This is a genomic window from Nocardia sp. CY15, from assembly GCF_009829295.1.
GTDB lineage: Bacteria > Actinomycetota > Actinomycetes > Mycobacteriales > Mycobacteriaceae > Nocardia > Nocardia sputi.
Map to the genome: position 1 here is coordinate 1 of NZ_VUOT01000033.1, position 57,671 is coordinate 57,671.

The following is a 57,671-nucleotide window of genomic DNA, read 5'->3' on the forward strand; positions in this document are numbered from 1 at the left end:
GATTCGACCGAGCGAACTTACGCATCCGATAGGACTTACGCGTCCCGTCATCAGCCATCACCGTGACGTAGTCGGCGGAAACCTCCTCCACCACACCGGCCTTCTCGTTCACCACGACATCACCGGCATCGATCGCGGCACGCAACTCCATACCGGTGCCCACCAGCGGGGCTTCGGTGCGGATCAGCGGCACGGCCTGCTTTTGCATGTTCGCGCCCATCAGGGCGCGGTTGGCGTCGTCGTGCTCGAGGAACGGGATCATCGCCGTCGCGACCGACACCATCTGACGCGGCGACACGTCCATGTAGTCGACCTCGGCGCGATCGACGAGCTCCACCTCCGAATTCCTGCGGCGCACCGGAATGCGGGCGGCGACGAGACGTCCCTCGGCGTCGAGCGGCTCGTTCGCCTGCGCCACGACATGCAGATCTTCTTGGTCGGCGGACAGGTAGTCGACCTCGTCGGTCACCCGGCCGTCGATCACTCTTCGGTGCGGCGTCTCGATGAAGCCGAACGGATTGACCCGCGCGTACACCGACAGATAACCGATCAGCCCGATATTCGGGCCTTCGGGCGTCTCGATCGGGCACATCCGGCCGTAATGGCTGTAGTGCACATCGCGGACTTCCAGACCTGCGCGTTCGCGAGTCAGACCCCCCGGCCCGAGCGCGGACAGGCGACGCTTCTGCGTCAGACTGGCGAGCGGGTTCCGCTGATCCAAGAACTGCGACATCTGCGAGGTTCCGAAGAACTCCTTGATCGCGGCGACGACCGGGCGGATATTCATCAGCGTCTGCGGCGTGATCGCCTCGATATCCTGAGTCGTCATCCGCTCGCGGACCACGCGCTCCATCCGGGACAGCCCCAGCCGGAACTGGTTCTGGATCAGCTCGCCGACCGTGCGCAGGCGACGGTTGCCGAAATGGTCGATGTCGTCGACCTCGACCGGTACCTCGATGCCACCGGGTGCGGTCATCACGCGATCACCTGCGTGCAGCCGCAACAGGTATTCGATGACCGTGACGATGTCTTCCTCGGTGAGCACCCGGGAGCCGATGACTTCGCCGGTGTGGATGCCGAGTTTCTTGTTCATCCGGTAGCGACCCACGCGCGCCAGGTCGTAACGCTTCTCCTTGAAGAACAGGTTCTCCAGCAGCGCCTGCGCGGACTCCTTGGTCGGCGGCTCACCCGGACGCAGCTTGCGATGAATGTCGAGCAGTGCCTCGTCGGTGCCCGCCGTGTTGTCCTTCTCCAGGGACGTCGTCATGATTTCGGAGAAACCGAACCGTTCGGTGATCTGCGCGCTGGTCCAGCCGAGTGCTTTGAGCAGGACCGTCACCGGTTGACGCCGTTTGCGGTCGATGCGAACGCCGACGGTGTCGCGCTTGTCGATGTCGAATTCCAGCCACGCGCCGCGCGACGGTATGACGCGCACACCGTGCAGGTCCTTCTCCGTGGCCTTGTCGACGGAGTGGTCGAAGTAGACCCCCGGCGAGCGCACCAGCTGCGAGACGATGACACGCTCCGTGCCGTTGATCACGAATGTACCTTTGTCGGTCATCATCGGGAAGTCGCCCATGAAGACCGTCTGGCTCTTGATCTCACCAGTGTTGTTGTTGATGAACTCCGCCGTGACGAACAGCGGAGCCGCGTAGGTCATGTCCTTGTCTTTGCATTCCTCGACCGAGGCTTTGACTTCCTCGAAACGCGGTTCGGAAAGCGTCAGCGACATCGTGGCGGCGAAGTCCTCGATCGGGCTGATCTCCTCGAGCACCTCCTCCAACCCGCCCGCGGGTGAATCGCCGCGCGCCGCTGCCCGTTCGCGCCAGGCGGGCGCACCGATCAACCATTCGAACGATTCGGTCTGCACGTCCAGCAACGGTGGAACATCCAGCGGCTCATGGAGTTTGGCGAACGATACCCGCTTCGGAGCCCCCTGGATCGCGGTGTCTTCGGGTATTCCTGCATCGATTTCTGTCTGACTCGAGACTGCCAAGACGCGTCCTTCCAGCACCTCGCGCCGCCCACGCGTTCACGCGGTCGTCACGGTATCTGCTTGTCCTGTGGGCTGTATTTCACCTTGCGCACCGTGCCGGAGGTGGCCCCAACATGCCTCGACAACAACGGGCAGAAAGCGGCACGCGTCCGTGCCACTTTCTGCAGTCATTCCGTATTTCGAGAGTCGGACAGCACGCACCCCGGCGCGAAGTCTCAAATTACACCCAAACTCGACCGTTGTCGAGGACACGAACAAATAGGCACTCGATTAGCGGTGCCTTCCCGAATTAATAGTGACATCTCCGGATGCCATTCGTCAAGTCCATCGGCGGTAATCTGCCAACCCTTTCACACCGGCGGAATATCCCGGTCGTGACGTGAACCCCCGCCCCGGCCTCGACGGCCATCGCGTCACGGTCGGCAGTCAGACGGTGCGACGGGAGCGGGTCCGCGCCAGCCAACCGAGGACCGTGGCGACCACCCCGATCATCAGGGCCGCGAAGCCACCGACTATCCCGTTGCCGGTGCCGGGCCCGCCGTCGGCGGCGGCCACCACCAGCCCACCGAGGAGCACACCGGTCAGCCCCGCCACCAGGGCCGCGGCTGCCCACCCTCCTCGATTGCCGATGCGGATTCGACCGGACGGGCGGGCCAGCGCCACCACTCCGGTGACCACTCCGGCGAGTGCCACCAGTGCGGCCACCGCGCCTACGAATCGCCCGCTGGTCACGACGTAGGAATCGACAGCGGCCGCACCGGCCGAGACGGTCGCGGCCGCCGGTGTGGCCAGCGAGAGACTTCCGAGCGAGGCGAGCGCGGCGGCGAACAGAGAGCGGACGAACATGGGGTGCTCCTTCATCGTAGGATCGGACGCGCTCGATCATGTCCGCTCAACCCACCGGCGATCATCCTGCCCGCGAAGACAATTCGTGCTGCCACCGATGCCGTAGCCCGCTGCCGCGGAATACCGCGACGGTGGTGCGGATACCGCCGGCGCGGTAGGCGATCGATACTTCATGCGCGGGAGTCGCCCGCGCGCAGATCCGGCTAGGGTGCTCGCATGCGCACGCGACGGATCGGGGACTGGGCGATCGCCGTCGGCGTGGCGGCGACGTTGCTGGTCGCCGGACTGTCCGGGCAACACTCCCCCACGAACCTCGACCTGTTGGGCTACGTGTTGTTGACGACCGGCGGTCTCGCGTTGGCCGCGCGCCGCCGGGCTCCGGTCACCGTGCTGGCCGTGACCGGGTCGTGCGCGCTCGGTTATCAAGCGGCCGGATTCGACGTGCCCGCGGTCGCGTTCCTGTTCGCGGTGTACGCCGCCGTACGGGCGGGGCACCGCACGGTGACGGTGGCGGCGTCGGTGGTCCTGCTGGCCGCCCTCCCGCTCGCGGCCCTGGTCTCCCTGCGCGACATGAGCGAGGCGTTTACGCAGGCGCGAGGCGCTCTCGAGCTGGCCTGGCTGATCGCGGCCGGTGCGGCAGGAGAGGCGCTGCGGCAGGCCGAGCGACGGGCGGACGAGGCCGAGCGCACCAGGGAGGAGGCCGCTCGGCGCCGCGCCGACGAGGAGCGGCTGCACATCGCGCGGGAGCTGCACGACTCGCTCACCCACCACATCTCGGTCATCAAGGTGCAGTCCGAGGCTGCCGTCCATGTCGCCCGCAAGCGAGGTGACGAGGTGCCGGAGGCTTTGCTGGCGATCCGGGAGGCCGGTCGCGAGGCTGCCAGGGAACTGCGAGCGACCCTGGAGGCGCTGCGCGACGATGTCAAGAACCCGCCGCAGGGGCTCGACCACGTCCCGGAACTGGTGGAACGGGCGCGCACCACCGGTCTGGACGCCACTCTGACGATCGAAGGGCATCCCCGCGACCTGCCCGCGGCGGTGGACCGGACCGTCTACCGGATAGTCCAGGAGTCGCTGACCAACATCGCCCGCCATGCCGCCGCCACCGTGACGTCGATCCGGATCGACTACCGCCCCGACACCTTGGTCATACGAATCGATGACGACGGCAAGGCCACGCCCGGCACCGCACCGGCTCCCGGCGTCGGGCTGCTCGGGATGCGCGAACGCGTCACCGCCCTCGGTGGTCGCCTGCGCGCGGAACCACGCAGCGAGGGCGGCTTCCGCGTACAGGCCGAACTACCCGTGGATCGAACGTCGTGATCCGCGTCCTGCTGGTAGACGACCAGCCACTCATTCGCAGTGGATTCCGCGCGCTGCTCGACCTGGAGGACGACATCGAGGTGGTGGCCGAGGCCGCAGACGGAAGCGAGGGCCTGGCTTTGGCCAGGCAACACCTGCCCGACATCGCACTCGTCGACATCCAGATGCCGGTCGTCGACGGCATCGAAGCGACCCGGCGCATCGCCGCGGACCCCGCCCTGTCCGCGGTGCACGTCGTCATCCTGACCAACTACGGCATGGACGAATACGTCTTCAACGCGCTGCGCGCCGGCGCGGCCGGCTTCCTGGTCAAGGACATCGAGCCGGAGGACTTCCTCCACTGTGTCCGCGTCGCCGCGCGGGGCGACGCGTTGCTTGCGCCCTCGATCACGCGCCGACTGATCAACCGGTACGTCACCCAGCCGCTGGTCACCGAAGTCGGTAGCGGGGTGAAGGAACTGACCAACCGCGAACGTGAGGCCGTCACGCTGGTGGCGCGGGGACTGTCCAACGACGAGATCGCCGACCGGATGGTGATCAGCCCGCTGACCGCGAAAACCCACATCAACCGAGCCATGACCAAGCTCCACGCCCGCGACCGCGCGCAACTCGTGGTCTTCGCCTACGAATCCGGCCTGGTCACCCCGCGCGACTCCTGATCAGCACCGTTCAAGTGGCCGGCCGGAACCGCCACCGGCGGCGGACCGGCCGCTACCGCGCGAGAAAATGCCAGCCGAGCCATGCCCACAGCACTACAGCGGCAATCCTCGCTGCCCGAGCGCGGAGGAGGTAGGCGACTGTTTCGCCCAGGGGCGCGATCAGGTCGCGGCGCACGTGCGTGACGACGACGGCGCCGAGCGTGGCACCCAGCAGCAGCGCGAAGCCGACGACGACGATCTCCCGATCGTTCATCTCGACACCAGCCACCAACCGGCACCCAGCCAGACCAGCCATCCCACGACGCGCAGCGGCCAGTGTTCGAGCGCCGGATCCAGCAGCGTCGACAATGTCGGGTGGTCGTCGCTGGCCCGGCTCCAATCCGGTTGCCGCACGAACGCGTACACCTCCCACGCCGATCCCGCGATCAGCAGCGCCGACCAGACGACCACGCCGCGCCGCAGCCGCTCGGTACGGGGAACCGGGGCGGGCGCCGCGCGCCGAGCCAGCACCGAGATCACGGCCGCCGACACCAGTACCAGTGCGGTAGCCGACCCACTGAACGGCCGGGTGGCGGCCCCGCTCACCGCGAGCACGGCACCGATCGCGAGCAGCGCGGCACGCCGACCGAATGGCCGTTGTGGACGCGCCGGTTGCGTTGTCACGTTGGCAGAGTAATGCCCTCAGCGGCTGGATCCGGGCAGGTGAGGCCGGTGGTTTCCCCACCGGTTCTTCCACGCGCGGCGAGCATGGGTGGGTGGCCTCGGTGCCATCGCGGTCCACGGCCAGGTCATCAGAGCCCACACGGCGAGGAGCAGGGCGGCCACGGTTACCAGGTACCAAGGCCAGGGGCCGAGCACGTCCAGCAGCGATGCGGTGGCGGGTTTGCCGTTGACGAATCCGTAATTCGTGCCCGCTATCGAGTTGAAGACAAAGGTCACCGCCACCCACACGACGGTGACGGTCACCGCCAGCCAGTAGCTTCGCCAGTCCGGGTGCATGCCGATGCCCCAGGTCAGGTAGATGGCCGCCCAGACCACCACCAGGTGGATCGCCCAGAAGGCGAGGAATTCCGGATGCGGGAAGTCCGGGCTGTTCAGCGCGGGTGACACGAGTGCCTGCGTGCTCAGGGTCAGACACCAGTAATAGGTCAAGGCGTACGCCCAGGGCCGGTGCGACCACAGGGCGTACGCGGCGACCATGCTCGCGAGATCGGTCAATCGCAGCGGTACCGAGCGCCCGATAGTCGGTGGGATCATCGCGACGAGGTAGATCACCAGGTACAACGCCAACGTGGTGGCACCCGCGACGCGGCCGAATCTACGCGCGCTCTCAGGGCTGCGGTGCCTGCGTCCGACGCGGACGACCAGCGCCGCCCCGACCGCGAAGATGGCCAGCACCACCCAGTGCGATGGCCCGTATGCGAAGAACTCCCGCTGCGCCGATGGCGGGTTCACCCAACCGATCTTATAAGGGCGGGCACGCCCCGCTGAGATATTCGTACAGTCCCGAATTGCCTACCGCCGAGAGCAGCAGGTTCGGGGTTCGAGTCCCTGATGGCGCACAATCATCCCAGGTCACGCGGGGCCATCCGGCCTGACCTGATCTCATCTCGGAACGTGACAAAAGTACACCGATGTCTCCGGGCCCAACTTGCGGTCAGGCGGTCCAGCCCAGCCCCTTCTCCACAACAGCCGTGGAGTCCGGTGCCAGCTCCGCCGACGCTCTGCGCCCTCTCTCGGGAGTGCCCTGACCGCTACGCCACAGTCTTCGCATCCGACCCTCAGCGATCAGCGTGGCGACCGTCTTCCGGAATGTGTATTGCGTTACATCCTTGTCGAGCGTGCCGTGCGCGCCGCGCCAGGTGCGGTTGAAGTTGTGGGGACCACGCAGCACTCCACCGCGTCCAGGAAACACAAGAGTGGTCTTGCCGTCCACCTGCACCACGTCGCCGCCCACCTCGCGCAGCGCCTTCGAGCCGCCCGATCAGCTCAGGGTCACCCCCTCACCGGACCCCCGCCCTGAGGGACACGTGCGGGAGAAGGTCAGAACACGACTTCGCAATACGGTCGATGTAAAGGGGGGTTGCCCTTTCGCGATTTTTCGGTGACGGATCTTGTTCGGCTTCCACGACCGTCGCCATACCAGCAAACTCCATGATGTTGCCAACGATGTCAACTCGACGCAGTGCCGATCTTGTCGACCGGGATCCAGCGCTCGGGTGCAGTTCGTCGCGAAGACGCTGTTCGTCGGCCCCCTCCGATGCTGGTTCGCAATAAAACATGCTGCGCAACCGTTTTCGCTACTCTTTACGGTGAGCAGCCGAGACGATCCACAGGAGAACTTGGGATGTTGCAGACCAACGATCGGACGGTTTTCCTTTTCCCTGGCCTAGGGGCATATTCTCCCGCGGCACTACGTTCAGCCGCCCTCGACCACCCGTGGGTGGCCGATGAGCTGGACAAAATCGACTACGCCGCAGCGGATTACGGTATCCCGGCGGTGCGGCCCGTCCTCCTCGGAGAGCAGGAGCTGTCGATCGAGGACATGCTGACTCGGCCTGCCGCACACCTGCAGTTGGCGATCTTCGCGACTTCCATTGCCACACATAAGATTCTGATGGATTCTGGTGCACGGCCGCGCGCGCTGGTCGGACACAGTTTCGGCGAGATCGCGGCGCTGGTGTCATCGGGCGCGTTCACCCTCGCGGACGGGGTTTATCTGGTGTGGGCCCGCGCACGCGCGCTCGAGCCCTGGGAGGGGCGCGGCGCGATGGCCGCGATCAGCGTGGACGTGGAAACCGCCGCGCACATCATAGGTGCGCTGGAGGCACCGGAGCTGGTGGTCGCCTGCGTCAACGCACCGCGGCAAACGGTGCTCAGCGGCCCAGTCGAAGCGATCGACGCGGCCGAGCCCGTCGTTCAGGCACTCGGGGCCTTCTTCACCAAGCTCTATCTTCCCTACGCATCGCACCACCCGTCGATGCACCCGGCCGCCACCGCCTTTGTGCAGCTGACCAGCGGAATCGCCCAGCATCATCTGGAAATTCCGGTCATCTCGCCGATCCATGGACGCCGCTATACCGATGACGATGATCTCACGACGCTGCTCGGACAGTGCCTCGTGCTGCCGGTGCGGTTCACCGACACCATTCGAAACCTGCATGAGCACGGGGTATCTCGCTATGTCGAGGTGGGTGCGCTGCGGGCATTGACCCGGTGTGCCGAATTGACCGTGCCCGACATTCAAACCTACGCCCCGTTGTCGGACCCCGGGCAGGCGGTCGCCGAGCTCGCCGCCGCCGCACGCGGCAACGGCGCGGTCACCCCGCAACATCGCCCGGCGATGTCTGCGGTACTGGCCACCGAGGCGGCGCCCGTCCCCGAACCCGTGGCACCACCGCCCACATCCGCGGCAACACTTCCGCACGAGCCAGCGCCCCAGCGCGCGGCCCGGGACGACGTTACTCGACGGCTGCGAGCCCTGTATGCCGACCTGCTCGAATACCCGCCGGATGTACTGACCGAGGACGCGATGCTGGAGGCGGATCTCGGTGTGGACTCACTCAAGCAGACCGCCTTACTGACCAAGGTCATCGAAATGTTCGAACTCACCCGCCCCCCAAACGGCGTCACGGTGCTGGATTACCCCTCACTCGGACATATCGCCGAATGGGTGCTGCAACAACGACAGGCAGGCCGATGACCCGGCTCGGTGGCCTTGTCGTCCTGGTCACCGGTGGGGCGCGCGGCGTCGGCGGCGCCATCAGCCGGGCTTTCGCAGCGCAAGGCGCGCATGTCATCGTGAACTATTTCCACGCCCGCCAGGAGGCTCCGGCACTCGTCGATGAAATTCGCGCCAACGGCGGTTCGGCCGAGCTCCTGCGGGCGTCGGTGCTCGAGCAAGATCAGGTCGAGGCGATGTTCGCCACTGTCGAGCGACGGCACGACGGGTTGGATGTGCTGGTCAACAATGCCGGCGGTGGCGCGCTCGGCCGCATCGACGAGATCGCGGACCACTACTGGGATCGGGCCTGGAATACCGGTCTGCGGGGCAGTCTACGCTGTGCCCGTGCAGCTGCTCCGCTGATCCAGCGGCGCGGCGGGGGCGCAATCGTCAACCTGTCCTCACTCGGCGGCGGGCAACTGGTGATGCGCGGATTCAGTGCGTGCGGCACCACCAAAGCCGCCGTGGAAGCGCTCACCCGCTACCTGGCTGTCGAATACGCACACCTGGGAATCCGGGTCAACACAGCGGCTTTGGGCGTGTTGGATAGTCCTGCGGTCGAGCTGTTCCCGGATGCGGAACCGTTCATGGCGCGGGTGCGCGAGGCCACTCCGCTCGGGCATCGGCTGGGCAGCATGGCGGAAGCAGCCGAGCTGGTGGTATTTCTGGCCTCACCCGCCGCCTCGTGGATCACCGGGCAATGCGTGCTGGCCGACGGTGGGCTGTCACTCGGTTCGATGTCGCTGTCACCACCCGAACCCGTACCGCCACCCGAACCTGTGCCACCGGTCCAGAAGTCGATCCGGATCAGCGATCCGCAACCGCCGCGGCCCGAACCGGACAGTGCGGCGGTGATCGCGATCGTCGGCATGGGCGCGGTGGCACCCGGCGCCGCCGATCCGGAGGAACTGTGGAGGGTGCTGTGCGGCCCGGAGAATGTGTTCACCGACCCAGTGCGATTCGACCCCGATGCCTTCTACTCCGCCGACCCGTCGGCGCCCGATCGCAGCTACACCAAGAAATCGGGGTTCATCACGAACTTCGTTCCCGGCCCTCAATTGCGCGCAGAACTCGAACAGGGCATCGTGCCCAGCCGTGAGGCGACCACGCTGTGGCTGCGTCAAGCTGTACAGCAAGCATTGAGCACTGTCACGCGCGGGCGGCACGATCGGTTTTTCGTCGCACTGGGTTTTACCGCCGACGGCAGCCAGGATCTCGAACAGCGCCTGGTGCTCTCCGGCTACCTGCGGCGCATCGGGGATCGATTGCCACCGCAGGCGTACGAGCGCCTGCGCGCTCACTACACCGGCGCACCCCACCCCGGCCTCGCACAGTCACCCTATGAATTCCTGCCGCACCGTATCGGCCGCAACGCTATTGCCGGTCTGGTGCCGGAGAGGACCGAACTGGTGATGGTGGACACGGCGTGCTCCTCGTCGTTGTACAGCCTCGACCTCGCTGTCAAAGCCTTGCGAGAGGGCAGCGCCGACGTGGCATTGTGCGGAGGGGCCTTCGGCTACTCCGCACGCAATATGGTGCTGTTCTCCAAGCTCACCGGGCTCTCGAAGTCCGGCGAGGTGCGGTGCTTCGACCGGGACGCGAGCGGAGTGCTGTTCTCCGACGGAGCGGGCGTCGTGACCCTCAAGCGTCTGAGCCGGGCACGCAGCGACGGTGATCGGATACTCGGCGTGCTCGAGGGCGTCGGGTTGGCCTGCGACGGCCGCGGCAAGGCCATCTACGCGCCCAATCGGGTCGGGCAGGGGTTCGCCGTGCGGCGCGCGTACGCCGACGGCGTCGTCGACCCGGCTGACCTCTCCTGGATCATCGCGCACGCCACCGGCACCCAAGCGGGGGACAGTACGGAACTCGGTGTGTTGAACGAAGTCGTCGGCGACGGCCCGCCCGCGGCGCTGTCGTCGAACAAAGCGATTCTCGGGCACACTGGTTGGGCCGCCGGAGCGATATCCCTGGTACAGGCGTTGTCCGGGCTGTCGTGTGATCAAGTTCCAGCACAGCGCTACCTGGCCGACCCGATACCCCAGCTCGAAGGCAGCCGCTTCCGTCCGTCCGCCGAACCGGCGGCCCTGCCGGGCCCGCGTCCGCGCCGGGTCGGCATCAACGCTTTCGGTTTCGGCGGCACCGACGCCCATATCGTCGTCGGTGAGCACACCGACGACACGCCCCTGCGGCGTCCACGACCGAGAATCGATACCGAGGATATCGTCGTAATCGGCTGGGCTACCAATCTTCCCGGTGATCCCGATCATGAAACGGTCACGGCCTGGCTGCGCGAGGGACGGCAGCCGCCGGATCTCGGTTTCGGCGCGGACTATCCACTGCCCGACTTCGCTCGGGTGCCATTGCCACCCGCCACGCTTCGTAACCTGGACCGCAGCCAAATCATGGTGCTCAATGCCGCATCCCGTTTGCCGCAGGACATTCGGGCCGCGTGCAGCCGACTGCACGACACAGCGGGTGTCGTGGCCGCGCATGTCGGGCCGACGCGCCGAGGTGTCCATTACGCGTTGCGCTGCTATCTGGGCGATCTCGAGCGTTGTCTGGCAACGGATTCCCAGTCTCCGGCCGCACGCGTGCTCGGCGAGCTCGGCGAACAGGTCCGCGCGCTGGTGCCGACAAGCACCGAGGACTCCTACCCCGGCCTGATGCCGAACATCATCGCCGCCCGCCTGGCATCGCTGTGGGATCTGCACGGCCTGAACATGACCATCGACACCGGCTTCGATGCGGCGCTGGATGCCGTGCGTACCGCGGAACGTCATCTGCGCCACCGCACTCTGGACCTGGCACTGGTCGCCGCCGTCAATGGCAACAGCTGCCCGGAGCTGGCCGAGGTGCTGGCCGACGGCGGCGAGCACCGCCCACTCGCCGAGGGCGCGTTCCTGATCGCCCTCGGTCGCGAATCGACAGCTCGTGCTGAGGGGCTTCCGGTACTGGCGAGACTACGTACCGAATTCGGGCCCAGAGATCCGGCTACCCACCCGGACACCGCCGCACCACTGCGCACTGGGGACCGCACCTATGTCGCAGGCGACGCGATGCTCGCCCTGCTCACGCGGATCGTCGCGGCACCGGGGACGGCTCGTATCGGCAGCCGCGCCGACTGGGGCGTGCAACTCACCGTCGCCACCGAAACGAGCAGTGCGCCCTCCGTACCGGCTGCCGTCGAGTCACCTGTGCAACCTGTACGGTGGGAACTGGCCGACTCGCCCGCCCGGCGCGTTCAGGCCACGCTACCTGCGGTGCCACCGGGATCCCTGCTGCTGGTCGAGGATCCGGCGTCGGCGCCCGTAGGCGTCGACGCTCGCATAGTCGTCGTGCCCACGGTCGCCGGTTCGCTCCCCTCCGCCACCGCACTCGCGGCACTGCTGCCGGACAGCGACATCGCACACATTCGCATCATCACCTCCCTGGGCGCCTCGAGTACGAGCACGACCGATCTCAGTGCGCTGTCGCGTATCCGAGTACTGCACGACTTGGCGCATCTCGCCGCCGCACGGTGGCGAGCCGGGCCGGGGGACAGTTTCGCTGTGCTGCTGGTGGACTCAGTGCGTGAAGAATTGGTGCACCCGGCGGCCGGCCCATTCACCGGGCTGGTCAAGAGCCTGGCTCGGGAAGCACCGGCGACAACCTGTTTCGCCGTCCTCACCGAGTCCGGTGATCTTGCTGCCGGGCTCGAGTTGCTGGCGGCCGAATCAGGCCGGCTCCAGGACTTCGCCGTAAGTGTCCATTCGGGCCGCCGACGGCTCGCCTATCGATTGAGCGACCATCCGCCGTCGGGCGCACCCGCTGAAGCGCTCGGGCCCGCCGATGTGGTGGTCGCCACCGGTGCCCGCGGCATCATCGCGGAAATCTTGGCCACCCTCGTAGAAAACGCTTCTCCGACCGTCTATTTGCTCAGCACAACCGCACCCGCGCCGACCGCGCAGGTGCCATCCCGGGCCGATTTCATCGCGTCCCGCCGGGCTGCCGCGGCCGAGCTGGAGTTGGCCGAGCTGACCAGGGAATACGCCCGGCTTCGGGCCGCCGCGCAGACCCGTTCCACCCTGCAGCGGCTCGCAGACCGCTGCGGCGCGACCAAAGTTCATCACCTGACCTGCGATGTCACCGACGCGGCGGCGGTCGGCGCCGCGATCGATCGGGTGCATGCCGTGCACGGTCGGGTGGATTTGCTGATCAATGCGGCAGGCGTGCACCACGGTGGGACCGTGCGATCCACGACACTGGACCATGCTCGGCGCGTCCGCGATACCAAACTGCTGGGCTATCTGGCCCTCCGCCAGGCATTCGCAGGAAGGCCACCTCGACGTTGGCGCAATATCGGCTCCCTGCTCGCAGTCCTGGGCTGGCCCGGCGAAGCGGATTACTGCGCGGGCAATGACCTACTCGATCACACTGCACCATGGGCTGGCCGTTTCGGGCCCTGCCCCGAAGGTACCCTCGCGATGCCACTGTGGGACGAAAGCGGGTTCGCGGCCGAACCCATGACCCGCGAAGTGCTACGCCGCCAAGCTGCATTGACACCGGTGTCGAACCGCCAGGGCTGCCAGCTGTTCGTCGCCGCGCTCGATACCGGATCCGACGCCGCGACGATCACCTATCTCGGTCCGGCCGAACGCAACCTGATCGCTGGCGATGCCGTTCGACCACCACAAGTACCACCGCGGCCCGCTCCCCCGCCGCGGCTGCTCGAGCCCGAGGGCCACCGGTCATCGCTCTTCCGGCCCGAGCTGGCGGGCCGAGACCACCATCTCGTCCACCATCTGCTCGCGGGGCGGCCGGTGGTACCTGCGGCCATGATCGCGATGCTCGCCGCAGAGGCGGCGGCCGGCTCCAGCGGCCGAATCCCGACCGCGATAGCGAATCTAGCGATTCACCGGCCGCTCCACGGCGGGCACCACGGCTACCGGCTCACCGTCGAGGGCGAGACCGGCGGCAGCACGGCGCTCGTGCGGATACACAGCGAGCTACCGGTGCGACTTCCCGGTACACATCGGCATCTCCTGCACGCAGAGGCGACGATACTATTCGAGCCCACCCGGCCGTCCGCGTCGAATATAGCCGTGCCCGTCGGTGATCCGGAATTGGTTCGCCCGCCTTGGTACGAGCCCGGCGGGTTGCTGACGCTCAGCGGGCCATACCTGTCGCTGAGCGAGGTCGCGCTGTGTGGCCGGGTCGCCACCGCGACGTTCGCTCACTCCGGACACGGTTACCGCGCGGCGGAGGGTCCCCCCTGGCCCATCTTGCTGCTCGACAGCCTGATTCAGCTGAGCGTCATCGCACTGCACGGAGCGAATCGGGTCGGTTCGGTGCCGATCGGCATCGGCCGCCTGCGACCACTCCCGTTGGCAGGTCCACCGGCCGGCTCCTCGATCATGCTGCGGGCTGACTCTCGTGGGGCAACGGCCTACGGAACCGGCGACGTCCCACTGCTGGAGCTGACCGGGCTGGTGACACACCCGCTGTCTGGTCACATCCCGGACCGGCCCGCGCCATCGGCGTCCGAGAGCCACTCTCCCTCAGCGCAGCGGCGGTGACACCATGGACCTCATAGACTTCGTGCGAGGCGGTCTCGACAACTCCCGACATGAGCAAGTGTGCCGCGCTATCCCCGCCGAGTTCTTCGAATACCCCGATGACCTGGCGCCGTCCGCACGGCATGAACTCACCTATCGGCGACTGCGGCGCGCTGGGCTCACTGCGCCGGCGGCCGGTGAACTGCTGGCGGATCCGCCGCTGCTGTGTGCACTGCTGGAACGTGCCGCGGTGGCAGACCCGGCGTTGTTTCACCTCATGCTGCTGCATTACACCCTCGTGCTGGCACCGATCGTACATTTCGGGGATACGAACACCGCACCGATCCAACGCGAGTTGACGGCGATGCAGTCGTTCGGGGTGGTGGCGATGACCGAGGCCGGCCGCAGCAACAGCCATCTTGCACCCGCGACCATCGCCCGGTTCGAACCGCAGAGCAGGAACTTCGTGCTGAGTACCCCTACGCCCGCGGCAAAGAAATTCCCCACGACAGCGGGGCATCCGGGCACCCCCAAGACAGCGGTCGTGTATGCGCAGCTGGTCGTCGGTGACCAACCCTGTGGCGTATTCATTTTCGTCGTCCCTCTCCGCGATGAATACGGAGCGACCACAGAGGGTGCACGTATCGTGCCCGCGCCGAATGGGCATGCGCTTCCGATCGACTGCGCCGCGATCGAGTTCAACGAGATGCGGATTCCCTATTCGGCCTGGCTGGCCGCCGGTGCCCGAATCACGCCCGACGGCACCTTCCACGATCCGAATCCCCAAGCGCGGCTGTCGTTGTCGATGTACGCCGCGCCGACGGTCTGGCGAGCCGTGATTTCCGCGAGCGCCGCGATCAGCCGAGCGGCCGGTGTCGTACTGCTACGGCACTCGGTCAACCGCGTCACCATGGGCAAACTGGCGCCCGGCTACCCCTTGCTGGGGATGCGCAATCAACAGGATGCGGTGCTCACCGCCTTGTCCCGCGCTTATGCGCTGACTGCGATGGCAAACCACGTCAAACACCGTTCCACCGTGGATAACGCGCCGGCCCCGAACTCGGCCTGGACACCATGGGCGGCGGTGGATGTGACACTGCCACTACTCAAATCCGCCGCGACCACCACGGCCGAGGAGACGGTGGCGCTGTGCCGATTACACTGCGGCGCAGCCGGATTCACCGCCACCGATCAGCTCAACGGCTATCGCGGCCTGCTCCACGGCTACCGCACCGCCGCAGGTGACAACCAACTCATCAACTACGACACCGCGCGCGCGATGGTCGAAGAGACCGGATATCAGCCGCCAGCCGAAGACGACGGTCCCTTCGAACTGTCCTTCGACGGATGTCTGCGTGCCGCCAGGGATTTGGAACGTCGCCTGCTGCGCCAGCTGACCGCACGCATCGACGCGCACGATCCGTTCACGGCATGGAACGCGAACTTCCGGCTGGCCGAACACACGGCAACGGCTTTCGCCGACCGCGCCATGCTCGAGATCCTCGGGCGAGAGCAGCCATCGCTGCACCCGTTATGGCATTGGCTGGGCCTGGATTGGGCCGAACGACGGGCCGCTCTCCTGCTCGACCAGGCGACCACCTCCGGTCCACTGCTCGACCAGATCGAGAAAATGCGCACCGACCTGCGAGAGCAACTCATACCTCGCGCGGCCGAATTGGCCGCCGCATGCGAACTCCCAGAACTCGAACGCCCCCCGTTCTGGGACATCTGACCCCAGCGCGGAGGTGGCTGTCTACGGCGTGGCTCGAGTGTGCGATGGACCCGACCGGGAAGGGGTGAACACAGGAAGAACCCGAACCCGCGAACGCAGTTCGTGGTTCGAATCAGCCGGCACCGGCGTGTCCGGTCCCTCTACCGCCGGGTGACCGAAGGGACCGGCCCGGAACCAGGTCGGCCCCCTCGGTGATCACGCCCGCCCCGGCTCGCGCCGGGAACGGTCGTGCTCTCAGACGTAGATATAAGTAACCGCGTTGCTGGTACCGCCTGCGGCGGTGACGGTTACCGGGACGATCCCCAACCCTGCGGGAGCGACCGCGGTGATCTGCGTATCCGACACGACCGTGAACGAAGCCGCCGGGACGAAACCGAAGGACACCGCTGTAGCACCGGTGAACCCGCTACCGGTCAACGTGACCGTCGTTCCGCCGGTCACCGGCCCCGAATTCGGAGCGATCGCAGCCAGCGCGGGGACCGACACATACGTGAACGGCAGCCCGGCGCTCGTACCCGCGGCGGTGGTCACGGTGACTGGCACCGTACCCGTCCCCGGAGGAGCGATCGCGACGATCAGCGAGTCCGACAACACGAAGTAGAACGTCGCAGGAGTAGCTCCGAACTTCACCGAACTGGCGCCGGTGAACCCGGTGCCGGTCAACGTGACCACGGTTCCCCCGGTCGCCGGGCCGGAACTCGGACTGATCGAAACCAGCGTGGGCACCGACAGATACGTGAACGGCAGCCCGTTACTCGTACCCGCGGGAGTGGTCACGGTGACCTGCACCGTGCCCGTCCCCGGGGGCGCGACGGCCACGATCTGCGTATTCGACACCACGGTGAACGAAGTCGCCGGTGTAGCGCCGAAATTCACCGCCGTCGCACCCGACAGTCCCACCCCGAAGATGATGACCGTGGTTCCCCCGGCGGGTGATCCCGTGCCCGGAGTCAGCGCGAACAGGATCGGCGGCAGCACGTAGGTGTAGGGAACCCCGTTGCTTATGCCGCTCGGCGCGATGACGATGACCGGGACCGTACCGATCCCCACCGGAGCGACCGCGGTGATCTGCGTATCCGATAGAACCGTGAACGATGGCGCGGGAAGAAAACCGAAGAACACCGCGGTGGTGCCGGTGAACCCGCTGCCGGTGATGCTCACGCTGTTGCCGCCGGTGACCGGTCCCGTGGTCGGCGATATCGAAGTGATAGTAGGCATGATCCTGCCTCCTCGTCGATGTGGTGAAGAGGGGGTCGCGGTATGTGCGGATTTCTCCGCACCGGGGTGCCGACTCCTGCCGTGGCACGGCTCTATCCAGTAACACCCCGGCACCCCCACGGAGGCAATGCATTCGGGGATCCGTTTTCGTCCGTTTTCGGATTCAGCGCCGTACGTCGCTATCCCGGACGTTCGGAATTCGTGTCCATGCCGCACAGTGCGGGATGCCGCTGGCCAGGCCGGTGACGGAGTCGATGTCTCGATATTCGCGCGCACCTTCGGGCGAATCGTACGGCACGTGTGATGTTCTCGGTGGCAGGGAATTCGAGTCGAAGATTCGAAATCAAAGGCCAGACGTGACCGGCTTACCAGAAGATCTGCTCGCGACGACCATCGAGGCCGAGCGCGCGATCCAGCGCACGTGCTACCGCTTCTTCCGAATCGCCGACACACAGGAATGCGAACGGTTCAACGAGCATTTCACACCGGACGTTGGGCACCGGTGGCGTCGTCCGGCGAGACACGCCCCGGTGTCGATTCTCGCCGCTGCGCTCTGCTGCCCGATCTACGGAATCCGGCTGCCGGTGCGGCGGAGTCGGTTTGCGCGGTGAGCCGTGCGGTGCGTGGCATAGCGTGATGGGGCCGGGGTGGGCGAAGCAGGAGCGCGGTGAGGGCGCTGACAACGGTCGAATGGATCGGCAGCCGGGCCATGACCGGGTCGGCGGCGGCGATCCTGGCGATCGCAGGGCTCGGGCTCACCAAACTCACCGAGGTCCCGCCGCTTCGACAGCGGTCGGCTTCCCGCGCGAGCGTCTTTACCGCACGGCAGGAGAGAAATTCGAGCTTGGTCGTGTCCACAACCAAGCCACAGGACGAAGCCTCCGCACACTCGACGGCCCGGCTTATGTCCTGCTGCCACACATTCAGGGTGAATGCGTCGGCGATGCCCCGAGTCGACATCACCACCGCTGGGCCCTGCCGTCGCAGACTGCTGGACAACCGGGTCCGTGGATCGGCGACCAGGCCTGCCGCAGGTGGCCGCTCGGAGTTGGACGGGCAGGGGTCGGATGGAGAATCCATGACGCTCCCGATTCGATTCGAGCGCCCCGCGGAGCACTCCTGAGCCAGACCGCCCTGCTCTTGTGAAGACGCACCTGGACAACCGTCCTATCACGCCGCGCCAGGTCCGGAGGGCAAAGCGCTCGAGTTCACCAGCCCGAGACGAAAACGAGATCCATTTGCTCCGCGATCGCCTCATCACGCGTTCGCGAGGACGAATCCGCGGGCACCGGCGAACCCGCTGCAGCCGTCAGCGGCAGCAGTTCGGATCGAGCACCACGCACAACGCGGCCAGCGCGTCGCGGCGGGGGCGATGGAGAGTGTTCATGCCACGGCGTTCGGACTCGACCAGCCCGGCCTTGCGCAGCTGCCCGAGATGATGACTGACCGTCGACTCGCTCAAACCGACCGCCGCGGCGAGATCGCCGCCGTTCTCCGCGCCGGACGAGCTGGTCAACAGCAGCGACAACAGGCGCACGCGCACCGGATCGGCGATCGCCTTCAATCGCAGCGCCACCTCCAGCGCGGCGTTCTCGTCCACCGGCCCCGCCGCGACCGGGGGGCAGCAGACCGGGGCGGACATGTCGATCACCGGCAGCGTCTTGGGCATGCGACCCAGACTACCGAAAGCATTGACATATGTCGAAAAGGTGGCAGACTCGGCACCGAACCGGTTCTTCGATATATGTCACAAAAGTGGAGGTAGCCATGTCCCGCATCCAGCTCGCCCTCAATGTCGACGACCTCGAACAGGCCGTCACGTTCTACTCGACGCTGTTCGGCGCCGAACCGGCCAAGCGCAAGCCCGGCTACGCGAATTTCGCGATCACCGAGCCGCCCTTGAAGCTGGTCCTGCTCGAGAACCCAGGCCACGGCGGCAGTGTCAACCATCTCGGCGTGGAGGTCGAGACCTCCGATCAAGTGCACGCCGAGATCGCCCGCCTGTCGGAAGCAGGCTTGTTCACCGAGGAGCAGATCGCCACCACGTGTTGCTTCGCGACCCAGGACAAGGTGTGGATCACCGCGCCGGACAAGGAGCGCTGGGAGGTCTACACCGTGCTGGCCGACAGCGACACCTTCGGCGCCGCACCCGAACTCGGCGACGCGGAGGCGGTGCAGGCCTGTTGCGGCACCGCCGAAGACGCCGCCGCCGAGGGCGCGTGCTGTAGTTCGACCGCGAAGAAGGAAGCGGTCGCGTCCGGCGCCACCTGCTGCGACTGATTCCGCCGCGGTAGGCCCGGCCGCACGGTCGCGTGAGGACAAATCCTTCGCGCAGCACCTGCGCGTGCTGCGCGAAGGGGTTGCCCGACAGTCTCGGATGTCAAGAGACACCGCGGTATCCACCGAGAAGACGGGCGAAATCGACCACGCCGCGACGCTGTTCGGTCGCACGAAGTTGACCACAGCGACGACGAAACCGAGTTCCCGTGTGCGGGAAGTAGATTCGCGCCCGACGCCTGATCGGGTACTGTCCTACCGCCCGTGCACTCGACGGGCCTGCTGCTCAGAACATCTTCGGCACACTCGGGAATCGAGGCAACGCGTGAATCACAAGCTCTGGCTGCTCGGGAGGCTCGTCACAGTCGGTGGTCACATGCTAGGTGAGAAGCTCGCCCGGCCGAAAGCACGCCGCATCGAGGACGTCCCGGTCTCCGGTGACGCGATCACCGCCGAGTGGCTGACGGCCGTACTGTGCCGCGACGTCCCCGCGGCCGAAGTGGTCTCGTTCGAGACTTCCAACGGCAGCAGCGGCACATCCACCCGGGTGGCGCTGAGCGTCCAGTACAACGAGCCGGGCGAGCAAGCCGGATTGCCGACCCGGTTGTTCGCCAAGACCACCACGTCGCTCAGCCAGCGCATCCTGCTCGGCGGAGCGAAGATGATCGACGGCGAAACCCGCTTCTTCAGGGACTTCCGCCCCGCCGTCGACATGGAGGCGCCGTTGGGTTACTGGGGCGCCGTCGATCCGGCGTCGTGGCGGTCGATCGCGCTCATGGAGGACATCGCCGCGACCCGTGGCGCGGTGTTCATCGAACCGAACGCGCCGATCGCCCGCCACCAGATGGAGGATTTGGTACGCAATCTCGCTCGGCTGCACGGGACCTTCTGGAAGCATCCAGCGCTCGCGGAGCTCGGTACGCCGAACGACATGCTCGACGCCGTACTCGCCGCGATCGACATGAAGAAGCGATGCGAGGTCGGGTTGAAGCGGGCCGAATCGGTCATCCCCGAGTCCCTGCACGGGCAGAGCGAGCGGTTGTGGGCCGGAGTCGAGAAGGCCCTCGACATCGCGACCGGGAACATGCCGCCGACCTTGCTGCACGGCGATCCGCACATCGGGCAGACCTACGTGACCGGTGACGGACGGATGGGATTGGTCGACTGGCAGGTCGTGATGCAGGGCGGCTGGGCGCACGATTTCGCGTATACCGTGAATTCCGGCTGCGAACCGGAAGACCGGCGCGCTTGGGACCGCGCACTACTGGAGCTGTATCTGGATGAACTCGGGCGGGCCGGCGGCGAAGTGCCGTCGTTCGACGACGCCTGGCTGGCCTACCGGCAACAGTCCATGTTCGCCTACGCGGCATGGGCGTTCACCATCGGTCGCGCCGTCTACCAACCCAAGATGCAGACCGAACAGACCTGCCTGACGCTGTTGAAGCGCATCACCACCGCTCTGGACGACCACGATTCGCTAGGCGCCCTCGGCGTTTGAGAGAACCGGCACAGACACCGATATAGTCGGCGGCATTGCCGAGCACCGACGGAGCTGCTTCGACCGACTCCATGCCGAATCGTCTCGCCACCCAGGTGGCGGGGCGAGCACGGCATCGAATCCACCAGCGGCGCCGGAACCGATTGTCGCCAGCAGCGGGGACTCGATGTCACAACCGGCGCTATATCATCGCCCGGTTCCGGCAGACACAGCTAACGCTCTCTCCGGAGCCACGACTCGGCACGCCGGTCCGCTCTAGCACGCCCGCACCGCACACGATTGTCTGGAGTTCCATACTTGAGTACGCCGCCGTCCGGTAGCAGCGCCGGATCCTGCCCGATCGTCCACGGCTCGCCGATCGACTCCGACGGACCACGCGTACCACTGCACACGCCGGAATTCGCCGCCGATCCGCACCGTGCCTACCGTGAGATGCGCGGGCGGTACGGCTCTTTGGCTCCGGTGACGCTCGCACCGGGCGTGCCCGCCACGCTGGTGATCGGCTACGCCACCGCGGTGCGGATCCTCAACGATCCCGACCACTTCCCCGCCGATCCACGCACTTGGCAGAAGAGCGTCCCGTCCGACTGCCCCATCCTGCCGCTGTTGGAGTGGCGGCCCACCGCTAGCAGGAGCGCCGGAACCGACTTCGCGCGCTACCGGCAGGCCATCACCACCAGCCTGGGCGCGGTCGATCTGTACGCGCTGCAAGGCGCCGTCGAAGACATCGCCGCCCCACTGGTCAACACCTTCTGCCAGGACGGCAATGCCGAATTGATCAGCCAGTACGTGTTCCCGCTGGTCTTCGCGGCGGTCAATTCCCTGCTCGGCTGCCCGCCGGAGATCGGCCAGCGACTCGCCGCCGCCACGGCCGCGATCGTCGAAGGCGTCGACGCCGACCACGGCAACAAGATCCTGTACGAGGCGCTGCTGGAGTTGGTGGCGCTCAAGCGGGCCGCGCCGCGCGGCGACGTCACCACGAGACTGCTCCAGCATCCGGCGGGCCTGGATGAGATGGAGTTGGTCAACCATGTCGCGCAGGTCTACGGCTCGGGTATCGAATTCCTGCTGAACCTGATCGTCAACACCCTGCTGCTGATCCTCACCGACGATCGGTTCGGTGACAGCGTGATGGGCGGGAATCTGTCCTCCCGCGAGGCGCTGGACGAGGTGCTGTTCAACGACCCGCCCCTGGCGAACCTGCTGATCACCTACCCGCGACATCCGATTCTCGTGGACGGCGTCTGGCTGCCCGCGCATCAACCGGTCGTCATCAGCATGGCGGCTTGCAACAACGACCCCGCCATCCGCTCCGAGAACCAGACGGGCAACCGCTCGCACCTGGCGTGGGGCCTCGGCCCCCATGCCTGCCCGGCACAATCCATGGCCTACCTGATCGCCCAGGAGGCGATCGACCAGCTGCTCGACGCACTGCCCGAGATGCGGCTGGATCTTCCCGGCGGAGCGCCGAGCTGGAGACCAGGTCCCTTTCACCGAGCCCTGACCGCTCTACCGGTCACCTTCCCGCCCTCCTCTCCCTTGCACGTATACAGCGAACCGGCTGTCGGGAGCGCCACACGTTAGGGAGCCACGGTCCAATTTCACCTCCGCCGGCGGCCGGAGCTCGCGCAGACCGAATTTGGCGCACGTCTCGACGTATCGAAAACCACCCGGTGCTGCGAAATGCGACGAGAACTGACGATAAGTTCGACATAGGCTTTTGCTCTGATCAATCGCGCCTCCCGGAAGGTTACGGGCAGCGCACGATCCGCGACGTCACCCTTGCCCGGATACGGGCTACCGTGCGTGGCGATGCACAGGACGGGGAGGGTTCGCGAACCTGGTGTGGCCGGATGGTCGTGAACAGCGCGGATTGCCGAGCCACGGGCCGGCTGCCGCCCGGCTTCACATGCCCATGGCGTGCTCGCCGCCGGGCCGGTCGGGCTGGTACGAGCGACCGCGCAACAAGCCCTCAATTCAGGAATAATCGCGGTCCACTTGTCGGGTATCACGAATACGTGTGATTTGCGATGTTATCGCCACACTTTCGTTATTCTTCGGACGGGTACAGGTGAGGTGCCGCCCGGCTCGGGCGGGGCCGTGTCAGAGGTGGGCATTTCCAGCCGTGAGCAAGTGGTCTGAGCTAGGTGAATCCGCTGTGAAAGCGGTTCGGTCGAGCCGGCGTGATGTCCGTGGGCGAGTAAGTGTCCGGGTTCGGCTGTTGGCGATCGTGCTGATCTCGAGCGTCACGCTGCTCACGATCGGTGTGGGAGCGGCGGGTTACCTGGTGAGATCCGCTCGGGCGGCGCAGGAATGGGCGGAGCTGGCCAGTAGCACGACAGGACCGGCCATCCTCATGGTCGAGGCGTTCCAGGAAGAGCGCCGCTTGTCGCTGTTGTATCTGGCCGGTGATGCCGGCGTCGTACCGGCACTCGCCTCGGCGCGACAACGCTCGGACGCGGCGCTGGCGGCGGTGATCGCCAAAGGCGACGCCGCCCGCAAACTCAACCCCGCCGGCTCCGCCTCCGACATCGAAGGCTACAACAAGGCGTTCTCCATGGTGCCGACGCTGCGCGGCGGGGTCGACGCACGGCAAGCCCCGCCGAACGAGGTATTCGGAGCCTTCAGCCAGGTCATCGGCACGATCATCGCCGCGTCGATGCTGGCCGCCCGGGTGGCTCCGGAAGCCGACATCGCCATGGAACTGGGCTATGGTGTCGAACCCCTGCGCGCGGCCGAAGCGTTGTCGATGGCGGACACTCTGGGTGCGGTGGCACTGACCGTCGGCCAGCACACTCCCGCGCAGTTGATCGAATTCAACCGGTTGGTCGGCGAATTCCGCAGTGAAGTCGCCTACTCGAGCCGCGTGCTGCGGGGCACTCGGCTCGCCCAACTCGAGGAGATCACCGGTGCGGCGGTCTACCAGCAGGTGATCGCCATGCAGGATGCGGTGTCGATGCGGGGCCCGGTGGAGGCGGGCACGGACGTCGACGAGTCCCCTCGGTCCACGGACGGCACCGGCCGAACCCGAGGCTCCACCTCCGAGACCGTGCCGCTGCCCATGGACCTCGCGGCCTGGCAGGACGCTTCCGGAAAGGTCGTGGCGGCCCTGCTGAAGCTCTGGGAGTACCAGAGCCGTGACGCCCACGACATCGCGCGCGAGCGGGGCGACCGGACCGCGCAGCAGTCCCTGCTGGGTGGCGCGGCGGTGTTGCTCATCGCGACCCTCGCCTTCCTCGCGGCACTGGTCCTGGCCAATCGCTTCATCGCACGGATGCGCCGATTGCGGCGCGACACCCTGGAATTGGCGGATCAGCAACTGCCCGAGGTCATGGGCAGACTCGGTCGAGGTGAGAATCTCGACTCCGAGACGGCGCTGACGCGCCTGGATTACGGCACCGACGAATTGGGCCAGGTGGCCGACGCCTTCAACCGCGCCCACGTCGCGGCCGTGTCGGCGGCCGTCGCGGAGGCGAAGACACGAGCGGGCGTCAACGCGGTATTCCTCAACATCGCCCACCGCAGCCAAGTCGTCGTGCACCGCCAGCTCGCGCTGCTCGACCAGGCCGAGCGCAAGGAGGAGAACCCCGACCAGCTCGAGTTGCTGTTCCAGCTCGACCACCTGGCGACGCGGGCGCGGCGCAACGCCGAGAATCTCATCATCCTCGGTGGCGAGAAACCGGGCAGGCGCTGGCGCAAGCCGGTGCCGCTGCTGGACCTGGTCCGCGCCGCGGTCGCGGAAAGTCTGGATTACGCCCGGATTCAGACCGGCCGCCTGCCGGAGGTCCAGGTGTCGAGCAACGCCGTAGCCGACCTGATCCATTTGATGGCCGAGCTGATGGACAACGCGACAGCCTTCTCGCCCCCGCAGGCACGGGTCGAGGTATCCGGCGTCGTGGTCGGGCGCGGGGTGGCGGTCGAGATCATCGATCAGGGTCTCGGTATGCCGGACGCCGACTTCGTCACGCGTAACGGATTGCTCTCCAACCCGCCGGATTTCAGTGTGGTGACCTTGTCCGGCGAAACCCGCCTCGGGTTGTTCGTGGTCGCGAAACTGGCTCACCGCCACAGTGTTTCGGTGCGCCTGGGTGAATCCGTCTACGGGGGCGTGCGGGCGGTGGTGCTGATTCCGAGCGCACTGCTGCAGTCCGAGACCCGACCCGGTGAACACGAAGACGGCGACGAGGTCCAGCCCGCGCAGATATCGGTGCCGGACAACGCGGCGCCTCGGCCGTCGCCGGTGGAGAAGCGATCGGCATGGTTCACGTCGTCCTCCGAACAGCCCCTGACCTCGGGCGCGCCGAGCGAACACCGCGGATGGGACTCGAACGCCACACCGCCTGCCGAGCCCGCACCGGATACCCGGCCGCCGTTGCCGCGCCGCCGTCGCCAGTCCCCCGAGGAGCAGACGGCGCCGCCCCCCGCCGCCCCGGCACGGCAGCGTACCGCCGAGGAAGCACGCAATCTGATGAGTGCCATCGAGAGCGGAACCCGCCAGGGACGCCGGAGCCGTCCCGACTCCGACTAGTCCGCAATCGAACTCACCGTAGAAGGCGACGATGACTACTTCTCAGGGAACCGGCCTCGGCTGGCTGCTCGACGAGCTGGTCAGCGGACTGGCCGGAGCCCAGTCCGCGGTCCTGCTGTCCTCGGACGGGCTGCTGCTGGGCCACTCGCGTCAGCTGGACAAGGCCGACGCCGAGCGGTTCTGCGCGATGGCATCGGCACTGCACAGTCTGTCCCGGAGTGTCGGCCACCACTTCGACGCCGGTGGCGTCTGCCAGACGGTGGTCGAACTCGACCGCGCGGTGCTGTTCGTCACCGCGGCCGGGGCCAACGCGTGCTTGGCGTTGCTGGCCTCCGAGACCGCCGATATGGGTATGGTGGCCTACGAAATGAACCAGACGGTGCAGCGAGTCGGAACGCATCTTTCGGTCGACACGCGCCCGCATCCCCCTGCTCAGACGCGACCATGAGTTATCCGCACGATCCCTGGTACGAGGAAGACGCCGGACCGCTGGTCCGGCTGTTCGCCATCACCCGCGGCCGGGGGCGTACCGCGCGACCGGAACTCAACGTGGCCACCCTGGTGGTCGACGCCGCGCCCGGTACCGCGCTGCGGCGCGCAGATCCGGAATACGCCGCGATCGTGCAGTTGTGCCACAGCCCGCAGTCGGTGGCCGAGGTGTCCGCGCGACTGAGCCTGCCCCTGACGATGACGAAGGTCCTCATCGGAGACCTGCTCGACGACGGCCGGTTGATCTGCCGGTCGACTCAGCCCACGATGGGGGCGGAGCCGGATCTCGGCCTCCTGCGCGCGGTGCTCGAGGGCATCCGAGCGATTTGACCGCTTCGCTCCGACACGGAGTCAGATCAGCTGCGCCGCAAGGCGCTTGGCGTTCATGTAGGCGATCGCCTCGATCGACACCATCGGATTGACGCCCGAGGCGGTGGGGAAGCACGACGCGTCGGCGACGACGACGTTCGTCACTTCCCAGGTGGCGCCGTCCGGGTTGGTGGCCGAGGTCTTCGGCGAGCCACCCATTCGGGCCGAACCCATGATGTGCAGCGCGCCGAGGGAACATTGCCCCGGGCCGTACCCGGCGGCCCGGCACGCGGCGGCGAATTCGTCGTGCGAACCGTGCCTGCCCGGCTCATAGGAGATGCCGGCTTGGTGCCCGGAGAAGATGCGGCGCGCACCCGCTGCTTCCAGAATGCTCGCCGCCCCCTCGAACCCGGTGTGCAGATGAGCGGCGTCATAGTCCGACAGCCGGTAATGGACGATCGGCTCACCACTGCGGTCGAGGGACACGGTGCCCGAATCCCGGTCCCGGGTAATGATCCCGATCGCGTTGGAATGCGCGAAGTCGAGCATGGTGGCTCGATGGTTCGCGGCGCCGCGCCAGCTCATGAATCCGGTGGCGAGGCCCGGATGTACCGGACCGGTTTCGTAGATCACGCCGTAGCCGTTGCCGTCCAGGTCGCTGTGTTCGCGGCAGATCCTCGTCTGCAGACCGCCTTCCCACGGCCGGATCTCTTCGGCGAACACGCCGAACACCGCGGCCGCCGGGTGCAAGCGCAAGTGGCGGCCGATATTGGCGTTGCGCAACCCGGAGCGCCGCAGCAACGCCGGAGTCTGGATCGCTCCGGCCGACACCACCACCGCGCGGGCGTGCACCTGGATCTCCACGCCGTCGGAGGTGACGGCCGAAACTCCCTGGGCGCGTCCGCCTCGCACGGTGATGCGCCGCACGTCGGCGTCCACGACGAGGCGGGCGCCCCGATCGGCCGCATCCGCGAGCCAGGTCTTGGTCGCCGACTGTTTGGCGCCCAGCCTGCAGCCGTATCCGCATCGACCGCACTCGACACCGGCGTCGCAGGCGTCGGTGACGTTGCGCGGCAACGTATCCACTTCCCAGCCCAGCGCGCGGGCGCCGCGCTCGAGCACACCGTCGCGCGCCGACAGAACCGACCGCTGATCGGTGACACCGAGCCGCCGTTGCACGACCTCGAGCGCTTCGCCGAATTCGGTCTCGGCGAACTGGGCGGCGCCCAGCGCGGCCCACTCCGCCCGGACGTCGTCCGGCGTCGGCAAGGACGTGCTCCAGTTCACGACCGTTCCGCCACCCAGGCACGAGCCCGCGACGAGGGTGATCTGGCCCTCGGTCGAGCCGGGCGGCCCCGGCGCGTACAGGTGCTGCAGCCCGCCGAGCTCGCCGGTGCCGAAATCGCGGTCGTCGTAGTAGTTCCCGCGTTCCAGCACCACGACATCGAGTCCCGCTTCGGCCAGTACCGCGGCCGCGACCCCGCCTCCGGCCCCGGACCCGACCACCACGACGTCACAGCGCAGTTCGGTGGTCTCGCCGCATCGCAGCGGAGCCAGCGCGGGCGCGGGCGCGGTTTGCAGCGGCCCGGCCGGGGCCGGATATCCGATCTCCTTCCACAGCGGGTTGGCGCCCGCGGGACCGGGAGTGATGTTGTAGGACAGCAGCGATGCTTGTTTGAGCGCCTGGAAGATCACTCGCACCGACTCGAAACGAGAGTCGGCGAGCCGCAGCAACGCCCGTTCGCGTTGCTCCTGCGACAGGCTGGTGAAGCGTCGCGGACCGCTGCCGGTGAGCAAGCCGGCCAGCCGTGAATCCCACAGGTTCAGCAGCGTGGCCAATTGCTTCTTCTCGGCCTCGCGGGGATTGCGCCCCAGCAGTTGGAAGACGGTCTCGACGGCTCCGATCGCGCTGGCCGACGGCAGCGTCAGCCCGTCGCCCGGGTTGAAGGTGTCGCAGATGACGTTCATCGCCGCGCGTTGCTTGGCCGTTGGCTGCATGTCGAACAGTCCCCTTCGTGTCGCAGGTGAGTTCTATCACACGACGTGAACAACTGTTAACCAAACTGGTGTTTATCCAGGTTGTACTTGAATTTCTGGAGAGAATTCATGGACACATAGCCGCCCTTCGGACCCGCGGCGCCGACGCTGCCCACAGCGCCACCCGGAGTCGGGCAGGCGATCCTTGCGGACGTTCATGCCGCGATGACGATGTCCGCCGCGTATCCGACCATCAGGAACGCGTGGACGACGTCGATGAGCGCTCCGGCGAGTTCGACCGTCCGATCCGTGCCGGTCGTCGGCCGCGACAGCGACCACCGGGTGAAGGTGCGCTCGGCATGTACCGCCAGCCGTAACAATTGGGTGCGATAGGACCCGAGCAGCGGCTGGTCGGACGCACCGAGTGCGGCGGAGGTGAGATGCGCGCAGCGACCTATCGTCACCACGACCTCGAGCACCTCGTCCGGTACCGCCGTGATGACGTGGGCGTCCGCGAGCGCGGCCGCGGCGCGCGTCCGCTCCACGACGCGGCCGAGCGCCGCCCCGAGTTCGGACGATCTCGCGGCCTCGGCGGCTCCGGGCCCGGACTCCAGAGTGGTGGTCAAGTTGCCGATCACCACGCTCAGCGCGTGCTCGACTCGGCGTAACCGAGTGAGGATGCCGGAGGCATCGACCGGGGAGCACCCGAAGTCCGCCAGGATCGTCGCAGCCTCCACCAACGTCGCGGCCGCCGCACGGAAGTAGATTTCCGTCGCCGCACCGGCCGGTAGCGTGCCCATGCCCACTCCTCGGGAAGATCTTTCGATCAGTTGCCATGGCGTTTCGGCGCTGACCGGACATCATTGACCGGATGGCGCCGACGACCCCGCCCAGCTCCGATAGCAATCAGGTCGAAGCTACCACACGTGTTGATAATTGCTAATAACATATCCCACCTATGCCCAGGTAGATTCCCCCGTCATGTTCGTGAACGCTCAGTTACTTATCGGCGGCGGTTATGGCGGCTGAGCAGCCCAGTTACCAGACCGTGCGACCCGACGCGCGCGGGCGATCGAAGTGAGTTCGACCGGCGGCGGTTCCCTCCCGTCCGCTTGGACCCGGGCGATCGCCGAGCCCGGCAACGAGCAGATCGCACGGCGCCACCGATCTCTCCCAGGACAGCTCCCGCGAGAGCAATGATGGAGCTGAGCCGATGACCATCGAGAGGATCGACCGATGTACCGTTCGAGGCGCTGCCTGGTCGTGGTGGTCGTCCTGCTGGGCGCCGCCGTCGGGTGCGGGGACACCGAACACGAGCGGCAGCCCGCCCGGGGCGAGATCGTGTCGACCACGCCCGTACTGAGTCTGCCGCCGGACCAGACCGCGGCACTGTTGGCCGACGGCGGAATCCGGACTCCCGTCCGAAACGGCGTCGACGCCTTCCGCGTCGACTACCGCACGATCACTCCGCAGGGCGAGCCGACCACCGCCAGTGGACTGGTGGTGCTGCCTCGAACCGAGGCCCGGCGATTGCGTGCGGTCAGCTACGCGCACGGGACCATGACGCTGAAGAGTGACGCGCCGTCGGTCGACACGCGCAACCTCCCAGATCGGCTGCGTACGGTGGCGTTCGCCGCCGCGGGCTATGCCGCGATGGCGCCGGACTACTTGGGCCTCGGGAACGGCGCGGGGCCCCATCCCTACACCCATGCGCCGTCGGAGGTCAGCGCTTCGGGTGATCTGTTGCGGGCGGCCGATACCCTGGTCACACAACAGCGCCGTGAGCTGGACCGGAACGTCCTGGTGACCGGCTTCTCCCAGGGGGGTCACGCCGCGATGGCGCTGGGCAAGGCACTGCACGCCCGTGCGATCCCCGGCTTCGGGGTCGCCGCGCTGGCCCCGGTCAGCGGGCCCTACGACCTCCAGCACGTCCAAGCGCCCGCCGCATTCGAAGGGCAGGTCGTACCGGGCGCGGCGGTCCTGTTCCTCTCCTACTGGATCACCTCGATGAACCGGATCCACCACCTCTACGACGATCCGATGGAAGCCTTCCAAGCACCGTATGCCGACAAAGTCGAAGAACTCTTCGACGGCTTCCACAGCGAGATCACCATCGTGACGTCGCTGGCGGCCACCCCGAAGCAACTGCTGACCCCACGCTTCCTGGAGTTGGCCGCCGAGCCGACCGGCGCCGCAGCGAGGGCGATCGCCGACAGCGACGGCACCTGCGACTGGACTCCTCCCGTGCCCGTCCACCTCTACGCCTCCCGCGGCGACCGCGCCGTCCCCTACGCCAATGCCGAGCACTGCCTGAGAGCCCTCGACAGCGGCAACGCCACGCTGCGCGATCTGGGCGACCTCGACCATGCCGCGACCGCCCGGATCGCCTTCCCCGAGATCCTCGACCGGTTCGAGCAACTGTTTCCGCCGAACTGACCGGCGCCGCCGAGGAGGGTCGCGGCGTCGGCGTCGCGACGCGACGGTCAGTGGGACTCGGCCGACTGTCTCCTCAGCGCGAAGGGCGCCTCGATCCGATCCATCACGATGCGGATATCGAGGTTCGAGACCTCGCCGGAAGCGTCGAACTCGACGTCGCCCGCGACACCGTGGCCGCTGAACTCCAGCCATCGGTAGTCGTCAAGGAACTCCGTGACCAAGCCGCGCCGGGTCAGGTAGCTGTGCACGGCACGCCGGTGATCCGTCAGCGGCAGCGCACCGAAACCGTAGGCCAGCACGCGAGCGAGGCCGGAAGCCGTCGGGGCGGGCAGCTCGAACGCCGGATGGTCGACGAGGAACGCGACGCAGGCGCCGTCGATGACGCCGCAGTAGGAACTCCAGCGCCCGCAGACGATCTTCGCGGCGTCCGCCATCAGGGCGGCCACCTGAGCGGGCTCCGGCGCCGCACCACCGAGGACGACGGGCAGTTCCGCCGAACACAATTCGGCGACTCCGTACCGGAAGCCGAACTCACGCACCGTCTCCGCGGCACGCAGCAGCGACCGCGGGTAGCCCCAGGGATTCACCCAGCCCCACAGCCACCAATCGGCGTCGGCCGTACCGAGCAGATGGACGTCGGTGCACACGAAGGAGCGCTCCTCGCCGCGGAATTCCAGCCGCCTTCCCTCCAGGTCGGCCTCCAACACGTGTACGCCCAGCAGTTCTTCGAGGTGGAGCCGGTGTTCGAGGGACAGCAAGCCCGCGTCATCGAGAAGTCTCGTCAGTGGCACGGAGTGGGACACCGCGTCAGCGTAGTCAACGGGGCTGCGCCACTTCGAGACCGACTCCTCCCACCTATCCGAAAGAACTCACGTTGTTCACTTGGTTCGAGGTGGTGTAGCCACTGACGTGATAGGTGATGGTGAAGGAACCGTCCGAACTCGTCCAAGTGACCGGCGACCACTCACCGGCCTCGGAGAACAGTATGTAGATCTCGTGACCGGCCTCGTACTCCGCGCTGGTGGCGCCGGGAGCCAACACGAAAAGCTCCTTGGGATTGTTCCATTCTTGTCGATAGACCGAAATGTGGCCGCCGGAATCGTTGTGCAGCTTGTACCATCCGGGCGAACTCCGCTCCGCGGGCTCCGGGGACGGCGACGGCGAGGCGACGGTCTTCCGCTTGGTCACCATTCTGGCGGTCTCGGTCATTCGACGCTCCTTCGGTCCGCGGTGGGCATGCCAGGAATCGACAACGCGAACCCGGCCGGACGACGCCGACGCCCGCCGCGTTTCCACACGGGAACGGCTGACCGAGTCGCGGAGAATAGTGACCAGAAGTGAATCGACGAGGCTTGTCTATTCTCACCGCACAGTCTGCCAATACCCGGTCGGGACGTGATTCACCCCTTTCGGGTGAAAACCGCGCAGCGGCGACTATCGGGAATCTCGATCAGCGAGGATTGCGGCCGGGCAACGGGTGAGGCAGGAAACCGTCGGCGAAGAACATCATGGAGCCGCACCGATCACACCGGTAGGCATGCTGCTGGACGACCTGCTGCCCCAACTCGCTCGGGTGGTCGGTCATGAAGCCGGGATGTCCGGTGACGAAGCCGAGTATTCCGATGTAAGCGCGTTGCCGTTCACACCACGGACACCGCAGGTCCACGGCCTCCTGCCGGCGGCGAATCTCGTCTTCGGCCAGCTGGATTCGGCGATGCGCCTGATCGATGTAGTGCCGAGCTTCCGACACCGACAGTCGCCGCGGTTCGCTCCAGGGGCCTTCGTATACATTGTCGACGGCGGTCCGCAGGTGCGCGAACTCCGCTCCGGAACAGCGCACCACACGCGTCCCTCGCAGGCCGCCCTCGACGCGATAGGTGATTTCCGCGCGCGAAACACCTTTCGGCAACCCTTTGTTCAATTTCACCCGTTTCGGGTCATCCGCATCCGGCTTGAATTCGATCCCCCGGTCCGCCACACCACCACGATACCGCCCGATCCGGCATTTCCGGTCACAGGCGTCCGCGCGGATTCAGGACAAGCCCAGATCTCGTGCCACGATCATTTTCATGACCTCGCTGGTGCCCGCGTAGATGCGCGCTACTCGCGCATCGGTGTACAACCGGGCGATCGGGTACTCCATCATGTAACCGTACCCGCCGAACAGTTGCAGGCAACGGTCCACGACGCGGGCTTGGACCTCGGTGCAGAAGAGTTCGACGCGGGCGGCGTCCGCGCCGGACAGCGCGCCATCGACGAGGTCGAGCACCGCCCGGTCGACCATGGTCTGCGCCGCTTCGACTTCCGCGGACATCGCGGCCAGTTCGAACTTGGTGTTCTGGAACGACACGACCGGCATGCCGAAGTCCTTGCGCTGCTTGGTGTGTTCGACCGTCGCGGCGCTCGCGCCCGCGCCTGGGCGACCGAGCCGACCGCAACGGTCAGCCGCTCCTGGGGCAGGTTGTGGCCCAGGTAGCCGAAGGCCGCAGGCACCTGGCTGGTGCCGACCACCCGGCTGGCCGACGCCATGGACGTCTCGAAAGCCGATCCAGCGTTGCAGGCCAAGGCGGCCGAGATGTTCCCGAAGGCCCGCACCTCGGTGCTGGCCGCATACAAGGCGGGCGTGAAGATCGCGGTCGGCACCGACGCACCCGCGATTCCACACGGCCGCAATGCCGACGAGCTGGTGGCGCTGGTCGAACGCGGGTTGCCGCCGCTCGAGGTGCTGCGGGCCGCGACGCTCGCCGCGGCCGAGCTGGTCGGCGTGGCCGACCGCGGCCGTTTGGCCGAAGGGCTGCTGGCGGATGTGATCGGCGTGCCCGGTGTCGCCACGTTCCGGTCGAACCTGCGCGCCTGGCTGGAACGCAACGACCTCACCCCCGGCCCGGATCACTCGCTCGACGGACAGGTCGAACAGCTGCTGCGCGTGCGCCGCGCCTTGTACGACGCGGGCTGGATGCGCTACGGCTGGCCCGTCGCCGTGCCGGGTCTCGGTGGGCCCGCCGCGCTGCGTGCGGTGCTCGGTGAGGAGCCCGCCACCCGCGACCTGGCCGAACCCGGCATCTATTCGATGATCGAAGTGCTCGCGCCGACGATGATCTCCTACGCGCGAGCGGAATTGGCGGCCGTGATGGTGCCGCTGCTGCTGTCCGGCCGCGAGCAGTGGTGTCAAGGGTTCTCCGAGCCCGGATCGGGCAGCGACCTGGCCTCGCTGAGCACCAAGGCGACACCGCGCGGTCAGGAGTGGGTGGTCAGCGGTCAGAAAGTGTGGACCAGCCTGGCCCAGTACGCGGCTCGATGCGTGCTGCTCACGCGCACCGGGCCCGGCCACGACGGCATCACCGCCTTCTTCGTGGATATGGACTCCCCCGGGATCACCGTCCGTCCGTTGCGCACCATGCACGGCGTGGACGAGTTCGCCGAAGTCTTCTTCGACGAGGTGGTGGTGCCCGCCGATCGCATGCTGGGCAAGCCCGGCGACGGGTGGCGGGTGGCGATGGATCTGCTGCCCTACGAGCGCTCCACCTGCTTCTGGCACCGGATCGCCTACCTGTTCACCCGGCTGGACCAAGTGCTGGAGCAGACCGCGATCGCCGACGACGCCGAACTCGGCGCCGCGTACCTGGCGCTGCACACGGTGCGGTGCCGCTCGCACGCGACCCAGCGGCGCCTGGCCGACGGCGCCCGACTCGGGCCGGAGACCTCGGTCGACAAGGTGCTGCTCGCCGCCGCCGAGCAGCAACTGTTCGACACCGCGCGCGATCTGTTGCCCGGCGCGGTGGAACTGGCCGACTCGCCGTGGCGCACCGAGTTCCTCTACTCCCGTGCGGCCACGATCTACGGCGGAACCGCGGAGATCCAGCGCAATATCATCGCCCGCCGCCTGCTGGACCTGGGTAAGGAGTCACCGTGACCGAATCCCTTCCGGACCGGGCGGAACTGGACCTGCTCACCGAGACGCTGCGCAAGACCATGGTGGCGGCCACGGGGCGGGATCTCGACGCTGCTCTGGCCGGACTCGGCTGGCCGGACCTGCTCGCGGAGTGGCCCGATATCGCTGTGCCGCTGCGGCCACGATGAGGTCGCACGGCCAGCACAGCAGCAGGCCGCCCGCGATGCACCGGCCCTGCACCGCCGCGATGGACGGTTTCGGCACATTGTGCCAGCGCAGTGAGTACTCCAGGTACCGGCGCGACTCCAGTCCGTAGATGCGGTCGAGGGTGATCTTGCTCGGGTCCGGCCACGACTTGTCCTTCAGATCGTGTCCGGAGGAGAAGTGTTTGCCCTCCGCGCGCAGCACGATGACCGCGACATCCTCGTCCTGGGCGGCGCGAACCCACGCGGCGTCGAGTTGGTCGAGCAACTCGCCGTTCTGCGCGTTGGCCGCTTCGGGCCGGTCGAGGGTGATGGTGGCGATCCGGTCTGCGACCTGATAGCGAATGTACAAATCGAGCTCCTCGAGTCCGAGAGAAGCCAGGCGCGGGCCCGGCGACGATGACGCGCCGAGGTGCAAGCAGGGCGACGGGAGCGGCGTCAGTTCCATCGCGGCGCACCTCCTTCCCGCGTCGATGCGTGAATGACTGTGAGAATACCATTCTCGACACTGGAAATGATGGTCTCAACAGAAGGTCGGACACGGTGACCCAAGAACCCGATGACACACCGTTCTCCGATACAGTGCATTCATGTTCTCTTCATATGACCGAGGACCGAGGCGCCCGTGACCAGCCCGAGCGAGAAACCGGCCTGGAAGCAGCGCGCCGTCGAGCGCTCCCTCCGCACCGCGAAGTTGCGCGCCGAGGAGCGCGTGCAGCGGTTCCTCGACGCCGCCCAGGCGATCATCACCGAGAAGGGCAGCACGGATTTCACCGTGCAGGAGGTCGTCGACCGCTCGCGACAATCCCTGCGTAGCTTCTACCTGCAATTCGACGGCAAACACGAGCTGCTGCTCGCCCTGTTCGAGGACGCGCTGAGCCGCACTTCCGACCAGTTGCGCGCCGCCGCCGACGGCCAGACCGACCCACTGGACAAGCTCCAAGTGACCGTCGAGCTGTTGTTCGAGCTGTGCAGGCCCGATCCGTCGGCCCAGCGGCCGCTGTTCACGGATTTCGCGCCGCAACTGCTGATCTCGCACCCCGACCATGTGAAGGTCGCGCACGCGCCGATGCTGGCGCTGTTCACCGAATTGATGGATCTGGCCAAGCAAGCCGAGCAACTGCGCCCCGAGGTCAACACCCGCCGGACGGCGGCGATGGTCATGCAGACCGTCATGTTCACCGCGCAGTCGGCGGGATCCTCCGACGACGAGACGCAGCATCCGATCACCGCGTCGGAAGTATGGCACTTCTGCGCGCACGGCTTCGCTCGCGGATGAGAATTATGTTCTTCTATACGAGAATCCAGCTTACACTCGGGCGTATGCCCGATCTGTGGAGTGACCTCGTCTCCTGTCTCGACTTGTCCGCGACGCCGTCCGGTGACGACGCCGACGCCCGATTCGAGGGCCGCAACCTGCGGTTGGCCTATAGCCGGGTGTTCGGCGGCCAATTGCTCGGCCAGTTCGTCCGCGCGGCCACCGCCGGCGTCCCGGACAAGTCGATCAAGTCCCTGCACACGGTCTTCGTCCGCGAAGGCCGCACCGACGAGCCGATCCGGTATCGGGTGCACTGTCATCACGCGGGCCGCTCCTTCGCCACGCTGTCGCTGATCGCCGAGCAGTCCAGGGGCGTGGTGGCGACCGCATCGGTCTCGTTGCACGCCGAGGAACAGGGACCGCAGCGACAGACCATCGCGGCCACGCCCCCGGTGCTGACCCCGGAGCACAAGGTGGAGTGGGACCTGCTGCCCTGGGAGACTCGCGCGAGCGTGGATCTCGACGATCTCGGCACCGCAGCACCGGAATTCGAGTTCTGGATGCGCACCCCGGAGGTCGATCCGGCGCTGGCGCCCGCGAGGTCTGACCGGTACCCATCTCGGGTGTGAGCACGGCGCATGCACGATCATGCTCGACGGGCAGGCGGTGCGCGCCTGCCTGGTGTTCGCCGTGCAGGCCGACGGCGCAGAGCTCACCACCGTCGAGGGCATCGCCGGACCCGACGGCGAACTCTCCCCGGTGCAGGCGGCATTCCGGGATCACCACGGCCTGCAGTGCGGATTCTGCACCCCCGGCTTCATCGTGTCCGCCACCGCTTTCCTGCGCGAGAACCCCGACCCGGCCGAGACCCAGATCCGCGAGGCCATCTCCGGCAACCTGTGCCGGTGCACCGGGTACCAGGGCATCGTCCGAGCGGTCCGCGCCGCCGCCGATTCGCTGAACGCCGAGACGCCGACCGCGGGGCAGGCGTGAGCACCGAAGGATTGCCATGAAACTCGACAACACGTTCAACATCCCCGTACCGGCCGCGCAGGCATGGCAGGTACTGCTCGATCTGGAACGCCTCGCCCCTTGCGTCCCCGGCGCCGCCATCACCTCCCGCGAGGGCGACGACTTCCACGGCAAGATCAAGGTCAAGCTCGGACCCGTGGGGTTGAGTTACAACGGCGTCATCAAGATGTTCGCCCTCTTGCTCCGTAGACGCTCCGCGCGATCGGCGCCGTGATGTCCCGGCCCGCCCAGGCGATGCTCGCGGGACGTCCGCGTCGGAAAGCGGTCGCGCGGACGCCCCGCCGCATCCGGCACATCCACATCGAAACCGGCGGCATCTCACTGGATTTCCAGGCGTGCGCCGAACAGATCGCGGACCTCGCCGCCGAGCTGGGCGCCCACGGCGGATTCGTCATCACCGTCGACGACGACGTCCGCCCCGACCTGCCTCCGCTGCCGTGTGGCGAACTCTGGGAATGACGCGCGGTGGAGTGCCCCGTACCCGCCCTCGTCGTCACGGATCTGCACATGGTGGTGTGCTGTGTGCTGTGCACCGTCTCTTGTGCGCGGTGCTGGGCTGCGGTGTGAGAAGGGGAATCGAACCCCTCGCACTGCCCATCGTGCGCCGGAGAGGTGGCCGAATATCCCGTCGGCCATCGGGTGCGTGCACGCCTCCGCGATGACTACCTGCTCCACTTCCTCGTGTCAGTCCAGCAGTTCGACCTCCCAGTTGGAGCGCTGAATGCGCACGTCGAGTTCACGCAGTTCCCTGGCGAGCTGATCGGCCTGCGCGCGCAGTTGCGCGACCGGCAACGCCGCGAGCATCTTCAGTTCCGAGCGCAGCTGACGCGCGTACCCGGGCTGCCCCTTGCCAGCGGCCGCGTCCGCGGCGGCGGTCACCAGAGAGTGCCGCAGGCGCAACGCGTCCCGGCGGGCCAACGCGTCGGTCAAGGTGGCGTCGGCTTCGATCCGTGCGGAGGCATTGGTGCGATTGATGCGCCGCATCAGCGTCTCGTACTCACCGAGCACCTGGTCTGCCTCGGCCAGCAGAGCCGACGCGTCCTCGGCCGGCTCCTCCCCTTCCTGGAAACGAGCATTGCTCACGATGCGAGCGCGCAACTGCTCGATCCGGCGCGCCGAATCCGCGCGCAACGCCAACGCCTCCGCCAACTTCAAGTCCCCTACCTCCGACATCGACTCCTGTGGGTCGAGTATCGGTCATGCCCCGACCAGGAGTCATGCGAATTGATTTCAGGTCTCGGCGGTCAGTGCGGCAACATGTCCGTCCAAGTTCGACCGGCCTTGGACGCCAGGTCGGTCTGCTGATAGAGACGCCCGTCCGGGCCGAGGTAGTTGCCGGTCCGCGGGTCGTATCGCGCGATGCCGATCGATGGTGCGCCGGCAGGTGCGGGAGCCGACGCGGGAGCGGCCGGTGCTGGTGCGCCCGGTTCCCAGCGCGAATCCGGTGGAACGCCTTGTCCTTCGAGGCCAAGGTCGCGCGGATAGGGGCCCAGCAGCGGCTGTTCGGCGGCCAGGGGCTGGAATTCCTCGTCGCTGTTGCACAGTGCCGCGGTCGCCGCCCGCTTGCCGGGGAGGTTCGCGCACGGGATGTTCCGTGCTCCGCGCACAGCGATGCCGGAATCCTGAGGAAGCGTGCAGTACAGCCCGTCCACGAAGAGACGGGTGATGTGGGCAGACTATCAAATTCTTTTGCAATATTGCCACTTGGCGATCACCCAGTCCATCGAAGATTATTAGTTTGTCCACGGCCCTATATTGGTACCTGCTAGCCGCAGATCGACATATACGGCCCTGTCCTTGCGCCGCATTGCTTCCTCACGGACGGCTTGATCGTCCGGGTTTCGGTAGTAGCGTTCTCCCGCTTCGAACAGATCCCGGGAAAGCCGGTATGCTATATATCTGCGAGTGTCCTCATCAGCTTTCGCAAACCTTTCCGGAGTTACGACTCGCTGGAAATCATCGAACGTCGCGTAGCTTCGTCGCACCGTGTCCCGGACCAATGGATCGGATTCCCAAGCTGCATCGCTGCGGTTGCGCATGGGGCGGGGAGTGAGGCGGTGGAACAGAGCTGCGGATTCTGCAAATTGGGCATTGTGGGCGTTTCGCTCGGCGACGCCGTACGGCCGGGAATTCTCGGCCAAGTCCAAGGCAGCGGCAACTCTTTTCAAGGGACCGTATTCCATCGGGTTGTCTTCGGCGGACTGCATGGTCCGGGCATGCGCCTCGGCAGCCCATCTTCGCATCTGGCTGGGAAAATGTGCCGTGGCGAGGGCGCCCATGGCGTCTGCACGGTCGGCACCGAGGTTGAGGATGGTCGTCATCGCTGCCGCAGCGCTTCGCGCGTTGATGCCGTCGAATTCGTGCACGGAAGCCCTGGCAGCCGCATCGTGCGCATTCTTTCCCAAGGTAAGTCGCGCCATCCAGCTCCCGGCGGCCCGCTGCGGTACGTTTCCTCGAAGCAGTTCATAATTCAGGTAATTCATATCTTGCATGCGGCTCGAGTAGTAAGTCAGCGGCGATGGGCGGCCGAACATGAAAGACGCGACGGGGTTCGCGTTGAATTCGGCGACATCGCGTAGTGCCGTTCCCAAGGCTCGGCCTGGTGACAGCGAATAGCGCAGGCTCGCCTCGCCGATCCCCGTGGATGGCCCGCCAGCCGAGGCCGGCCTACCTTCGATTGCCGCACGGATCTTTTCGGCGATCCGGCTCTGACCTCCGAGCAGGTGGAGATCGAGGCGTCGCAGCAGTACGAAGCCCGCGATCACCACGACCCCACCGACGAAGATCACAGCCATACCACTGTCCGGCGCCGATCTGAAGACATGGTCCAGTACAAGGGCGTAGCAACCGAGGTAGGTGGTGTAGACCACCAGAGCCCCGGCATCGCCGACCATGTCGACCAGGTTGCGCACCAGGAATGCCTGAGTAGGGCCGTATATAAACCCCCCCGCGGCGAAACCGAAAATGGCGAGGATCGCGTGGAAGATCGACGAGAGTGCGGCGAGGAAGATCTTGATCGAAAGGTAGGACATGAACAGCAAGAGGATTGTGCCGAAAGTAAGAAGTATCAGCCCGGTGCCGACCTGTCCCGCGCTCGGATTCGTGATCTTGGCGTGGGCGTAAGCGTCCCCGCAGTCGCGCATCCCGCGCGCGACCTCCGATTCACTGCCCGCCAGGATTCCGGACGACCAGGCCGCGCGACATCTCGGCGAATCGTCGATGACATGACCGAAATTCCATATCTGCAACGGACGTCGAGCGAAATTGTCGGCCAAGGTGCCGTTCAAGTCCGCGACAATGACTCTCGGGTCCGGGCTGGAGTCGCCGCTGAGCCCCGCAGCGACCGAGATCCCGACGTCGCGCGTCTGGGCCAGCAGGCCGTTCGACGACAGCGCAGCGGCCAGCGGGTGCGCCAGATAACCGACGCCGACGACGGCAACCACCAGCATGCAGACCACCTGTAGTGCAGCCTTGGCGTAGTACCCGCGAACGACGAACAATGCCACGAAGAATGCGCCGATCGAGGCCGCCACGGTCATCATGATCGGGGTAGCGATTTGATCCCGCAGGCCGTCGGCGAGTGCGTTCAACGGGGTGCCGAGCCAGTCGAGCCAGCGAAAGCTCACCGCGAAGCCGGTCAGCCAGATAGCACTGATCACGACGACTATGAATACCGTGAATAGCAGGTCCAGCACGCTTCCAAGCACCGCGTCTCGCGGGTTGAGAATGCCGCCTTCGGTGGCGAACAGATAGTGCGACAACGGAATTCCAGACGAATCGCGGACATTCGTCCACGCCACTCCGTCGATCGCGGACGTGCTCCTACCGCCGGTAGCCGTGTCCGTTCGGCCGACGGCAGCACCGCCCGGCAAAAGCAGGATCACCAGCAGAATCAGTAAGCCGGCGACGAGGCGGACGGTGATGCGTCCTGAACGGGTGGCGATGACCCAGATCCGACATCGTTGACGGACGGCCTGCGGCGACCAGCGCATCGGATCCAGTACCTCGCACACGCGAAGACGGAAGTCCGGATCGAGCTTTGGCAAGAACTGTCGCATGCGACTTCACCTCGCGCCCCTGAAATGTCAGGTTACAAATCGGTTACGTCACCGTTGACACACCCATTTAACGTACCGTTACTTGTCGGCTCAATGTACCGCGGCGTAACGGAAACTTTCGGCGGTGGGCCAGATCGCTGCGATACAGGCTGAAGTGGACCGACGAGTGCCCGACCCGCAACCTCTTACCCCCGACATGCCGTGGCAGCACCCTGCGGAATTGCCATCCGACAACGACCGCTGGCAGCTGCTCCGTCGTTGCCTGACTGACAACGCAACCCCCCTTGACATATTCGAGCGGCCGACGCGTCGATATTCAATTCGGAGGCGATCCGGCGAGTGCGAATCTGCCCCCTTCGAGAAGTAGGAGGCGGAGGCAGATGAACCATCCGACGGATGACGCCGCCTCCACCCGGTCGCCGGGCTTCGTCGCGGTGTACCGAGATCGTCGACGCCTCCGGCGAGGACCGGAGCAACGACAACTTTCGGGCCGCCCCGATACGGGGTCTGTTGAGGTCGAGCGTCCGGAGCAGCATGGTGAGGTTGCCCGTCACCCGCACCGTGCAGCTGCATTTCCCGCCCGCTGTCGATCGAGATGGGGCTCAGCGATTGGAACGAAGTCGCTTCCCTTATCCCGATGGCTGGCCTCCGGTTCAGCTCGTGAGTCGCGTCGCCACGGTCGGCGATATTGATCACCTGCTGACGATCTGGTCTGCGGTGGGGTTCGGATGCGTTCGCCACGCAAGTGTGTCGCTGGTTCCAGCGCGCGACCGGGCTGCCCACCGCCCGCGTCGAAGTGCAGTCGGCGTTCCCGGCCGCCCTGGTATGGGCATCGAAACCTCTCCGACTGCCGACGCCCGCCCCATCGCCACCCCACCGGCCCGCCGCAACGGCGACGGGACCGCGGTGTTCACCTGGAACACCATCAGTCCGCTACAGCCCACCCGCTACCGCACGGAATGGCGGTTGCGCTCACACCGAGCACTACACCCGGGAAAGTAAGGTTTGCTGCGCGGTCGTGCTCGACACCCATTCACGGCGGGTGGTCGGCTGGTCGATCGACTCGACCCAAACCGCAACGCCGGCCACCAACGCACTCGGCATGGCGATCTCGAACCGATCACCGACCTCGAGCACGATCATTCACGATCTGTCCGTGCTGGAGACCCAGGTCCTCGGGCTCACCTATTTCCCGGTCTCGTTCTTCGACGCCCTCGGCCGCCCCTTCCGTACGGAACGACGGCGCAGCGTCTCGGGTGTCGCCACCGCGTCCGACGGCTTGGTGGCGGTGGGATGCGGCACCGCGCAGCAGTGGTTCGACCTGTGCGCGTTGGTGGGGCACCCGGAACTCTCGGGTCGGCACGAAGGGGCACGAAATCGTCTGGGACGAAAGGCCAAGACGCGCGAAAGCGCGGTCGGGCCCAGCGTTTCGGGGCCCGACCGCGCTCTGCGCAGGCGGATTCAGTCGAAGGTGCAGCCGGAGACGGGCTTGCCTGCGAGGCGATCGAGCAGGTAGGTGATCGCGTTGTCGGGGCCGAAGCCGTCGATCATCTCCGGTCCGAAATGGTTCGGGATGGTCGTGCCGGGCAGGATCGGTGGCAGCTCGTTGGTGCGGAAGGTGACCGTGGCGCCTTTGGCACACCAGTCTTCGGCGAGCCGGCGGGCCTGGCCGTAAGGGACGGTGTCGTCGTTGAGACCGCTGGTGATCAGAACCGGCGTGGCCGGGGTCAGGTTGCCGATGCGCAGTTCGGCCAGGGCGGGAGCGGCCTCGGGCAGCTCCGCGAGATGTTCGGTGAGCGAGCGGCCGTCGTTGGTCAGCGAGTTGGTCTTCAGGAAGGGATGGCGGGTGATGATGTCGCCGATGCATGCGTTGCTGAGGGTTTCGAGCATGGCGCGTCCTGCGGGACTGGTCACCCGGTCCAGGGCCTTGTGCAGTTCGGGGTAGCGCGCGAGCAGACCGTTGATGGCGAATCCGATGGCGCCGCCGATGAGAGCGCCGTCGATGCGTTCGAGGATCGCGGCGAGATCCGCGACCGGCCCACCCGCCCAGGTGCCCTTGAGATTCAACTCCGGCGCATACTCCGTTTGCATCTCGGCCGCGGCCGCCGTCGCACCGCCACCCTGGGAGTAGCCCCACAACACCACTGGCGTCTCGGGTGCGGCGCCCGCGAGTTTGTGCGCCGCGCGAACCCCGTCGAGAACGGCGTGCGCGGCTTCGATCCGGTTGGCGTAAGTGTGAATGCCCGGTGTGCCCAAACCGATGTAGTCGGTCACCAGGACACGGGCGCCCAACCCGCTCCACACCGCCGAGGCCGGGAGTTCCTGGTTCGCCGAAAGCCCCGGCGACGGGTCGGTGAACACCGTCATTCCGGTGGAGAACGCCACCGACATCGCGCAGCGATCACCCTGACCGGAGGTGCCGGGACCGATGACCACCGTCGGGCGCGGGCCCGGACCCTGCCACGGGCCAGTGGCGTCGATGAACGTCCCGGTCACCGCGACCGGGGAGCCGTCCTGCAGCCGCGAGGTGTACATGACGTGCTGCGCCTTGCCCGGCCACCCCTTGTCCGTGGGCACGGTCGCGAACAGCGCCATCGGCGCGGTCTTGATGATCGCCCCCGGCTCCGACGGAATCTGGGCGGGCGGGAGATAGAAATCGCTGACCGGGGCGGCCGCCGCCTCCCTGGTATCCACCCCCACCACGGCTACCGCGGTGGCGCAGGCCACGGCCACCGCCGCCGCCACCGGAACGGCCCACCGCCGCCACCTCGACCGAGACTGTCCATGCTGTCGCTGCATCGATGACTCTCCATGACTTCCACCCGGCCCCTTCGCCGGAGTGATCCGAGTCGCGAAAGCTGCGGAGCATGAGGCTCGTCACAGCTGACGGACGACAGCAGAGTAACACGATTACTGTATATGAACCTACGTGGTGTCAGAACTGTGCGTCGGGCGTCCATCCGATGAACGAACACCGGGCAGCCGGGTGCGCATGCGGCGGCTGCCCGGCGGGTGCTGATCGCGTGCCGGACATCGAGACGAGCTACGAGTAGCACACAGCGCCTCCCCCGATACGCGGCGCGAAGCCCTACCAGCTCACTGGCAGCTCGTACACCCCGTAAGCGAGGCGGTCGTGCTTGAATTGCATTTCCTCGAACGGGATCGCCAAGCGCAGGGAGGGAATCCTCCGAACCAGCGTCTGGAACATGATCTGCAATTCGGCCCTGGCCAGTTGCTGCCCGACGCACTGGTGCGGGCCGAAACCGAACCGGAGGTGCTGGGCGGCGGGCCTGCGCAGATCCAGCCTGTCCGGCTGCTCCCATGCCTTCTCGTCCCAAGTTGGCCGGAGCGAGGTCGAAGATCAGGCCCTCGCCCGCCCGGACGGGTCTCCCCGCGATCTCGCGATCGTGCGGTGCTGGCGACCACCTTGGACCACGAATCGGTCCGAGCCCTCGGCGCCGGGCTCGGATGCGGAGCGATCTCGTAATGCCGCAGCCACCTTGCTGGCGCGATTTCCCGCCGAGCGACGTGCAGGAGCGGATCGAAGACCGCGACCCGGCGCGCGGTGACCCGGGCGGCGGGCAACACGAACACTCCGGCGCCGGTGGCGACCGCCAACCGCTCGGCTCGGTCGCCGTCGAGCACCTGAGCGGTGCCGCTCAGGATCCACTCAGAGCCGTCGCGGCGAGCCGATACGCCCTCGAACACCGCGGTCGCGGCGGTGGCGCTGCGCGTCACCAGCCGGTGGCGCGTAGTGGGTCATCGTGGCCAGGTACGGGGTCGGATCGGTGACCCGCCCCAGTTCCTCCAGCACGATGGTCAGCTCCACCATCTCGCACGGATCGGTGAGCGAGGTCCATCCTTGGTCGAGATAGACATTCCACAGTAGGGCGGAATCCGCGCCACGCTCGGCGATGTCCCTGATCAGCGCCACCGGACAGGGCGTGCGCGTCCATGACCAGCTTCGCGTACGCGTCGCGGTCGAGCACGCTGCGCGGCCGGAAGTCTCCGAGCAGATCCTCGAGCCGGTCGGCATACCCCAGCCACAGCAGCGTGCGTTCGTGACGAAGCGAGCCGGTGGCCACCGACCAGCCCTGATTCGGCGCGCCGACCAGGTTCTCCGCGGGCACCCGGACGCCTTCGAAGTAGACCTCGTTGAAGTCGAGGTCGTCCGGCGAGCACACCGAGGGGAACGGTCGTCTCGTCACCCCCGGCAGGTCGGTGGGAATCAGCAGGACGCTGATTCCCCGATGCTTCGGGGCCGCCGGATCGGTACGGACGAAGGTCAGCAGAACGTCGGCGTCGTGGGCGCCGGAGGTCCACACCTTCTGCCCGTCCACCACGTACTCCTCGCCGTCGCGCACCGCGCGGGTGCGCAACCCGGCCAGATCCGAACCCGCGCCCGGCTCGCTCATTCCCAGCGCGGCGGGTGATCTCCGCCCGCAGGATCGGCACCGCCCAGCGGCGCTTCTGCTCCTGGGTGCCGAACGACAGCAGCGAGGCCGCGACGATCCCGACGCCCTGCGGATTGAAACTGTGGTAGATCCGCCGCTTGGACAGCTCCTCCAGGTGCACGTACTGCTGCAGCACCGTGGCGTTGCGGCCGCCGAACTCCGGCGGATTCGCCGGGAGCAGCCAGCCGTTGTCGAACAGCAGGCGCTGCCAGCGCCGCGCCCATTCCGGCACACGCGCGCCGGACCGGGAGCGTTCGACGGCCTCGGTCGGCAGGTGTTCGGTGAGAAAGGCGACGAATTCGGCGCGGAAGGCCTCGACGTCGGAATCAAAGGTGAGCTGCACGGTACTCCTCGGCGATGAGCGCCCGATGCTCGGCCGCGCCGCCGAGCATCAGCTCGCCGGCCTTGGCCCGCTTGAGCGCGAACTGTAGGTCGTTCTCCCAGGTGAAACCCATGGCGCCGAACAGCTGGATGCCGTGGCGGAAACCCAGCGCCTGGCACTCGCCGCCGAGGCCTTGGCCATGGACGCCGCCATCCGGCGTCGCGAATCGTCCTCTGCCAGGCACAATGCGGCGAAATACCCCAGCGCGCGGGCCCGCTCGATCGCGATGTGCATGTCGGCGGCTTTGTGTTGCACGGCCTGGAACGACCCGATGATCGCGTCGGATTGGCGACGGCCGCGCTTCGGTCGCCACCGGTGACCCGCACGCCCGCGAAACGAACCTCCGCGACGTGCAGCACCGGATCGAATACCGAAACCCGGCCCGCGGTCACCGCCTCGGCAGGCACGACGAACACACCGGCATCGGTGACCGCGGCGAAACGCTCCGCCCGGTCACCGTCGAGAACGTGGTGGGCGGTGCCGTCCAAACGCCATCCGCGGCCGTCAGGCCGGGCGACGACGCCGGAATAGACCGCCGTGCACGGACTCTCGATCCTCCCCGCATCCGGGACGAGTGGGGCGAACTGGGACATCGACGCCAGAAAAGGGGTGGGGTCGGTGGCACAGCCGAGTTGTTCGAGCACAATGGCCAGTTCGACACTCGGGGCAGGATCCGTCAGCTCGGTCCAGCCGATGTCGACGTAGGTCTGCCACAAGGAGCCGGGTTCGAGATCCTTGTCGATGATGTCGCGAATCAGAGTGGGTGGGACCTGCTTCGCCGTGACCTCACGCGCCGTTTCGCGCAATAGTCGCTGGTCGGCGTCGAACTCGAACAGCATCTGGACCCTCTTCCCTGTCGCTGGCCGCCTGGGCGCAGCATCGCGTGCACCATGCAGCGAATTTCATTCTCATTTTGGGAAGTAGAGATTCGATGCGCCGGGCGGCGGAGTCAGCCGGTGTGCGCCTCGGATACCTGGCTCGTCGCCCGCGCGAGCGCCGCGTTGACGTCACGGACGAAAGCCAGCAGCGTCCGCAGTGTGGCGTCGTCCTCCGGCAGACCTCCGTCCAGCGCCGCGAGTTCGCCGAACAACGGTGCCACCGCCACCTCGGCCCGGACCGCCACGAGTTCGACCGCCGAATGGAGCACCACCGTCTGGGTCGTATGCCTGCGCATCTCGTCCCGCAGCGCACCTAACGTCTGCTCGCGCGTGCCCGGTTCCGCCATCGCGGCTCCCTCGCTCCGAGTCTCTCTATCATCGAGACACTCTGCACGCGAGAATAACTTGGAAGCTGACCTCGTCATCGAGTCCGCGTTCGGCCCATCGACCGCTCCGAGGGGTGCCCACTCTCGGAACAGACCCTTGCGAAACGCCTTCGACAGCGAGGTAATCGATGACAGCGGGTCCGTATCCCCGCGCCGCCGCCGGAGCGAGAACCGGCGGCCGAAGTATCAATCAGCAGCCAATCCGCCGGGGACAGACCCCGGCACCGACGACAGCGAGGCTCGTTATGACCAAGTTGCGTGCGACGACGTCAGCCCTGGCGCTCGCCCTCGGGATCGCCATCGGTTCGGGCACCGCCACGGCCGAACCGGTGCTCGCTCCGGCAACGGAGCAACGACACGAAGCCATGGCCGGATTCTCGGCCCCACCATGCTTGCCTTTGATCCTCCCGCCCGCCGTGAACGTTTCAGCGTTCCTGATCTGCCTTGCGTGATATTCGCGCGCCGGAACCACCAAGGCGCTCAGTCAGCTCAGCGTCGGGTGAGCGGCCCGGCGTCGGCGTTCGCGCGGGCAGGTGCGGGCGCACCGTCGTTCGATCCCGCACAGATCATTCGCTCCGCCGCGCCCTGGCACGTCGTTTGCCCTCGTGCATGGCCTGCACCCGGGCCACTGGGATCGTGTGTCCCTCCTCGACCAGATCCGGAGGAAGCTGCTGCGGGGCAGGCATCTCCGACTGCCATGGATCGTTGTCGCCGAGCAGGTCCGGTACGGTCCGCACAGTGAAATCAGCCGGCGTCACCTCGTCGAGGTCCGACCAGCGCAGCGGGAACGACACAGTGACGCCCGGACGGATACGCGGACTGTAGGCGGCGGCCACGGTGGCACCACCCGCACGGGTGGCGTCGAGAAAGACCTTGCCGTGACGGTCCTCCCGGATGAACGCCGTCGTGCCGACCGACGGATCGATCCGCTCGGCTCGCGCCGCCACGGCACGCGTCGCCGCGGCCGCGTCCTCGACATCCATCCCCGGGACCACCGGCACGAACACATGTAAACCCTTGGAACCACTCGTCTTCACCGCCCCGGACAACCCGTCCGCAGCCAGAGCTTCCCGGATCAGCCGGGCACCTGCCACGGCGTCGGCGAAGGTCTGCCCCGGTGAGGGATCGAGATCGAGCACGAGATGTGTGGGTTCCGGCACGGATTCCGCGAGGAACAGAGTCGGGTGGTATTCCACCGCCCGCTGATTGCCGAACCAGATCAGGGTCCGCAAGTCGTCACAGAGAGCGTAAGTGATCTCCCGCCGCGAGCTCTCCGCCCAGACTTTCGTCCGCGCCACCCACTCCGGCGTGTACTTCGGGAGATTCTTCTGCATGAACGGCTCCTGCCCCGGCCGCACCCGCACCACCGAGAGCGGCCGTCCGCGCAGCACCCGCAGCAACCGTTCCCCGGCGAACTCCAGATAGTCCACCAGATCCCGTTTGCTCGCCCCGGCCTCGTCGAACAACGGCTGATCGAGATTGGACAGTTCGACCCCGTGACACAGCTCGCCTCCCGCCATCGCTCCACCCTCCCCCACCACCGGGCGCCGGTCAATCACCGGGGATGTGGCGGACTGGTTTTTCCCACTCTTCCACGTTCACCCAGCTTCCGACGCTCGAGCTGGGTGAGCGCATGAACGGCTGGAGGTACGGGTGGTTGTGGCTGCCAGGAATGCAACGTTCGTGACGTGCATGGATTTCCGCTGCTCCGCACAGTTGCCAAAGGCTTCAAGCTGCATACGCTTCGCTTCCGGCAATGATTGCGGTCGCAGCTTCGGGTACATTCATGTGAATATCCACCGAAGCCTGATTACGGCGTACAACAAAAGCGATATACCCAGAAACCGTCGAGGCGATCAGCCGCGAGCCGGGCAGTTCGACATACCGATACCGGATCCGCCTCGTCGCAACCAGCACCTGATCGACCTCGATGGCCCGAGTATCGCATAGGTTGCCGACCGACGCGGGAGCAATATAATGTCGCCATGGATTTCCAGACCATCAGCTACAGAAAAACTTCCCGAGTTGCGCACATAACTATGCAGAGACCCGAAGTCCTGAACGCGATGAATTCGAAAATGCATGAAGAATTGAGCGTGGTCTGGAATGATTTCGAAGCGGACCCCGAGACTCGGGTTGCCGTCCTGTCCGGCACCGGCGACCGCGCTTTTTCCGTGGGACAAGATTTGAAAGAGTCGGGGGCGAACACACCTACCACATTCGGCAGCTACGGTAAGCCGGGCTGGCCGCGCCTGACCGAGCGCTTCGAGCTGTCGAAACCGATCATCGCCAAGGTGCGCGGATACGCCCTCGGTGGCGGCTTCGAATTGGCCCTGGCTTGCGACATCATCGTGGCCAGCACCGATGCAGTGTTCGGCCTGCCGGAAGCCACCCTTGGCCTGGTACCAGGTGCGGGTGGCGTATTCCGGCTGTCCCGGCAGCTCCCGTGGCATACCGCGATGGGGCTGCTGATGAGCGGTCGGTCGCTCGCCGCACCGCGCGCGTTCGGGCTGGGACTCATCAATGACGTTGTGCCACCGGATGAACTCGATGCCTGCGTCGCAGGCTGGATCGCGGATATCGTGCGGTGCTCGCCGTTGTCCGTTCGCGCCATCAAGGAGGCTGCCACAAGAGCCGAAGGCAGGCCCCTGGAGGCCGCGTTCGCCACCCGTTACCGCTGGGAAGAACGCCGCGCGGCCAGCCAGGATCCGATCGAAGGCCGACTCGCGTTTCGCGAGAAGCGCGAGCCACGCTGGCAAGAAGCGCTGCCGGACGACCATCAAGACCATCCCTGACCCGAGTTCACCGATCCGCGGCCGGACCCGGCCCGATCGAGCGTCCCAACAGTGGGCAGACCACGCCGCCCCGAATTGCCCGATCGGGCTACGCTGCCCGAGCGACTATCGGCTGATTCCGGCCGGGTCCGAGGTGTGATTCAGGGGAATGGATGTTATACACAGTGGACCTCGCGCAACGGGCAGGGAGCGTGAATCGGTGAGTCCGTCTGCGCGAATTTTCGGCGTCGGAACAGCGGTTCCGCCCACATCCTACTCTCAACAAGAATTGCTCGACAGCTTCGGCATCACCGACTCACGTGTGCGTTCTCTGTTTCTCAACGGCGCGATCGAACGACGAAATTTAACCTTGCCGCCGACGCATACCGATGGCGGCTTTACCGAGGAGACTCAGCGCCAGCTACTCGAGAAGCATCGAACAGCCGGTACCGAGTTGGGGCGTCACGCACTCCTGGCCTGCCTGCAAAAGGTCGGCGCGGCAGCGGAGGACATCCGGCACCTGTGCTGTGTGACCAGCACCGGCTTTCTCACCCCAGGTTTAGCGGCCTGGCTTGTCCACGATCTGCCCATCGATCGCCACTGCCACCGACTGGACGTGGTCGGCATGGGCTGCAACGCCGGCCTCAACGCACTCGCCTCGGTATCCGCCTGGGCCCGAGCCCATCCCGGTGAGCTGGCGGTGATGGTCTGCGTGGAGGTATCGTCCGCCGCCTACCTGCACGACGGCACGTTGCGGTCCGCCGTCGTCAACAGCCTCTTCGGCGATGGCGCCGCCGCCGTCGCCGTCATTGCCCGACCGACCCAGGAAAACAACTCAGCACCCTCGATTCTCGGATTCTCCAGCACGATGATTCCCGAGGCGATCCACGCGATGCGCTACGACTGGGACGACAGTCACGGAAAGTTCAGTTTCTACCTGGATCCGGACATCCCCTACGTGATCGGCGCGCACGCGGAACCGAGCGTGGATCGGCTGCTCACTGAATTCGCCCTACGTCGCTCCGACATCACGCACTGGATCGTGCACTCCGGCGGTAAGAAGGTCATCGACTCGATCCGACTGAACCTGGGACTCAGCCGGTTCGACCTGCGACATACCACCGGCGTCCTACGCGACCACGGCAATCTGTCGAGCGGATCGTTTCTGTTTTCGCTCGAAAAATTATGCAATGAGAACACCGCGACCGCCGACGAGTTCGGTGTGTTGATGACGATGGGTCCTGGGACCTCGATCGAGATGGCTCTGATTCAGTGGTGACGGACGAAGACCGAAGGGCACCGGGTGGACGTAATTCGATCTCTCGAGGAAAATGGCGTGGCAACAGCGTTCAGCGCGACGACGTTGACGATTCCAGTCGACCAGACGAAACCGCTAGGCGAGCTCACCGCGCAACTGGTCGCCGCTTCCGACCGGCTCGCTGCCGAGGCACACTTGGCCACGGTGCTCTTCATCCTCGATGATCCGGCACCGACGCGGCTGCCCGTTCCTCTCCCGGCAAGTGTCGAGGAGGTCCGGCGGTGGGAGCGAGCCGTCCGACGGCTCGAGCAATCGAATGCGCTGAGCGTGGTGGTCACAAAATCTATGTGCAGCGGCCCCGGTTCGGATATCCTGCTCGCCACCGACTATCGGATCGGCACACCCGAGGCTCGATTGACGTTCACAGCCGATGACGGGCACGTGTGGCCGGGTATGGGGCTCTACCGTCTGGTGCGACAGGCAGGCGCGGGCCATGTCCGACGACTCGTGGTTCGCGGCGGAACACTCAGCGCGAACGAAGCCGTCGAACTCGGTCTGCTCGACGAGCTGACTCCCGAGCCCGAGGCAGTCGCCGAGCGCGTGATACTGGGCGCGCGTCGGCTTTCCAGGTCCGCGCTAGCGGTACACAGGCAATTGCTCAACGAAGCCGTCTCCGCCGAATTCGACGATGCGCTCGGTGTGCATCTGGCTGCCTGTGACCGCGAGCTGAGGCGTCACAATGATTGACCCGCAAGCCGGTCCCGACTTCGTCGGTGACCTGGACCTCGATGCGACAAGTCTGGCGAAGTACACCGCACGCTGCGAGGACGTAGTCGCACGCTACCCCTCGAGAATCGATCGCGACGCCGGTGCGCAACGTTCGGTGGATCAGGCCTTCGCCGCGGCCAGGACGGCGCGCCGAGCGTTCCTGGCCAGGCACGCGGACGCGGTATACAGCGTGCTGACCAGCGGCCTCGCCCGTCATCGACGCCTGCCGGAACTGGTTCACGCCGCAGCAGAACGCTTCCCAGGCCTGGTGCCGACCGCGACGAGCATCGCCGACGAACGCGGCCGCATTCAGGCCGAACGCGATGGGCGCGAGATCGACCAGGCGATCTTCTGCGCGGCGATACTGCGATCCCCCCGTTCGGGCTCCCACCTGATCGACGCGATGAGGATGCCGACCGCACCGGCGATCGAAGTACTCGACATTTTTCGCCGCACCGGCAAGATCGAGTTGTCCTCGGTCGCGGTCGAACGGGTCGGGCACGCCGCTTACCTGACATTTCGTGATGGTCACCCGCTCAACGCCGAGAACGATCAGCTCGTGACCGACACTGAAACAGCGGTGGACCTCGCGCTGCTCGACGACGAGGTGCGCGTCGGCGTCCTACGCGGCGGCCCGAGCGGCTCCCCGCGATATCAAGGCAAACGAGTCTTCAGCGCGGGCATGAATCTCACCGACCTGCGCAACGGCAGGATCTCGTTCGTGGAATTCCTGCTCGGTCGGGAACTCGGCTTCATCAACAAGATCATGCGCGGCTTGTTCACCGATGCCCGCGCCGCCCCGGTGGTGGCCAGGCAGCCGGAGAAACCGTGGATCGGTGCCGTCGACGCCTTCGCCATCGGTGGCGGCATGCAGTTGCTCCTGGTACTGGATCGGGTGATCGCAGAGGAAGGCGCGTTCTTCAGTCTCCCGGCCGCCGAGGAGGGCATCGTTCCCGGCCTCGCCAACCTTCGCCTGTCGAGAGCGGTCGGAAGCCGAATGTCCCGGCGAATCATTCTGAGCGGCTTGCGGATAGCGGCGACCGACCGAGCAGCCGAGCTGATCTGCGACGAGGTGGTCCCGGCGGAGGAAATGGACGCTGCGATCACGGCTGCGGTAGCGGAATTGTCACAGCCTGCCGTAGTCGCCAATCGGCGAATGTTGATCCTCGCGGAAGAGCCTGTCGACCTCTACCGATGGTACCTGGCCGAATTCGCGATAGTGCAGGCGGAGCGCATGTACAGCCCCGATGTGCTCGGCAACGTCGAGCGACGCTGGCAGGAATCACGTCGGCGAAAACAAGTGGGAGGCAACCGTGCGGTTGGCACGTAGCACGCTGCACGGGTCGCTCGCCGATCCCGTTCTCGGCTCGGTGAGCTTTCTCAACGAGATCATGTCGCGGTACCCCGAGGCCATCTCGTTCGCTCCGGGCGCCCCGCACCCCGAGTTCTTCACCACTCTCGATCCCCACAGCTATATAGAACGCTTCCTCGCCCATCTGAGGCAGGACAAGGGCTATAGCAACGAACGAGCCCGGCGGCTGCTGTTCGAATACGGCCCGAGCCGCGGCATCATCAACGACATCGTGGCCGAGACCTTGCGCCGTGACGAAGGAATCACGGCCGGACCGTCCGAGATCGTGATCACTGTCGGCGCGCAGGAGGCGTTATTCCTGGTGCTGCGCGCGCTGTTCACTCCGTCGACGCGGGGCGCCGTCGCGGTCGCCAATCCCTGCTATCCCGGCATCGTCGGTGCGGCGCGGCTGCTGGACATCCCTGTCGTTCCGATACCCGAATCATCGAACGGCATCGATATCGACCGACTTGCCGACACGTGCTCTATCGCGGCACAGGCCAGGCAGCCCATACGGGTGTGCTACACAGCGCCGGACTTCGCGAACCCAGGCGGCAGCCGGATGCCGGTGTCCACCAGGCATCGGCTGATCGAACTCGCCGAGCACGCCGACTTCCTCATCCTGGAGGACAATCCGTACGGATTCACCGCGCTCGGTCACCAGGTGCTGCCGTCGCTGAAAGCCTTGGACACCCACGAACGCGTGATCCACGTCGGCACTTTCGCCAAGACCTGTTTCCCTGGCGCTCGCGTCGGATATGTGATCGCAGGTCAGGAGGTAGACGATGGTGGGTCGCTCGCCGATGAGATCGCCGCGTTGAAAAGCATGGTCACTGTGAACACCGCCCCGCTCGCACAGGCGGTCGTCGGTGGGATGCTGATGGCGGACGGCGGCACTTTCACCCAGCAGAACCGCCTCAAAGCCGCACGCTACCAGCGCAACCTGGACTGCCTGTTGACCGCGCTCGATGCCGGGTCGAAAAACTGGCCTGAGATCGAATGGAATCGACCGGTCGGCGGCTTCTTCGTCGTCATGCGGCTCCCCGTGCCGGCAGACCTTGCGCTCTTGGAGATATCAGCCTCCGAGTACGGCGTGTTGTGGACTCCGATGGACCAGTTCTACCTGGACGGCACCGGCAGCCACCGGCTGCGTTTGTCCTGTAGCTACCTCGACGTGGCGGACATCCGGCGCGGGATTGCGCGGCTGAGCGCGTTCATCGAGCACAAGATTCTGGCGCCGGGTTTCGGGCATGGAGTCGCACCGGAGAATTGATTCGATCTCCGTCGATGATCCGGCCCGAATCCTCGGCGCATTCCTATGACTGTCGGCGCTACAACTAGGTCTCGTCCAACACAGCGGCCAGGCGCTGGACACCTTCGCGAATCTCAGCGGGGCTGTGTGCGCTGAAGGACATGCGCAGCGTCGACGGGTCGGCGACACCGGCGAAGAACGGTGCTCCCGGCACGTAGGCGACCCGCTGAGCCAGGGCGGCGGGCAGCAACGCGGTGGTGTCGACACCGCCGGGCAACCGAACCCACACGAACATTCCGCCGTTCGGACGGCTCCAGCTGCTGCCGTGCGGGAGTGCTCGCGAGAGCGCGTCCAGCAACGCGTCGCAGCGTTCGCCGTACAGGGCACGGGCGCGGGTGATTCGCCCGTCCAGGTCGCTCGCCGCGAGGTAGGCCGCTGCGGCTGCCTGGTCGATCGTCGAGCTGTGCAGGTCGACCGCCTGTTTGACGACCGCGCATGCGGTGCGCACCGTAGCGGGCGCGCGCATCCAGCCCAGTCGCATTCCGGGAGCGAGGAGCTTGGACAGGCTGCCCAGCAGGATGGTCCGGTCGGCGGAATCCGCGTAGGAAGCGATCAGGGGCAACCGTTCACCGCGAAACCGTAACTCTCCGTACGGATCATCCTCGACGATCCACATGTCGCATTCGGCGGCGATCCGCGAAACGGCGGCGCGTCGGTCCGCAGGCAAGGTGTGACCGGTGGGGTTCTGGAAGGTCGGCACCAAATAGACCATTCGGGGTCGATGTTCGGCGACGAGTTCGCGCAGGGCTTCGATCACCATGCCGTCGCCGTCGGTGGGCACCGGGATGACGCGGGCGCGCACCGCGCTGAAGACCTGTAGCGCGGCCACGTAGGTGGGGTTCTCGACGAGAACGATATCGGCGGGCTCGAGCAACGTGGCCGCCAGCACATAGAGGGCTTGCTGGGCTCCCGTGGTCACCAGCAGATCGTCGGCGACCGTCGGGAGTTCGGCGCGGGCGAGCAACAGTGCGATCGCGTCGCGCAGGGCCGGATCGCCGTCGGTCACCGAGTATTGCAGGACGCGTGAACTGGATTCACGCAAGACTCGCTCGTAGGCGGACCTGATGCCTTCGACGTCGAACAGTTCGGGCGCCGGGAGCCCGCCGGCGAATGAGATCACGTCCTGGCGTGAGGTCAGTGCGAGCGAGTCGCGCACGATGGAACTCGAGCCAGGCCCCGCCTGGCCGGCTCCCGTGGCGGGAGCGATACGACTGCGCATGTACCCTCGAATCAAGAGGTGGCGGCGGGATTGCCTGCCCGGTCGACGTTGTCTTCGATGATTCGTGCGCCGAGCCGATCGATGACCTCGGTCATGAATCCCACTGTGGTGCCACACCCGCCGATGTCCGGAGTCGCCAATTCGCTGGCCGCGACCTCACGGATCGAATCACGCAGGAGCGCAGCTTGTTCGCCGTACCCCATATGGTCCAGGGCCATGGCGAGTGACATCGCCGCCGCGGACGGGTTGGCGATTCCCTTACCGGCTATGTTCGGCGCACTGCCGTGTACGGGCTCGAACAACGCGCAGCCGGTCTCGGGGCAGATACTCGCGCTCGCGGCGAGACCTAATCCGCCCATCAGAGCGGCGCCGATGTCGCTGATGATGTCGCCGAAGAGATTCGGGGCCAGCACGCCCTCGTACGACGACGGATCGCGCACCAGGTGGTAACAGAACGAGTCGACGTATTCTTGTTCGGCCGCGAGCTGCGGGAAACCCGCCACTTCGGTTTCGAAGACCTCTTGCCAGAGGCGTCCGGTGTTCGGCACGGCGTTCGATTTGTGCACCAAGGTAACCTTCGTGCGTCCGGTATCGGCGAGTCGCCGCAGTCCGAATCGGACGAACTTCTCCACTGTCTCTCGGGTGTATACGCATTCATCGATAGCGACGCTGACCGAGCCGCGGCGCGCGATCGTTCCGCCGACTCCGGCGTAGAGCCCCTGCGTGTTCTCGCGGAACAGATCGATCCGGCCGGTGGGTAAGTCGAGCGGGCGGTAGTTCACATAGAGATCCAGGCCACGCCGTAATCCGAGCAGGATGCTGCGACCATGGGCCATGTCCGGAATCCGCGGATCTCCCAATGCACCGAGGAGTATCGCTTGATACTCCTCGGCGAGCGAGTCCAGCGCGCCGTCCGGCAATCCCACCCCCGTCGCGAGCCATTCGTCGGCGCCCCAACCGAATATGTCGTGCTCGATCCCCGCATCGCAGGTGTCGTTGAGCAGGGCCAGCACCGGCAGCACCGCGTGGACGACCTCGCGACCGATCCCGTCGCCCGGGATCACCGCGAGCCTCATCGGTTCTCTCCCACTTCGCGAAGCATGGCTTCGACGGAACTGAGCCGCCCGGCTATCGCCGTGGCGGCGACGACATAGGGTGATGCGAGATACACCTGGCCAGGTCCAGAGCGTCCGGGAAAGTTCCGGTTCTGGGCACTCACGGTGACCTCGGCAGGGCTTTCCGACACCCCCGGGCCGGCGTTGATACAGGCACCGCACGAGGGCGGCAACACGGTCACCCCGATGTCGGCGAACAGCTCGACATACCCGCGGTCCGTCGCGTAGCGCATGACGTCCTCACTACCGAACTGGATGAACGCCTGGACTCCATCGGGCACGGATGCGCCGCGCTCGCGTGCCAGTGCGAAAACACTCGCGTACATGTCCATGTCGTGTGCCTTCCCGCCGGTGCAGGAGCCGCCGTAGACCTTGTCCACGGGCACCACATCGTGAATCGAGGACAGGGGCACCGAGTTGCGCGGGTCACCGGGCAGCGCCACCATCGGCTCGATGGCGTCGAGCGCGAGTTCCACGACCGCGTCATAGCTCGCGTCGACATCGGAGACGACGACCCCGCTTCGGTCACCCCGGCGTCGCCCCGGCCGTCCGGCCAGGTATTCGCGCGTCCGGCTATCCGGCTCGACCATCGCGGTCATCGCACCGGCTTCGACGGCCATGTTGCACAACGTCGCTCGTTCGTCGATGTTCAGTCCCGCGACGCCTTCGCCGCTGAACAGCAGTACCTTTCCCAGTGTTCGGCTGCCGCGGATCTGTGGATGCGGGAGCAGTGAGAGCATGACGTCCTTCGCACACACCCCAGGCCGCAACTGCTGCCGCAATTC

At 66.4% G+C, this 57,671-nt stretch carries 48 protein-coding genes and 9 pseudogenes (1 of these 57 running past the window's edge); 26 read left to right on the forward strand and 31 right to left on the reverse strand.

Going from position 1 to position 57,671, the window contains the following annotated elements; translation table 11 throughout:
• Both GVY39_RS27575 and GVY39_RS27580 read right to left on the reverse strand, forming a co-directional pair.
• A pseudogene (locus tag GVY39_RS27575) lies at positions 1-2,014 on the reverse strand (DNA-directed RNA polymerase subunit beta); the annotation flags it as partial.
• Between the two features lie 408 nt (positions 2,015-2,422).
• Positions 2,423-2,842 (reverse strand): DUF6223 family protein, encoded by a 420-nt coding sequence (locus GVY39_RS27580; protein ID WP_159929623.1) that lies wholly within the window; start codon positions 2,840-2,842, stop codon positions 2,423-2,425.
• Between the two features lie 216 nt (positions 2,843-3,058).
• On the opposite strand from GVY39_RS27580, the gene GVY39_RS27585 reads away from it, so the two are divergent.
• Both GVY39_RS27585 and GVY39_RS27590 read left to right on the forward strand, forming a co-directional pair.
• Entirely contained in the window at positions 3,059-4,165 is a 1,107-nt protein-coding gene (locus tag GVY39_RS27585; RefSeq protein WP_159929625.1) for a sensor histidine kinase, read from the forward strand.
• On the forward strand, positions 4,162-4,824 hold the full coding sequence (locus tag GVY39_RS27590) for a response regulator transcription factor (RefSeq protein WP_159929627.1): 663 nt from the start codon (positions 4,162-4,164) through the stop codon (positions 4,822-4,824). The genes GVY39_RS27585 and GVY39_RS27590 overlap by 4 nt, the downstream gene beginning before the upstream one ends.
• Positions 4,825-4,876: 52 nt before the next feature.
• On the opposite strand, the gene GVY39_RS27595 is transcribed toward GVY39_RS27590, so the two are convergent.
• The 4 genes from GVY39_RS27595 to GVY39_RS27610 all read right to left on the reverse strand — a co-directional run bounded on the left by GVY39_RS27595 (position 4,877) and on the right by GVY39_RS27610 (position 6,781).
• Positions 4,877-5,077: a DUF6186 family protein gene (locus GVY39_RS27595; protein ID WP_159929629.1), complete on the reverse strand. Its 201-nt coding sequence runs from the start codon at positions 5,075-5,077 to the stop codon at positions 4,877-4,879.
• Positions 5,074-5,487, reverse strand: a complete 414-nt coding sequence (locus GVY39_RS27600) for a hypothetical protein (protein WP_159929631.1) — start codon at positions 5,485-5,487, stop codon at positions 5,074-5,076. Before GVY39_RS27600 ends, GVY39_RS27595 begins: the two co-directional genes overlap by 4 nt.
• A gap of 18 nt (positions 5,488-5,505) precedes the next feature.
• Entirely contained in the window at positions 5,506-6,279 is a 774-nt protein-coding gene (locus GVY39_RS27605) for a TIGR02206 family membrane protein (RefSeq protein WP_159929633.1), read from the reverse strand.
• Between the two features lie 202 nt (positions 6,280-6,481).
• On the reverse strand, positions 6,482-6,781 hold the full coding sequence (locus tag GVY39_RS27610; protein WP_159929635.1) for a hypothetical protein: 300 nt from the start codon (positions 6,779-6,781) through the stop codon (positions 6,482-6,484).
• Positions 6,782-7,171: 390 nt separating this feature from the next.
• On the opposite strand from GVY39_RS27610, the gene GVY39_RS27615 reads away from it, so the two are divergent.
• The 3 genes from GVY39_RS27615 to GVY39_RS27625 are packed head-to-tail and all read left to right on the forward strand — an operon-like array spanning position 7,172 to position 15,814.
• Positions 7,172-8,527, forward strand: coding sequence for an acyltransferase domain-containing protein (locus GVY39_RS27615; RefSeq protein ID WP_236565709.1), 1,356 nt, complete (start codon positions 7,172-7,174; stop codon positions 8,525-8,527).
• Complete coding sequence (locus GVY39_RS27620; RefSeq protein WP_159929639.1) at positions 8,524-14,103, forward strand: SDR family oxidoreductase; 5,580 nt, start codon at positions 8,524-8,526, stop codon at positions 14,101-14,103. The genes GVY39_RS27615 and GVY39_RS27620 overlap by 4 nt, the downstream gene beginning before the upstream one ends.
• Before the next feature lie 4 nt (positions 14,104-14,107).
• Complete coding sequence (locus GVY39_RS27625) at positions 14,108-15,814, forward strand: hypothetical protein (protein ID WP_159929641.1); 1,707 nt, start codon at positions 14,108-14,110, stop codon at positions 15,812-15,814.
• A 234-nt stretch (positions 15,815-16,048) separates the two neighbouring features.
• Here the strand turns inward: GVY39_RS27625 and GVY39_RS27630 are convergent, their stop codons facing one another.
• The 3 genes from GVY39_RS27630 to GVY39_RS27645 form a co-directional block, all read right to left on the reverse strand.
• Positions 16,049-17,032 carry an IPT/TIG domain-containing protein gene (locus tag GVY39_RS27630; RefSeq protein WP_159929643.1) on the reverse strand — a complete coding sequence of 328 codons (984 nt, stop codon included), beginning with the start codon at positions 17,030-17,032 and terminating at the stop codon, positions 16,049-16,051.
• Positions 17,033-17,512: 480 nt separating this feature from the next.
• A complete protein-coding gene (locus GVY39_RS35380) occupies positions 17,513-18,112 on the reverse strand; it encodes an STAS domain-containing protein (protein ID WP_159929647.1) in 600 nt (199 codons plus the stop codon).
• Between the two features lie 229 nt (positions 18,113-18,341).
• Positions 18,342-18,701 (reverse strand): Rv2640c family ArsR-like transcriptional regulator, encoded by a 360-nt coding sequence (locus GVY39_RS27645; protein WP_159929649.1) that lies wholly within the window; start codon positions 18,699-18,701, stop codon positions 18,342-18,344.
• 98 nt (positions 18,702-18,799) lie between these two features.
• Here GVY39_RS27645 and GVY39_RS27650 point away from each other — a divergent pair, with 98 nt between their 5' ends.
• The 6 genes from GVY39_RS27650 (at position 18,800) to GVY39_RS27675 (ending at position 26,154) form a co-directional block, all read left to right on the forward strand.
• Positions 18,800-19,312 (forward strand): ArsI/CadI family heavy metal resistance metalloenzyme, encoded by a 513-nt coding sequence (locus GVY39_RS27650; protein ID WP_159929651.1) that lies wholly within the window; start codon positions 18,800-18,802, stop codon positions 19,310-19,312.
• A gap of 373 nt (positions 19,313-19,685) precedes the next feature.
• The gene (locus GVY39_RS27655; protein ID WP_236565707.1) at positions 19,686-20,807 is read left to right on the forward strand and encodes an aminoglycoside phosphotransferase family protein; all 1,122 of its coding nucleotides are present in this window, start codon (positions 19,686-19,688) and stop codon (positions 20,805-20,807) included.
• A 297-nt stretch (positions 20,808-21,104) separates the two neighbouring features.
• Positions 21,105-22,391, forward strand: coding sequence for a cytochrome P450 (locus GVY39_RS27660; RefSeq protein WP_159929655.1), 1,287 nt, complete (start codon positions 21,105-21,107; stop codon positions 22,389-22,391).
• A gap of 646 nt (positions 22,392-23,037) precedes the next feature.
• On the forward strand, positions 23,038-25,335 hold the full coding sequence (locus tag GVY39_RS27665; protein WP_236565710.1) for a nitrate- and nitrite sensing domain-containing protein: 2,298 nt from the start codon (positions 23,038-23,040) through the stop codon (positions 25,333-25,335).
• A 31-nt stretch (positions 25,336-25,366) separates the two neighbouring features.
• A complete protein-coding gene (locus GVY39_RS27670) occupies positions 25,367-25,783 on the forward strand; it encodes a roadblock/LC7 domain-containing protein (RefSeq protein WP_159929659.1) in 417 nt (138 codons plus the stop codon).
• Entirely contained in the window at positions 25,780-26,154 is a 375-nt protein-coding gene (locus GVY39_RS27675) for a DUF742 domain-containing protein (RefSeq protein ID WP_159929661.1), read from the forward strand. The genes GVY39_RS27670 and GVY39_RS27675 overlap by 4 nt, the downstream gene beginning before the upstream one ends.
• A 21-nt stretch (positions 26,155-26,175) precedes the next feature.
• On the opposite strand, the gene GVY39_RS27680 is transcribed toward GVY39_RS27675, so the two are convergent.
• Positions 26,176-28,131, reverse strand: coding sequence for a GMC family oxidoreductase (locus GVY39_RS27680; RefSeq protein WP_159929663.1), 1,956 nt, complete (start codon positions 28,129-28,131; stop codon positions 26,176-26,178).
• 194 nt (positions 28,132-28,325) lie between these two features.
• Positions 28,326-28,910, reverse strand: coding sequence for a hypothetical protein (locus GVY39_RS27685; protein ID WP_159929665.1), 585 nt, complete (start codon positions 28,908-28,910; stop codon positions 28,326-28,328).
• 436 nt (positions 28,911-29,346) lie between these two features.
• Between GVY39_RS27685 and GVY39_RS27690 the strand changes: the two genes are divergently transcribed.
• On the forward strand, positions 29,347-30,546 hold the full coding sequence (locus GVY39_RS27690) for an alpha/beta hydrolase (protein ID WP_159929667.1): 1,200 nt from the start codon (positions 29,347-29,349) through the stop codon (positions 30,544-30,546).
• A gap of 47 nt (positions 30,547-30,593) precedes the next feature.
• Here the strand turns inward: GVY39_RS27690 and GVY39_RS27695 are convergent, their stop codons facing one another.
• The 4 genes and pseudogenes from GVY39_RS27695 to GVY39_RS27710 form a co-directional block, all read right to left on the reverse strand.
• Entirely contained in the window at positions 30,594-31,349 is a 756-nt protein-coding gene (locus GVY39_RS27695) for a DUF6882 domain-containing protein (protein WP_159929669.1), read from the reverse strand.
• Between the two features lie 52 nt (positions 31,350-31,401).
• A complete protein-coding gene (locus tag GVY39_RS27700; protein ID WP_159929671.1) occupies positions 31,402-31,755 on the reverse strand; it encodes a hypothetical protein in 354 nt (117 codons plus the stop codon).
• A 241-nt stretch (positions 31,756-31,996) separates the two neighbouring features.
• Positions 31,997-32,524 carry a hypothetical protein gene (locus tag GVY39_RS27705; protein ID WP_159929673.1) on the reverse strand — a complete coding sequence of 176 codons (528 nt, stop codon included), beginning with the start codon at positions 32,522-32,524 and terminating at the stop codon, positions 31,997-31,999.
• A 54-nt stretch (positions 32,525-32,578) separates the two neighbouring features.
• Positions 32,579-33,030, reverse strand: a pseudogene (locus GVY39_RS27710) (acyl-CoA dehydrogenase family protein); the annotation flags it as partial.
• 43 nt (positions 33,031-33,073) lie between these two features.
• On the opposite strand from GVY39_RS27710, the pseudogene GVY39_RS34725 reads away from it, so the two are divergent.
• Positions 33,074-33,304, forward strand: a pseudogene (locus tag GVY39_RS34725) (amidohydrolase family protein); the annotation flags it as partial.
• Positions 33,305-33,361: 57 nt separating this feature from the next.
• Positions 33,362-34,459, forward strand: a complete 1,098-nt coding sequence (locus tag GVY39_RS27715; protein ID WP_370523830.1) for an acyl-CoA dehydrogenase family protein — start codon at positions 33,362-33,364, stop codon at positions 34,457-34,459.
• 153 nt (positions 34,460-34,612) lie between these two features.
• Here the strand turns inward: GVY39_RS27715 and GVY39_RS27720 are convergent.
• Positions 34,613-34,993: pseudogene (locus tag GVY39_RS27720) on the reverse strand (enoyl-CoA hydratase-related protein); the annotation flags it as partial.
• Positions 34,994-35,266: 273 nt separating this feature from the next.
• Here GVY39_RS27720 and GVY39_RS27725 point away from each other — a divergent pair.
• Genes GVY39_RS27725 through GVY39_RS27745 form a run of 5 tightly spaced genes read left to right on the forward strand, consistent with a single transcriptional unit; the run spans position 35,267 to position 37,390 of the window.
• Positions 35,267-35,920, forward strand: coding sequence for a TetR/AcrR family transcriptional regulator (locus tag GVY39_RS27725; RefSeq protein WP_159929676.1), 654 nt, complete (start codon positions 35,267-35,269; stop codon positions 35,918-35,920).
• 44 nt (positions 35,921-35,964) lie between these two features.
• A complete protein-coding gene (locus tag GVY39_RS27730) occupies positions 35,965-36,528 on the forward strand; it encodes an acyl-CoA thioesterase II (protein WP_159929678.1) in 564 nt (187 codons plus the stop codon).
• Positions 36,479-36,892, forward strand: a complete 414-nt coding sequence (locus GVY39_RS27735; RefSeq protein ID WP_236565712.1) for a (2Fe-2S)-binding protein — start codon at positions 36,479-36,481, stop codon at positions 36,890-36,892. Before GVY39_RS27730 ends, GVY39_RS27735 begins: the two co-directional genes overlap by 50 nt.
• 16 nt (positions 36,893-36,908) lie before the next feature.
• Positions 36,909-37,145, forward strand: coding sequence for an SRPBCC domain-containing protein (locus GVY39_RS27740; protein ID WP_159929682.1), 237 nt, complete (start codon positions 36,909-36,911; stop codon positions 37,143-37,145).
• Entirely contained in the window at positions 37,142-37,390 is a 249-nt protein-coding gene (locus GVY39_RS27745; RefSeq protein ID WP_159989364.1) for a hypothetical protein, read from the forward strand. Before GVY39_RS27740 ends, GVY39_RS27745 begins: the two co-directional genes overlap by 4 nt.
• Positions 37,391-37,615: 225 nt before the next feature.
• Here GVY39_RS27745 and GVY39_RS27750 read toward each other — a convergent pair whose 3' ends face one another.
• The 4 genes from GVY39_RS27750 to GVY39_RS35385 form a co-directional block, all read right to left on the reverse strand.
• Positions 37,616-38,086 (reverse strand): DIP1984 family protein, encoded by a 471-nt coding sequence (locus GVY39_RS27750; protein WP_159929686.1) that lies wholly within the window; start codon positions 38,084-38,086, stop codon positions 37,616-37,618.
• 89 nt (positions 38,087-38,175) lie between these two features.
• On the reverse strand, positions 38,176-38,538 hold the full coding sequence (locus tag GVY39_RS27755; RefSeq protein ID WP_159929688.1) for a hypothetical protein: 363 nt from the start codon (positions 38,536-38,538) through the stop codon (positions 38,176-38,178).
• A gap of 126 nt (positions 38,539-38,664) precedes the next feature.
• The gene (locus GVY39_RS27760; protein WP_159929690.1) at positions 38,665-40,989 is read right to left on the reverse strand and encodes a hypothetical protein; all 2,325 of its coding nucleotides are present in this window, start codon (positions 40,987-40,989) and stop codon (positions 38,665-38,667) included.
• Between the two features lie 984 nt (positions 40,990-41,973).
• Positions 41,974-42,132 carry a hypothetical protein gene (locus GVY39_RS35385; RefSeq protein ID WP_195072195.1) on the reverse strand — a complete coding sequence of 53 codons (159 nt, stop codon included), beginning with the start codon at positions 42,130-42,132 and terminating at the stop codon, positions 41,974-41,976.
• Here GVY39_RS35385 and GVY39_RS35390 point away from each other — a divergent pair.
• Positions 42,092-42,337: pseudogene (locus tag GVY39_RS35390) on the forward strand (hypothetical protein); the annotation flags it as partial. The gene GVY39_RS35385 and the pseudogene GVY39_RS35390 overlap by 41 nt on opposite strands.
• A gap of 113 nt (positions 42,338-42,450) precedes the next feature.
• Here GVY39_RS35390 and GVY39_RS27770 read toward each other — a convergent pair.
• The 6 genes and pseudogenes from GVY39_RS27770 to GVY39_RS27790 form a co-directional block, all read right to left on the reverse strand.
• Positions 42,451-43,788, reverse strand: coding sequence for a lipase family protein (locus GVY39_RS27770; protein ID WP_159929692.1), 1,338 nt, complete (start codon positions 43,786-43,788; stop codon positions 42,451-42,453).
• Positions 43,789-44,077: 289 nt separating this feature from the next.
• Positions 44,078-44,405 (reverse strand): annotated as a pseudogene (locus tag GVY39_RS27775) (cytochrome P450); the annotation flags it as partial.
• A 106-nt stretch (positions 44,406-44,511) separates the two neighbouring features.
• A pseudogene (locus GVY39_RS34735) lies at positions 44,512-44,929 on the reverse strand (acyl-CoA dehydrogenase); the annotation flags it as partial.
• Positions 44,928-45,786: pseudogene (locus GVY39_RS27780) on the reverse strand (acyl-CoA dehydrogenase family protein); the annotation flags it as partial. The pseudogenes GVY39_RS27780 and GVY39_RS34735, both read right to left, overlap by 2 nt.
• A pseudogene (locus tag GVY39_RS27785) lies at positions 45,770-46,664 on the reverse strand (acyl-CoA dehydrogenase family protein). The pseudogenes GVY39_RS27785 and GVY39_RS27780, both read right to left, overlap by 17 nt.
• 110 nt (positions 46,665-46,774) lie before the next feature.
• Complete coding sequence (locus tag GVY39_RS27790; RefSeq protein WP_159929694.1) at positions 46,775-47,050, reverse strand: hypothetical protein; 276 nt, start codon at positions 47,048-47,050, stop codon at positions 46,775-46,777.
• A 284-nt stretch (positions 47,051-47,334) separates the two neighbouring features.
• On the opposite strand from GVY39_RS27790, the gene GVY39_RS27795 reads away from it, so the two are divergent.
• On the forward strand, positions 47,335-47,541 hold the full coding sequence (locus GVY39_RS27795; protein WP_159929696.1) for a hypothetical protein: 207 nt from the start codon (positions 47,335-47,337) through the stop codon (positions 47,539-47,541).
• A gap of 114 nt (positions 47,542-47,655) precedes the next feature.
• Here GVY39_RS27795 and GVY39_RS27800 read toward each other — a convergent pair whose 3' ends face one another.
• Entirely contained in the window at positions 47,656-48,609 is a 954-nt protein-coding gene (locus GVY39_RS27800; protein WP_159929698.1) for a DNA polymerase domain-containing protein, read from the reverse strand.
• 208 nt (positions 48,610-48,817) lie between these two features.
• Complete coding sequence (locus GVY39_RS27805; protein WP_159929700.1) at positions 48,818-49,006, reverse strand: hypothetical protein; 189 nt, start codon at positions 49,004-49,006, stop codon at positions 48,818-48,820.
• Between the two features lie 68 nt (positions 49,007-49,074).
• On the opposite strand from GVY39_RS27805, the gene dpgD reads away from it, so the two are divergent.
• The 5 genes from dpgD (at position 49,075) to GVY39_RS27830 (ending at position 54,513) form a co-directional block, all read left to right on the forward strand.
• Positions 49,075-49,884 (forward strand): enoyl-CoA-hydratase DpgD, encoded by an 810-nt coding sequence (gene dpgD / locus GVY39_RS27810; protein ID WP_159929702.1) that lies wholly within the window; start codon positions 49,075-49,077, stop codon positions 49,882-49,884.
• Between the two features lie 148 nt (positions 49,885-50,032).
• Positions 50,033-51,142 carry a 3,5-dihydroxyphenylacetyl-CoA synthase DpgA gene (dpgA, locus tag GVY39_RS27815; protein WP_159929704.1) on the forward strand — a complete coding sequence of 370 codons (1,110 nt, stop codon included), beginning with the start codon at positions 50,033-50,035 and terminating at the stop codon, positions 51,140-51,142.
• 57 nt (positions 51,143-51,199) lie between these two features.
• Entirely contained in the window at positions 51,200-51,868 is a 669-nt protein-coding gene (gene dpgB, locus GVY39_RS27820; protein ID WP_159929706.1) for an enoyl-CoA-hydratase DpgB, read from the forward strand.
• Entirely contained in the window at positions 51,861-53,219 is a 1,359-nt protein-coding gene (locus tag GVY39_RS27825) for an enoyl-CoA hydratase/isomerase family protein (protein ID WP_159929708.1), read from the forward strand. The genes dpgB and GVY39_RS27825 overlap by 8 nt, the downstream gene beginning before the upstream one ends.
• Positions 53,203-54,513 carry a PLP-dependent aminotransferase family protein gene (locus tag GVY39_RS27830; protein WP_201295374.1) on the forward strand — a complete coding sequence of 437 codons (1,311 nt, stop codon included), beginning with the start codon at positions 53,203-53,205 and terminating at the stop codon, positions 54,511-54,513. The genes GVY39_RS27825 and GVY39_RS27830 overlap by 17 nt, the downstream gene beginning before the upstream one ends.
• A 64-nt stretch (positions 54,514-54,577) precedes the next feature.
• On the opposite strand, the gene GVY39_RS27835 is transcribed toward GVY39_RS27830, so the two are convergent.
• From GVY39_RS27835 to GVY39_RS27845, 3 genes are all read right to left on the reverse strand, one after another.
• Positions 54,578-55,708, reverse strand: a complete 1,131-nt coding sequence (locus GVY39_RS27835) for a PLP-dependent aminotransferase family protein (protein ID WP_236565708.1) — start codon at positions 55,706-55,708, stop codon at positions 54,578-54,580.
• Positions 55,709-55,782: 74 nt separating this feature from the next.
• The gene (locus GVY39_RS27840; RefSeq protein ID WP_159929714.1) at positions 55,783-56,847 is read right to left on the reverse strand and encodes an isocitrate/isopropylmalate family dehydrogenase; all 1,065 of its coding nucleotides are present in this window, start codon (positions 56,845-56,847) and stop codon (positions 55,783-55,785) included.
• On the reverse strand, positions 56,844-57,671 hold the 3' end of the coding sequence (locus GVY39_RS27845; protein ID WP_159929716.1) for an aconitase family protein. 1,167 nt of this gene lie beyond the right edge of the window; 828 of the gene's 1,995 nt are visible here — the last part of the coding sequence; its start codon lies off the right edge, out of view; it ends in the stop codon at positions 56,844-56,846. The genes GVY39_RS27840 and GVY39_RS27845 overlap by 4 nt, the downstream gene beginning before the upstream one ends.

Coding starts and splice junctions, on each gene's coding strand:
- GVY39_RS27625 (WP_159929641.1), top strand. CDS start 14,108: ATGGACCTCATAGACTTCGTGCGAGGCGGTCTCGACAACTCCCGACAT.
- GVY39_RS27800 (WP_159929698.1), bottom strand. CDS start 48,609: ATGGCGGGAGGCGAGCTGTGTCACGGGGTCGAACTGTCCAATCTCGAT.
- GVY39_RS27840 (WP_159929714.1), bottom strand. CDS start 56,847: ATGAGGCTCGCGGTGATCCCGGGCGACGGGATCGGTCGCGAGGTCGTC.
- GVY39_RS35380 (WP_159929647.1), bottom strand. CDS start 18,112: ATGGATTCTCCATCCGACCCCTGCCCGTCCAACTCCGAGCGGCCACCT.
- GVY39_RS27680 (WP_159929663.1), bottom strand. CDS start 28,131: ATGCAGCCAACGGCCAAGCAACGCGCGGCGATGAACGTCATCTGCGAC.
- GVY39_RS27645 (WP_159929649.1), bottom strand. CDS start 18,701: ATGCCCAAGACGCTGCCGGTGATCGACATGTCCGCCCCGGTCTGCTGC.
- GVY39_RS27655 (WP_236565707.1), top strand. CDS start 19,686: ATGCTAGGTGAGAAGCTCGCCCGGCCGAAAGCACGCCGCATCGAGGAC.
- GVY39_RS35385 (WP_195072195.1), bottom strand. CDS start 42,132: ATGATCGTGCTCGAGGTCGGTGATCGGTTCGAGATCGCCATGCCGAGT.
- dpgD (WP_159929702.1), top strand. CDS start 49,075: ATGGATTTCCAGACCATCAGCTACAGAAAAACTTCCCGAGTTGCGCAC.
- GVY39_RS27760 (WP_159929690.1), bottom strand. CDS start 40,989: ATGCGACAGTTCTTGCCAAAGCTCGATCCGGACTTCCGTCTTCGCGTG.
- GVY39_RS27650 (WP_159929651.1), top strand. CDS start 18,800: ATGTCCCGCATCCAGCTCGCCCTCAATGTCGACGACCTCGAACAGGCC.
- GVY39_RS27790 (WP_159929694.1), bottom strand. CDS start 47,050: ATGGCGGAACCGGGCACGCGCGAGCAGACGTTAGGTGCGCTGCGGGAC.
- GVY39_RS27770 (WP_159929692.1), bottom strand. CDS start 43,788: ATGCAGCGACAGCATGGACAGTCTCGGTCGAGGTGGCGGCGGTGGGCC.
- GVY39_RS27730 (WP_159929678.1), top strand. CDS start 35,965: ATGCCCGATCTGTGGAGTGACCTCGTCTCCTGTCTCGACTTGTCCGCG.
- GVY39_RS27675 (WP_159929661.1), top strand. CDS start 25,780: ATGAGTTATCCGCACGATCCCTGGTACGAGGAAGACGCCGGACCGCTG.
- GVY39_RS27825 (WP_159929708.1), top strand. CDS start 51,861: ATGATTGACCCGCAAGCCGGTCCCGACTTCGTCGGTGACCTGGACCTC.
- GVY39_RS27670 (WP_159929659.1), top strand. CDS start 25,367: ATGACTACTTCTCAGGGAACCGGCCTCGGCTGGCTGCTCGACGAGCTG.
- GVY39_RS27595 (WP_159929629.1), bottom strand. CDS start 5,077: ATGAACGATCGGGAGATCGTCGTCGTCGGCTTCGCGCTGCTGCTGGGT.
- GVY39_RS27685 (WP_159929665.1), bottom strand. CDS start 28,910: ATGGGCACGCTACCGGCCGGTGCGGCGACGGAAATCTACTTCCGTGCG.
- dpgA (WP_159929704.1), top strand. CDS start 50,033: ATGGATGTTATACACAGTGGACCTCGCGCAACGGGCAGGGAGCGTGAA.
- GVY39_RS27630 (WP_159929643.1), bottom strand. CDS start 17,032: ATGCCTACTATCACTTCGATATCGCCGACCACGGGACCGGTCACCGGC.
- GVY39_RS27740 (WP_159929682.1), top strand. CDS start 36,909: ATGAAACTCGACAACACGTTCAACATCCCCGTACCGGCCGCGCAGGCA.
- GVY39_RS27690 (WP_159929667.1), top strand. CDS start 29,347: ATGTACCGTTCGAGGCGCTGCCTGGTCGTGGTGGTCGTCCTGCTGGGC.
- GVY39_RS27700 (WP_159929671.1), bottom strand. CDS start 31,755: ATGACCGAGACCGCCAGAATGGTGACCAAGCGGAAGACCGTCGCCTCG.
- GVY39_RS27795 (WP_159929696.1), top strand. CDS start 47,335: ATGACCAAGTTGCGTGCGACGACGTCAGCCCTGGCGCTCGCCCTCGGG.
- GVY39_RS27580 (WP_159929623.1), bottom strand. CDS start 2,842: ATGTTCGTCCGCTCTCTGTTCGCCGCCGCGCTCGCCTCGCTCGGAAGT.
- GVY39_RS27620 (WP_159929639.1), top strand. CDS start 8,524: ATGACCCGGCTCGGTGGCCTTGTCGTCCTGGTCACCGGTGGGGCGCGC.
- GVY39_RS27585 (WP_159929625.1), top strand. CDS start 3,059: ATGCGCACGCGACGGATCGGGGACTGGGCGATCGCCGTCGGCGTGGCG.
- GVY39_RS27615 (WP_236565709.1), top strand. CDS start 7,172: ATGTTGCAGACCAACGATCGGACGGTTTTCCTTTTCCCTGGCCTAGGG.